This is a genomic window from Nocardiopsis flavescens, from assembly GCF_900141985.1.
Classification (GTDB): Bacteria; Actinomycetota; Actinomycetes; order Streptosporangiales; family Streptosporangiaceae; genus Nocardiopsis; species Nocardiopsis flavescens.
Genome location: NZ_FQZK01000016.1, coordinates 1 through 55,593, shown reverse-complemented (window position 1 = coordinate 55,593; position 55,593 = coordinate 1). Strand labels below are relative to the sequence as shown.

The window sequence follows — 55,593 nt, the reverse complement described above, 5'->3', positions numbered from 1 at the left end:
AGAAGTCCAGCGTCCCGGTGATCATGCTGACCGCCAAGGACTCCGAGATCGACAAGGTCGTCGGTCTGGAACTGGGCGCCGACGACTACGTGACCAAGCCCTTCTCCTCCCGCGAGCTGGTGGCCCGCATCCGCGCGGTGCTGCGCCGCCGGGGCGGGGAGACCGTCGACGAGCCGGGGCTGCCCACGGCGCTGGAGGCCGGACCGGTCCGGATGGACGTGGACCGGCACGTGGTGACCGTGCGCGGCGAGCACGTCCAGCTGCCCCTCAAGGAGTTCGAGCTCCTGGAGGTGCTGCTGCGCAACGCCGGACGGGTGCTGACCCGCATGCAGCTCATCGACCGCGTGTGGGGCGCCGACTACGTCGGGGACACCAAGACCCTGGACGTGCACGTCAAGCGGCTGCGCGCCAAGATCGAGGACGACCCGAGCAGCCCCAGGTACATCGTCACCGTGCGCGGGCTGGGCTACAAGTTCGAGCCGGTCACCGCCGACGTCTGACCCCGTGCCCTCCCCCCGGGAGGCCCCGCCCCCTCGTGTCCCGGTCCCCGGCCCCGCGCGGCCCGGGGCCGGGGCGCCGCCGTGCCCGCCGGCGGGCGGGGCCGGGCCCGCTCAGACCTCCAGCAGGACCGTGAAGGGGCCCTCGTTGGTGAGGCCCACGGACATCTTCGCGCCGAACACCCCGGTGGCGACCGTGGCGCCGAGCTCGCGCAGCTCCTCGACCACGGCGTCCACCAGGGGCTCCGCGACCGGGCCGGGCGCGGCGGCCTGCCAGGTGGGGCGGCGCCCCTTGCGGGCGTCCCCGTAAAGCGTGAACTGGCTGACGACCAGCAAGGGGGCTCCGGCGTCGGAGCACGACAGCTCGCCCTCCAGGATGCGCAGCGTCCACAGCTTGCGGGCGAGCCTGGCCGCCTCGGCTCCCGTGTCGGTGTGGGTCACCCCCACCAGGGCCATCAGGCCGGGCCGGGTGATCTCCCCGACCACCTCGCCGTCGACCGTGACCGACGCGTGCGACACCCGCTGCACGACCGAGCGCATGGGCGACTCCCCCTCTTCTTCTCCCCTGTGCGGTGCTTCCCCTAGCGGCGTTCGGAACGCTGGAGCTGGTTGAGCACCCGCAGCCTGCGGGTGTTGGTGATGATGCCGGTCAGGGACACCACGAACGCGCTGACGGAGTCCGAGAAGTCCTCGATCCGCCACTCGCGCGGCCCGGTGTACCAGTGCAGCCGGGTGCCCTCGGGCTCCCCGCCGACCGGGTCGGCGAGCGCGGCGGCGGCCAGCAGCTCCGCCCAGCGGTCGACGTCGTCGAAGATGACGGCGTAGGGCAGGTAGCGCGAGTACAGCTCGACCCGCTGCGCGGGCGGGACCGCCTCGGCGCGCGGGCTCAGCAGGTGGTCGCGAAAGCCCACGGTGTGGGCGTACACCGAGCTGCCGAGCCTGGTCTTGGCCGGCATGTACTGGGCCCCCGCGGTGATGGCCGCGCCGGCGATGACGACGGCCAGGCCGGTGAAGGCGGCGGTGGTGAACACGGCGAGCACCACGGTGAGGATGACGCCGAGGGCGGTGACCACCATGCCCGCGGTGCTCCACAGGGTGCGCACCCGGCTGGGCGAGCGGGCGAACCACTTGAGCCGCACCATGTCGCGGTACAGCTCCTCGCGGACGCGGTCGATGCGCGCCGGGAAGTCGGCGGAGGCGCGGCGGGAGCCCAGCCGGGACAGCCGCACCGTGGGCCGGTCCCCGAAGAGGGCGTCCAGCAGCAGCCACTCCGAGGCCAGCAGTGTCTCGCCGGGCGGGCCGTCCAGGCGGACCAGCCGCCAGTCCACGGAGGTGAAGTGCTCGTGCGGCAGCTCCTCCACCCTGATGTAGCCGCGCACCGCCAGGTCCAGGACGGTGGCGGTGAGGTCGGCGATGTCCACCCGCTCGTCGATGAGCGTGCCGATCTGGCCGGGGTGGACGTCGTCGGGCGGGGCGAACCGCACCCGGCCGCCCTCCTCCGTGACGGGCGCGTGGTCGCCCGCCGCGGCCTCCCTGCGCAGGGCGCGCTCGTCGCGGCCGCGGACGCGGACGAGGACGGCCAGCCCGCCGACGAGGACGACCAGCAGCACCCCGAACACGCTCGCGGTGGCGGGCGTCACCTTGAAGGCCGAGGCCAGCGACCAGCGCCGGCTCAGGAGGGGCTCGCCCTCGGCGGTGCCGGCCGGGAAGTTGACCACGATGTCCAGGCGGTCGGCGGGCTCCATGTCGGCCTGGAGGAAGTGCGCGACCGAGGAGTCGGGGCCCATGTCGGAGGCGGTGCAGTACATGGCGCTGCGCGGCTCGCCCGCCAGACAGGACAGGGCCTCGGGCGGCAGCGGGGCGGTGACGGTCACGTCGGTGGACTCGACGGTGTGGCTGTAGGCGCCGATGGCGCGCCACTCCATCTGCACGCCGCGGGACACCTCGCTGACGGTGCCGCCGACCCGGTAGGAGAGGACGACCTCCTCCAGGCCCTCGGTGGGGATCTCCACCACCAGGGCGCCGTCGCTGTGCTCCACCGGGGCGTCGAGCGCCCGCCCGTCGGGGCCGGTGACCTTCACCCCGCCGACCTCGAACCGGCGGTCGTACTCGGTGTCGTAGAGCATGGTCTCGGTGAGCCCGCGCACGAACACCTCGGGCGCCGGGCCCTGGAACGCGATGGTCTCCCGGGCGTGCAGGACGCCCAGGGCGTCCAGTTCGAGTTCCACGGTGTTGGTGATCAGCGGGTCCTCGGCGCCACGGTGCCCGATGACGCCCGAACCGGCGGCCGGTACTGTGGTGGCCGGTGCCGCCACGGTCGCCGCGCCCGCGGCGGGCGCCGCCGGCAGCGAAGAGAACACGAACAGGGCCGCCGCAGCCGCGACGGCCTGGCGCCAGGAGCCGACCCACCACATGATGCGAGAGCCTATCCGGTCCCCCCGGTCCGCGATGTCCCCGGGCGGTGCGCGCACGGCCCCGCCGTCACGGCCCGGCCCGGCGGCGCGGGGGATCCGCCGGTGAGGGGCGTGCGGCCGGCGCAGGACTGGTCGGAGCGGCCCGGGCTCTTCCAGCGGATGGGGCTCGGTGTGTCGCTGACCCTGGGCACCGGGCTGGCGGCGGTCGCCATGACGGGGTTCCTCGCCATCTCCGCGATGCTGCCGGGCACGGACCCCGCGTGGTCGCACCCGGTGTCCCCGGCCGACGCGGCGCCCGACGACGACGGGGACCCGGCGGGCGGGGGGTCGATGCTCACCGACAACCCGCTCTACCTCGCCGGGGAGCTGGGCGAGGTCACCTGCGAGGCCCCCGCGCTGGACGAGGACGACCCGGAGTCGGTGGAGCGGTTCGTCCACACCATCGCCGACTGCCTGGACCTGGCCTGGGCCTCCTACTTCGCGGACGCGGGGATGCGGTTCACCGCCCCCAACCGCGTGTACTGGCACACCGAGGGGCACAGTCCCTGCGGCGCGTTCCCCACGGGGGACACGGCGGCGTTCTACTGCCAGGCCAACCAGGGCCTCTACCTGGGCGTGGAGGACATCGTGGAGGCGTCGGCGGGCAGCGACCGGCCGGAGGCCTACACGTTCATCATCAGCCACGAGTACGGCCACCACGTGCAGGGGCAGTCGCGGATACTGGCGGAGTTCCACTCGGTCCGCGCCGGGGTGCCGCGGTCCACGGCCGACGAGCTGACCCGCCGCAACGAGCTCCAGGCCAACTGCCTGGGCGGGGTGTTCGTGGGCGCGGCCGAGGAGCGGCTGGGATTCGGGCCGCGGGGCCGGGAGAATATCCTCGATGACGTCGTCCGGCGCTCGGACCGGGGTCTGGGGCACACGCACGGCAGCGCGGAGAACGGACGGCTGTGGACCGCGCACGGTATGGACAGGGTGGACCCGGGCGCCTGCAACACGTGGGACGCCCCCGACGAGCTGGTGCAGTGACGGTGGCGGGACACGGGCCGGCCCGGCCCGGCGAGGACGGGACGGTCGGCAGTGCACGGTTCGGGTGAGGTGTCCGCGGCGGCGCGGGCGCGACGCACCGACCGCCGCGTGTTCGCGATGGTGACGGGCCTGCTGGTGATCCTGCTGGCGCTCACCCTGCTGTCGTGGACGACCGTGGAGGACTCCGGCACGGGCGGGGCGGCGGACGCGTCCGGCGTCCCGGCGACCGGCGCCGACCCGAGCCCGGGGTGGGGGCCCACCGGCGGGGGCTCCGGCGCCCTGCCGGGGGCGGTGCGGACCCCGGAGCGGCCCGCGGGGCACGAGGCCCTGGTGGCCAACCCGCTGTACGGGACGGGGCGGCTGTCCCCGCGCCCGTGCCCGGCTCCGGAGCTGGACGTGGACGACCCGGAGTCGATGGGGCGGTTCCTGGACGCCGTCGCGGACTGCCTGGACGACGCGTGGAGCACCCAGTTCGCGCGGGCGGAGATCCCGTTCACGCCGCCGCGCCGCGTTTTCTGGGACGAGCCCGGGGTCAGTCCCTGCCGCACCTACCCGTCGCAGGCGGGGGCGTTCTACTGCCGGGCGAGCACGAGCATCTACATCGGGGTCACCGACGTGGTGGACAAGTGGAACGGGGCCCGCAACGGCGTCGTGTACGCGTCGCTGCTGGCCCACGAGTACGCGCACCACGTGCAGGGCGAGTCGGGGCTGCTGGAGTACTACCACGAGCAGCGGGACCTGGAGGCGGGCCACTCCGCGCGCAACGGGTGGACGCGGCGCAGCGAGTTGCAGGCGAACTGCCTGGCGGGGGCGTTCCTGGGGTCGGTGCGGGTCGGGTACCCGCTGACCGACGACGACCTGGATACGCTGCTCACGGACGCGAAGGCGACCGCCGACCGGGAGGGCGGGCCGGAGGAGGAGCGCACGCACGGGGCGGCGCGCAACAGCGTGCACTGGACGCACACCGGGTGGCGGGAGCAGACTCCGGGCTCCTGCAACACCTGGGACGTGGACGACCTCTCGCTGGTCGACTAGGGGCGCCGGGGCCCTTCGGGGGCCGGGCCCGCCCCCCGGGGACGGCCGCCGGGAACAGGGTTTTCCACAGGTCGCGGATCGCGCCGCCACGCGGACACGGAGCGTGGCAGGATGCTGGCATGTCGGATCAAACAGAGTCCCTCCGATCCCACGAACCCCTCTCCCCCGCCGCCGGCCCCCTCCCCTCCGCGCCCCCGCACACCCCCGCGCCACCGGCTCCCGAGGACGGGCCGGGGGCGCACCCCGGCTCCGCCCACCCCGCCGCCCGCCCCGGGCGGGCGCGCGTGGAGCTGCGGGTCCACGGGGTCAGCGGCGGCCAGGCCGAGGAGCTGCTGGACGTCGAGCCCGCCATGCGGGTGGGCGGCGACGGGCTCGCCGGGTTCTTCCGGTGGCGGCGCGGCGCCGACACCGAGACGGTGCCCGGGGTGCGGCGGGAGATCTTCGCCTGGGGCAACCTCACCTCGGGCAGCGCCTCGCGTGCGTTCTGGCTCCTCCTGCTGCCGTTCATGCTGGTCAACGTGGCGTACTGGATGCGGCCGGGGCGCGCCGGCCGTAACCTGCGCGGGACGGCGCGGGTGGCCGACAACGTGTACGGGGCCGGGATCCGGCTGCTGGCGCTCACCCTCACCGTGCTCATCACGGTGGCGGCCGCCGGGATCGGGGTGGACCTGCTCGGGTGGCAGTGCGCCGCCGGGCTGGGCGAGGAGTGCGTGCGGGCGCGGCCGTGGCTGTCCTTCTGGGCCTCGCCCGACTCCGTGCTGTCGGCCCCCGGGCCGGCCCTGCTGGTGGGGTCGCTGGTGCCGCTGGCGCTGGTGGCGGTGCTGTGGCGGCTGTCGCGGCGCACGGCGGCCGACTACGAGGTGGTCACCACCTCGGCGCCGCCCGCGTACGACCCCGCCGCCCCGCTGAGCCACCCCGACCTGTGGCGCAACAGCGAGATCATGGCGAGGCTGCGCTCCGCGCACATCGCGGTGGCGCTGGGGGTGCTGGCGCTGCTGGTGGCGGTCCCCGCGCTGCTGTACGACCTGGCGGGCGGCGCGGCCCGCCCGTGGGGCGTCGCGCTGGTCGGGGTGCTGGGGGCGGTGGCGCTGGTGAGCACGGCCAGTGTGCTCGTGCCGGGGGTGGATCCGCGGTGGAACGCGCGGGCCGACCGCCTGTGCCGCCTGCTGCGCGACGCCGTTCTGGTCCTGGCCGCCGCCACCGCGCTGTACGTGCTGTGGCCGCGGCCGGGGTGGACGGCCCAGGGGCGGCTGCCCGGGCACGCGTCGGTGCTCAACGCCCTGTTCACCGCCCAGGTGGCGCTGGTGCTGATCACCCTGGCCGCGGCCGTGGTGCTGTACGCCTGCGCCCGGGCGCACCGGGGGGCGGCGCTGCGCGGGATGGCCGGGCCGGCCACGGCGGCGCTGGGTGCGCTGACCGGCGGGGCGTTCTCGGCGGTGCTGGTGTACCAGGGGTCGCTGTGGCTGAGCGGCTGCCGGGCGCTGTCCACCCCGGGCCGGGACTGCCTGGTGCTGGAGACCCCCACCGTCTACTCCTGGCTCCAGCTGGCGATCGCGCTGGAGGCGGTGCTGGCGGTGGCCGTGGCGGCGGTACTGGCGGTGCGGCTGCGGCGGAGCGCCCGGGCGCACCTGGGCGGGGTCACCGAGGACTACGAGCGCAGCGTCCGCGACCGGCGGACCCGGGACATCGCGCGGGCGCGGGCGCTGGGGCGGATGACCGAGGTGGTGCCCGGGGTGCTGGTGGCGCTGCTGCTCCCGGCGGCGGCGCTGGGCGCGCTGGTGCTGTACTCGATCCTGTCCGGGCACCTCACCCCCGACGGGCCCGAGCCCGCGGCGGTGGCCGTGGCCGGGCGGGTGCGGGTGGTCGCCCAGGGGGCGGTGTCGGCGCTCATCGGCGCGGGGTCGCTGCTGGGCGGGGCCGCGCTCGCCGCCCTGGTGTGGATCGGCCGCAGCGCCTACCGGGACCGGCCGACCCGGCAGGCGGTGGGGGCCCTGTGGGACGTGGGCACCTTCTGGCCGCGGGTGGCGCACCCGCTGGCCCCGCCCTCCTACGCCGAGCGGGCGGTGCCGCAGCTGGTGGCACGGGTCGCCAGGATGACCCGCGAGGGCACCGCCGTGGTCCTGTCGGGGCACTCGCAGGGCTCGGTGCTGGCCGCGGCGACGGTGTGGCAGCTGCCCGACGACTGCCTGGGCCGGGTCGCGCTGATCACCCACGGCTCGCCGCTGGACCGGCTGTATGCGCGCTACTTCCCCGCTTTCTTCGGCCCGGAGCCGTTCGCGGACCTGCGCGGCCGGGTGGCGGGGTGGCGCAACCTGTGGCGGACCACCGACGCCATCGCCGGACCGGTGCGGATGCGCTCGGGGACGGGCCCGGAGACCGCGGTGGTGGAGCCGCAGGCGCCACTGCCGGACCCGCGCTCCTACGACGCGCTCCCAGGGGAGGCGCGGCGCCCGGAGATCCTGGGTCACTCGTACTACACGGACGACCCGGCCTACTCGCAGGCGCTGCGCCGGATGCTCACGGAGCTGGAGGAGGCCTACCAGGGCCCGTAGGGGCCCTCGTTGCGGCCGCCGCCCACGCCCTTGACGGCGGGGCGCACGTCGAGCAGGAAGATGAGGGTGGCGACCAGGCAGAGCAGGATGAAGATGGCGATGTTGAGGAACACCGCGAGCGCGGAGAGGCCGGTGGCCACACCGGTGAGGGTGACCCAGAGCTTCTTGGTCTGCTTGTCCATGATCGCGAAGGCCTCGGCCGGGGTCCGGATCGCCTCGATCAGGGCGTACAGGCTGGCCACGAAGGTGACCAGGTAAACGACGAACCAGATCATTCCGATCACAACACTCTCCCGACGATGTTCCTGGGAACGGGGGTCCCGCCCGTCCTCCACGGTAAACGGATCGGGGGCGGGAATCGTGCCCGGAGGCGTGTCACACCGGAGGGGAGGTGGGATCACCGGGCGGGCCCCAGGGTACGCGGCCGTCGCGGTCGAAAGGGCCCCGGACCGGCGGGCCGGTGGCGCAATGGCGGCGGGGCCGCCGGGGACAGGGGCCCGGGCGGGACGGGCGTGTGCGACGGGGACGCGGCACGGTGCGCGGACGGCCGGACCCCGTGGGGGCACGGTGGCACGACGGTGGCGGGACGGGCGGGGGCGGCGACCGGGCGGGGCCCACCCGCGCGCAGGAGCCGCAGCACGGCGGCACACCGCGTACGGGCGACCGGGAGGGTGAAAAGCCTCGGGGCGGCAGCGTGCGGGAAAGGACGGACGCGCCCGGGGCCTGGTCGGGGGGCGGGAACGAAAGCAGGCCCCGGACGGGCGGCCGGGGACGCCGGGCGGTGTCGCAACGCGGCGGAACGCGGTGCACGGGCGGCCGGGGACGCCGGACAGAGGGGCGCCGGGCGGTGCCGCGCCCGGGGCGGGGACGCCGGGTCAGATGGTGATGTGCCAGAGGCAGGTGACCGAGGCCAGCAGGAAGGCCGAGGCACCCATGATCACGGCGCCCGCGTGGTACGGGAGTTCGGCGTCGGGCCGCAGCAGGCGGTTGACCCGGCGCATCACCTCGGGCTCGGCCTCCTGGACGGCGGCCATCGCCCCGGCGGGCACCGGGGCGGGCCCGGCGGCGCCGAACCGCAGCAGCGCCATGGCCAGCTCGCGCGGGGAGCTGGTGCGGCGGGCCTGGTCGTCGGCGCACATCTCGATGAGGAGGGCGACCGTCTCGTAGTAGGTGCGCACCAGCCGCACCCGCGGGAAGGCGCGCTTGAGGGAGGAGAACGGCAGCAGCACCAGGTCGTGGCGCTCGCGCAGGTGGGCGTGCTCGTGGGCCAGGACGGCCGCCAGCTCCCGGTTGTCGAGGACGGCGAGGGCGCCCTCGCTGATCACGACCTGGGAGCGGAGCACACCCGGGAGACAGTACGCGGCGGCGGCCGGGTGCTCGATGACCCGGGCGCCGGGGACGTCGGGGTGGTCGCGCGCGACGAGTTCGAGGAGGTCGTGGTGGCGTCGGCGGACGCGTACCACCTGCACGAAGGAGGAGACCAGGCCGTAGAAGAGCACCAGGGTGAGCACGACCGCGAGCAGCACGGCCACCAGGTGCAGGACGCCCTCGACGCCCTGGGCGAGTTCGGCGACCACGATGCGGCCGGTGACGATGTCGGTGGCCAGCGCCAGCAGTCCGCCCGCGGCGCCCTGCTGGTAGGAGGAGAGTCCGAAGGCCAGGAGCGCACCGATGGTGGAGACGCCCCAGGCGAGGCCGAGGGCCTGCCAGGTGATCACGGCCGTGTAGGGCCCGCGCGAGGGCCACTTCGCCCGGTGCAGGAGCCCCATGGCGACGAGGCAGCCGACCGCGACGAGAGAGAGGAGGGCGGCACTGACCATACGGACTAGTTCCTTGGCTGCTCGATTTCCGCGAGTGCGCGCCGGAGCGCTTCAGCCCCCGTGCCGTCCATGGACTGGACGAAGGCGGCCAGGGCCGCGTCACGATCACCGGTCTGCCCGAGAGCGTCGAACATCAACTCGGACACGTAGGACTCCCGGCTGGCTGCCGGGCGGTACCGCCATGCGCGGCCTTCGCGTGCCCGGGTGACGACCTTCTTCTTGGCCAGTCGGTCGAGCACGGTCATGACGGTGGTGTGCGCGAGATCCCGCTCGGCGAGCTCTCGACCGACCTCACGAACCGTCATTGGTTCATCTCGTGCCCACAGTACATCCATCACTGCGCGTTCAAGTTCGCCGAGCCGATTCATGCCTTCGAGTCTACTTGTGGTCGTACTACGCACTGTCGTACCCCCACGTTAATTCGTGGTGTCCCACGGGGCAAGGGTTCTGTAGCCCGGACGGCAGGGGTCCGACGTCCCGATCCGGACCGCCGGGTCCCACGCGGTGTGAGGGATCTGTGAGGTGATTCGCTTCCCGGCCTCCGGGGGGAGCCCCCGCCCGGGCCCCCGCGCGCCGCACCCGGATCATCGCACCCGCGCGGTAGGAAGGCGGCGGGGACCGCGCACCGAGGGGGAACGACCGTGGCACACGACTGGCAGCTCACCGTGGACTGCACCGATCCGCACCGGATGGCCGCCTTCTGGGCCGCGGCCCTGGGCTACGAGGTGGAGGACCACCAGGACCTCATCGACCGGCTCACCGCCGACGGCGTCATCGACCCGCGGGAGCACACCACCCTGGTGAACGGCCGCCGGGCCTGGATCACCGCGGCCGCCGTGCGCGACCCCGCCGACGGCCGCCGCCTGCTGTTCCAGCGCGTTCCCGAGCCCAAGACGGTCAAGAACCGCTGGCACGTCGACATCAACGCGGGCCCCGAGCGCCGCGACGCCGAGGCCGAGCGCCTGGTGGGCCTGGGCGCCACGGCGGTGCGCACGGTCCGGGAGCCGGGCACGCACCACGTGCTCATGCTGGACGTCGAGGGCAACGAGTTCTGCGTCCAGTAGCGGGTCAGGAGCCCGGGGAGGCGATGGGCGGCGGGTAGTCGCCGTCCGCGGCGGTCGAGTCCCACGGGGTGTGCGCCGCTTTGCCGGGCAGGTCGGCCAGCTCGGCCACGTAGCGGCGCACGTACACCCCCTCCGGGTCGAACCGGCGTGCCTGCCGCAGCGGGTTGAACGACCGGTTGGGGCGGGTGTCGTTGCCCGTCCCGGCCACCCACTGCCAGTTGCCGTAGTTGTCGGCCACGTCCCCGTCCAGCAGGTGCTCGGCGAAGTGGTCGGCCCCGGCCCGCCAGTGGATCCGGAGGGTGCGGGTGAGGAACGCGGCGGTGATCATGCGCGCGCGGTTGTGCATGAACCCCTCGCTCAGCAGCTGGCGCATGCCCGCGTCCACGACGGGCACCCCGGTGCGGCCCTCCTTCCACGCCTTCAGCGCGGCGGCGTCGTCACGCCACCGGGCGCCGCGCGGGCGGTAGTCGCGTACGGCCATGTCGGGGAAGGCGGCGGTGACCTGGTGGTGGAAGTCGCGCCAGGCGAGCTGGCGCACGAACTCGGCCCCGCCGGGCTCGTCCCGCGCCAGGGACGCCGCCTCCAGCGCCGAGAGGCAGCCCAGGCGCAGGTCCGCGGACAGGTGCGAGGTCGCGCCCGCGGGCAGGTCGTCGTGCCGGTCGGCGTAGTGGGCCAGCCCGCTCTCCAACCAGGCGTCCAGCCGGTGCCGGGCCGCCTCCTCCCCCAGGCGCAGGGGGCGCTCGGCGGTCTCACCGCGCCCCTCGTCCAGCTCGGCGGGGATCTCGCCGGGGTCGACGCCGCCGGGCAGGGACACGCGCTCCGGCGCGGGGAGGACGGCCCTCCAGGGGTGGGCCTCCCAGGCGCGCAGGTAGGGCGTGAACACCTTGTAGTGGTCGCCGCCGGCGGGGGTGACGTCGCCGGGCGGCACGACGGTGAGCCCGGGGTGGGAGACCACGTCCAGGCCGAGGCCGCGCAGCCGCTCCTCGCGCCGGGCCGCGGTGCGGGTGACCCCCTCGGTGAGGTGGACGGTGTCCGCCCCGGTCTCCTTCGCCAGGGCCGCGGCCTCGGCGGCGGCGTCGCCCCGGCGTACGACCAGGTCCCCGCCCCGGTCGCGCAGCCCCCCGCGCAGCTCGGTGAGGATGCCGGGCAGCGCGCGGACCCTGTTGCGGGCGGAGCGGCGCAGCAGCGCGGGGTCCAGGACGAACACCGGTAGCACGGTGTCACCGCTCCGGAGCGCGGCGCACAGGGCCGGGTGGTCGTGCAAGCGCAGGTCCTGCGTGAACAGGACAATGGTGTGTGCCATGACACACCATCCTCTCACTCTCGGTGAACGAATGGCACTGTGAGTGGCACGGACGGTCGAGGACGAGGCCCGGCCGCCGGAACGGGTAGGGGGAGAGCATGGACACCATCGCTCCGGGGTCGGAGAAGACAGAGGTCAGGCCGCGGGTGGGGGCCTCCAGCTGCCTGCTGGGGGTTCCCGTCCGCTACAACGGCGGCCACTCGCGGTACCGCTTCCTCACCGACGAACTCGACCGCCACGTGGAGTGGACCGAGGTGTGCCCCGAGGCCGAGATCGGCCTGGGGACCCCGCGGCCCACCCTGCACCTGCGGCGGCGGGGCGAGGAGAACCGGGTGATCTCCAGCGGGGACGGCTCCGACCGCACCGACGAGCTGGCGGGCATCGCCGACGCCCGGCTGGAGGAGCTGCGCGGCCTGGACGGGTACGTGCTCAAGAACAAGTCGCCCAGCTGCGGGCTGCTGGCCCTGCCGGTGTTCGACGAGGACAAACAGCGCGTGGACGGCAAGGGGCGCGGGGCGTTCGCGGCGCGCCTCACCGAACTGCTGCCCGGCCTGCCGGTCGAGGAGCAGGGCCGGCTGTCGGACGCGGCGCTGCGCGAGGCGTTCGTGGAGCGGATCTTCGCCCACGCCCGGCTGCGCACCCTGTGGGAGTCGCAGTGGCGGCCCCGGGACCTCGTGGCGTTCCAGACCCGGCACAAGCTCCAGTTGATGGCGCACTCGCCGGAGGGGTACCGGGAGACGGGGCGCATCACGGCCCGGGCCGGGGCGTCCGACCCGGAGCGGACGCAACAGGAGTACACCGAGGCGTTCCACCGCGCGCTGGCCGTGCGGACGAGCCGGGGCAGGCACGCCAACGCCCTCCAGCACGCCTTCGGGATGATCAGCGAGGGCCTGGACGACGCGCGCAGGCACGACCTGCTCGCCGCCGTCGAGGACTACCGCGAGGAGCGCGCCCCGCTCAGCCTGCCGATGGCCCTGCTGCGCCACCACGGGGAGGCGGACGGGCCGGAGTGGCTGCGCTGCCAGACCTATCTGCGCCCCTACCCGGAGGACCTGCGGCTGCGGCACGCGCTGGCGGTGTGAGCGCCCCGCGGGGCAAGGGGGACGCGCATTTCCCACACACATGGGACAGGGATGGTTACCATGAGTGACATCCCTGGCCCTTCCGTGCCGGGATGCCCCTGACCCCCGACCCCTCCCGAGGTCACCGGTGTTCTCCACGTCCTCCCAGCGCGCCTTCGTGCTCGTCTCCTCCGGCCTGGTGGCGGTGGCCGCCGCCGCGCTCGCCGCCCTGCCGCCCGAAGGGCTCGTGGAGCGGGTCGGCGCCCACCTGGGCCCCGACCCGGTGCTGGCGGGCAGCGCCCTCCTGCCGCCGCCCGGGGCGGGGCGCCCCGCCCCGCTCCCCCGGCCCGGGCAGGTCTCCGCCTGCGTGCAGTCCGCGCCGGCCGAGGTCTCCGCGATCCCCGACGAGACCGCGCCGGGCGGGGAGCGCGAGCTGTGGGTGCGCAGACCGGTCGGGCCCGACAGCGCCGACCTGCCCGTCCTGTACCTGCTGCACGGGGCGGGCACCGACCACCGCGGCGCCGTGGACGGGGACGCCCGGGCGGCGCTGGACCGCGAGATGTGCCGTACCGGCGTGGAGTTCGTGGTCGCGGTACCGGAGCGCACCGACGGGGCCCCCGCCGTCCTCACCCGTGCCGTGGTGCGTGCGGTGGAGGGCGCCCACGCGCGCCCGAGCGCGCTGCGGGCGGTCGGGGGCGCCGGCGACGCCGTGCCGGCCGCCGCCGCCTCGCCCGACGTCGCCCAGGCGGTGCTCTGGGATCCCGCCGACGGGGAGGTCGCCGAGTCCGCGGCCACCCGCCTCCTGCTGGTCGGCGGGGACACCGGCCCGCTGGCCGACGCCCTGTCCGCGCGCGGTATGACGGTCGCCACCCGGGACCCGGGCGCGGATCACGCCGCGGGCACCGCGGCGGCCCCGTGGGGGCGCGCACTGCCCGACACCGTCGACTTCCTGGTCTCGGGCTGGGCTCTTACACCCTAGGAGGGCCGCGGTCAATACCCGCACCCCTCGGATCATCGGCTCAGGAACACTGTGTACCTTCGTCGCTGTTGATGACAAAGGTGTGAACACGACCTGAGAGGACCGGCGGTGACTGGAATCGTTCCCGTGGGAGGATCCGCGGTGCTTCCGTCCCGGGTGGCGACGGTCAGCCTGCACACCTCGCCGCTGGACCAGCCGGGCACCGGCGACGCGGGCGGCCTCAACGTCTACGTGGTCGAGGTGGCCCGGCGGATGGCCGAGCGCGGGGTCGCCGTCGACGTCTTCACCCGGGCGACCTCCCCCGACCTGCCGCCGGTCGTCGAACTCGCCCCGGGCGTGTCCGTGCGCCACCTGGCCGCCGGGCCCTACGGCCACCTCGACAAGAACACCCTCGCCGAGTACCTGTGCCCGTTCATCTTCGGGATGCTGCGCGCCGAGGCCCGCGAGGAGCCCGGCCGCTACGACCTCGTGCACGGCCACTACTGGCTGTCCGGGAAGGCCGGGGTGGCGGCGGCCCGCCGCTGGAACGTGCCGATGGTGCAGACCATGCACACCATGGCGCGGGTCAAGAACGCGGCCCTCGCCGAGGGGGACCTGCCCGAACCGGACGCGCGGGTGCGCGGCGAGGACCAGCTCGTGCACCAGGCCGACCGGCTCATCGCCAACACCGACGACGAGGCCCGCCAGCTCAAGGAGCACTACGCGGCCCGCGACCACCAGATCAGCGTGATCCCGCCCGGCGTGGACCTGGACGTGTTCACACCCGGGCCGCGGCGCGCCGCCCTGGAGCGCATCGGGCTGGCCCCGGACACCGAGCTGCTGCTGTTCGTGGGCAGGGTGCAGCGCCTCAAGGCCCCGGACGTGCTGGTGCGCGCCGCCGCACGGCTGCTCGAACGCGACCCGTCGCTGCGCTCGCGCCTGGTCGTGGGCGTGGTCGGCGGCCTGTCCGGCGGCGGGATGAGCGAACCCCGGATGCTGGCCGACCTGGCGCGCTCCCTGGGGGTCGCCGACGTGATCCGCATGGAGCCGCCGCAGACCCGCGAGCGGCTGGCCGACTACTACCGGGCGGCCACGGCGACCGTCGTACCCTCGCACTCGGAGTCGTTCGGCCTGGTCGCCGTGGAGTCGCAGGCCTGCGGCACGCCGGTGGTGGCCGCCCGGGTGGGCGGACTGGCCACGGCCGTGGGCGAGCGCTCGGGGGTCCTGGTGGACGGGCACGACCCGGCCGACTACGCGGCGGTGCTGCACAGGTTGATCGCCGAGCCCGGCCGCCGTGACAGGCTGGCGGAGGCGGCTCCGGAGCACGCCGCCACCCTGGGCTGGGACCGGACGGTGGACGACCTGCTCGACGTGTACCGCGCGAGCATCACCCCGTACGCGGCGCCCGCCGGGCTACCGCTGGCCGCCGCGCGCTGACGCGCGGCGCGGGAACCGGGAGGAGCGGGACGACGTGGGAGAACGAACGGCGCGCACGGCGGCGATCGAGGCGATCGCCCGCGCGGTGGCCGAGGCCGGGCTGGAGTCGGAGCGCCCCCGGGAGGGGTCGTTCCTGGTGACCCTGCCGGGCACGGCCAAGCTCAAGACCCTGGTGTGGCTGGAGGCCGGGCCGCACAGCCTGACCCTGACCTCGTTCTTCTGCCGGCAGCCGGACGAGAACCACGCCGGGTTCTACCTGTGGCTGATGCGCAAGAACTCCGACATGTACGGGATGGCCTTCGCCGCGGACGAGACCGGCGACGTGTACATCCGGGGGCGGCTGCCGCTGGAGGGGGTCACCCCCGGCGAGGTGGACCGGCTGCTGGGCTGCGTGCTCACCTACTCCGACGAGAACTTCAACGGGGCGCTGGAGCGCGGGTTCGCCTCGGCGATCCGCCGGGAGTGGCGCTGGCGGGCCGAGCGGGGGCACGACATGCGCAACCTGAGCGCGTTCGCGCACCTGGTCCCGGGCGGCGACGCGGACTGACCGGTGCCCGGCCGGGAGGCGGGCGGGACGGGCGGCCAGGTCACGGGCCCGCGGCCGACGGCCCGGCCGGCGCCGCGCCCCCGGCACGCGCGAACCCCGGGGGATACGGCCGCCCCGGGCCGGTGGCGGCCCACCGCCAGGCACTAGGCTTTGCCCCATGGGAACTCTGGTACTGCTCCGACACGGTGAGAGTGTCTGGAACGCGAAGGGCCTGTTCACCGGTTGGGTGGACGTGGACCTGTCGGCCGCGGGCGAAGCCGAGGCGCGCCGCGGCGGCGAGCTGCTCAAGGAGGCCGGCGTCACGCCGGACGTCCTGCACACCTCGCTGCTCAAGCGGGCGATCCGCACCGCGAACCTCGCTCTGGAGACCGCCGACCTGCACTGGCTCCCGGTCCGGCGCAGCTGGCGGCTCAACGAGCGCCACTACGGCGCCCTCCAGGGCAAGGACAAGGCGCAGACGCGCGACGAGTACGGCGAAGAGCAGTTCATGATCTGGCGCCGCTCCTACGACACCCCGCCGCCGCCGATCGCCGACGACGACCCGTACTCGCAGTCCGGGGACGCGCGCTACGCGAACCTGCCGCCGGAGCTGCTGCCGCGCACCGAGTGCCTCAAGGACGTGCTCGACCGGGCGCTGCCGTACTGGTACGACGAGATCGTCCCGGACCTGGCCGCCGGGAGGACCGTGCTGGTGACCGCGCACGGCAACTCGCTGCGCGCGCTGGTCAAGCACCTGGACGGGATCGACGACGACGCCATCGCCGGGCTGAACATCCCGACAGGCATCCCGCTGGTCTACGAGCTGGACGACGCGTTCGAGCCGAAGGTCCCCGGCGGCACCTACCTCGACCCGAAGGCCGCCGAGGCCGCCATCGAGGCGGTCGCCAACCAGGGCAAGAAGTAGCCGTTACCGCCTCCCGTGCCCGCGCCCCCAGGGGCGCGGGCACCGTCGTGTCCGGGGTCCGCGCCCCGGCACGGCCCGCGGACCCCGGCGAGCGGTCCCTCAGTAGACCAGGGGCCTGGCCCCGTCGGTGGTGATCTCCTCGACGAAGGAGGCGGCCCCGGCGATGCGGACCCCGTCGAGGAGGTCGTCCTCGGTGAGGTCGCGCCGGGCCGCGCACTGGGTGCACACGGTGACGCCCCCGGCCGCCAGGACGACGGCCAGCAGGTCGGCCAGCGGGGCCGCGTGCGGGAGGGCGAACCCCTCCGCGCGACCGGGCACGGCGAACCAGGCGGCCTCGCCGGTCAGCCAGAGGGAGACGGGCACCCCGGAGGCCGCGGCGGTGGCGGCGACGGTGAAACCCTGGTTGCAGCGTTCGGGGTCGTCGGCACCTGCCGTGACCTTGATCACGAGGGAAGGGGGCATGGCCGCCAGCCTACCGGCCGCTCAGAGTCCCAGCAGGACCAGGAGCAGCCCGGACAGCGCCGTCACCGCGAAGGCGACCGTGACCAGCAGTGCCTCCCGGCGGCGGGGCGAGGCGTGGGGGGCGCGGTCGGCCACGCCGTGCTCGACGGCGAGGGCGCCGTCCTCGGGGGCGACCACGACGAGTCGGCCGTCGCGTTCGCGCAGCTCACCGGTGACGCGCACCGGCGCACCCGGCCGGATGACCCACTCGCGGTACTCGAACTCGATGGTCTCGCCGCGGAACACCCCGGAGATGCGCCCGCGCACGCGGGGCAGCAGGTCGTCGGCGGGTGAGGCGACACCGGGCTGGGGGCGGCCCACGACGCGCTGGAGGCACAGCTCGGCGTCCTTCGGGCGGGGGGCTCCGGCCGGGTCGACGAAGATGCGCTCGCCGTCCAGCGGGCGGCCCTGCGCGACCAGGCCGAACAGGTCCTCGGAGCCGTAGTCGGCGATGGAGTCGCAGGTGCGCTCCTGCACCGCGCCCTCCTGCTGGAGGGGCAGGTAGTGGCGCAGCACCTCGTGGCCCTGCCAGACGCACTCCACGCCGGCCAGCCCGGAGGAGACGGAGCCGGCGGGGCCCGGGGCCGCGACCCCGGTGAGGGTGACGCGCCGGCCCTCGCGCGCGGCCAGGGAGGCCGGTTCGAGCCTGGCCAGCCCCAGCTGGCGCCGCCAGCGGCGCAGGGCCAGGGCCGCGAGCGGGAGGAGGACCAGCGCGGCCACCAGCAGCACAGAACCGATCACCAGTAACACAGGCCGCCCCTTATGACGCGCTTCGGAGGTAGGGACGCGGGCGGGTCGGACTCGCCCCGTGGACACGCCGCGTCGTTCATCATCTTTACCAGTTCTCCGAGAAAGCGGGGCCAATTGGGCATGTCCGGTCGGCCACCCCGGAATGGCGGTGGCCGGGCCGCGCCCGCGGGCCGCTACGCTCTGGTGTCATGCACGCTGATGTCCACGCCGATCTGGCGAAACTGTCCTTCCTGCTCGGCCGCTGGGAAGGTGTCGGCGTCGCCGGTTACGCCGACGAGGAGGAGTTCCAGTTCGGCCAGGAGATCGTGTTCGAGCACCGGCCGGGACTGCCCTACCTGCACTACCGCAGCTCGGCCTGGCGGATGAACCCGGACGGGACCCTGGGCGACCTGGTCACCGAGGAGTCCGGGTACTGGCGGGCGCTGCCGGAGGAGGACCCGGCCGACCGCGAGGAGGGCGCGCCGATCGTCCACCTGGAGGTGCTCATCACGCACAACGAGGGCTTCCTGGAGTCGTACGCGGGCAACGTGTTCGCGAACCGGGTCGAGATGGCCACCGACGCGGTGCTGCACACCTCCACCGGCCTCGACGTGACGGCCTCGCACCGGCTCTACGGCCTGTTCGGCGACAACCGGGAGACCCTGGGGTACGCCTGGGACCTGGCGGCGCGCGGCCACTCGCTGCGCTCGTACATGTCGGCGCAGCTCAAGCAGGTCGGCAAGGGCGCCGAAGCGCAGTAGCGCACCGCGGGCGGCGCCGGTGGCGGGGACCTGGGGCAAAGACGGATCCCGGGCCGCTTCCCGCCGGTGTGGGCGGGGCCGGTCGGACCATTTCCGGCGGCCCGGGATCCGGGTGTCCGTTGGGATTCGCTGCGGACGAGCGCCGCGCGAACGCGAGCTCGTCCTAGCGGACGGCCACCTCGCCAGTCCTCAAAGACTTCATCTTCTGGACCACCTCCTTTCCTGCGTGACACCGAAGGTACGTCCTGCGGGACCCCCGGGGCAAATGTTTTTTCCGTGAGCGAAAGCGCAGGTCGGACCGGGGGTGGAACGGGGGCGCCCGGGGGTTTCCGGTTCGCCCCGCGGGGGGCCGCCGGGGTGGATTAGTCTCGGTGTATGACTTCGCCTCTGCTGAGCACACCCGGCGCCGTGGGCGCCGACTCCCCCGACTCCGGGGTCGCCGCGCACTACGGCGACCCGGCGCACGAGGGCCGCGCCATCGAGCGCGCGAGCGCGTGGGTGGACCGGAGCAACCGGGGCGTGGTGACGGTCACCGGACCCGACCGGCGCTCGTGGCTGAACGACCTCACCAGCCAGCTGCTCGACCACCTGGCCCCCGGCATCGGCACCCAGGCCCTGGTCCTGGACACCCGGGGGCACCTGCGCCACCACCTGTCGCTGGTCGACGACGGCACCACCACGTGGATCCACACCGAACCCGGCGGGGGCGCCGCCCTGGCGGGGTTCCTGGACTCGATGCGGTTCATGCTGCGGGTCGAGGTGGCGGACCTGAGCGCCGAGCGCTCCGTGCTGACCGTGCTGGGGCCGGAGCGGCTCCAGGTGCTGGGCCCCACAGCCGGGCAGGACGTCCCCATGCGCGTCGCGGGCGAGGAGGTCGACCTCTTCCTGCCCGCCGAGCGGCTGGCGGAGGTCGCGCAGGCGCTGACGGACACCGGTGTCCGCCCCGCCGGGATGTGGGCCTACGAGGCGCAGCGCATCGCCGGGCACCGGGTGCGGGCGGGCCTGGACACCGACGAGCGCACGATCCCGCACGAGGTCGACTGGGTGGGCACCGGCAGGCCGGTGCACCTGGACAAGGGGTGCTACCCGGGCCAGGAGACGGTGGCCCGCGTGCACAACCTGGGCCGCCCGCCGCGGCGGCTGGTCATGCTGCACCTGGACGGCACCGCCGAGCGCCTGCCCGCCGTGGGCTCCCCGATCGAGCTGGACGGCCGCACCGTCGGGCGGGTGGGCACCTCGGCCCGCCACCACGAGCTGGGGCCGATCGCGCTGGGCGTGGTCAAGCGGTCGGCGCCGACCGACGCCGACCTGCTGGTGGAGGGGATCGCCGCGGGCCAGGAGGTCGTGGTCGACCCCGACACCGGGGCCAACGCCAAGATCGACCTGCGCCGCCGCCCCCGCTAGCGGGCGGACGCGGGCGGCGGTCTCAGTCCGGGGTGATCGGGGCGGTCCCGCCGAGCATCACCTCGGAGAACTCGGTGCCGACGGGCGCCGTGAGGACGACGTAGCTCGTGACGGTGTCGCCGGGGTCGATCCCGTCCCAGAGGTAGTCCCAGGCCACCGTGTACTCCGCCTCCTCGTCGTGGGCGAGGACCTCGCCCCCGGTGGTCACGGCGGTGGTCCCCCGTGTGTCGAAGACCGCCGGGGAGTCCCCCTCGTTGGTGACGTGGAGCCGGTAGATGTGGTACTCCGTCCCGGACGGTGCGGTGGCGTGGGTGCCCATGCCGTCGGTGATGGTCGTGTCCGTGTAACAGGTGTCCACCAGCACGCGGAACGGGCCGAAGGCGGTGGAGGACCCGGTGTAGGCCGACGGGGGGACGTCCTGCGCGTGCGGCCCGGCGCTCTCCCGGTCGCCCTCGGGTGTCTGTGCCCCGGGGCTCTCGGGCTCCTCCGGCCCGGGGCCGGGCCCGGAGGGCTCCCCGGCACCGGGGGCGGGCGGATCGGCGCCCCGCGGGTCCTCCTCCCCGCCGACGGTCACCTGCACGGTCGGGAGCGGGACGGCGGTGAGTCCGGCCACGGTCGCGACGCACCCCGCCCCGGCGATGAACACCGCGACGGGGATCGCCGCGGCCCGGAGCAGGCCGCCCGACCCCCGTCCGCGGTCACGGGCATCCATACTCGTGTGACACAGGACACAGTCGGATCATTCCCGCCGGCTCCGGCCGGGGCGGATCAGACGGTCAGGACGATCTTCCCGCGGATCCGCCCCTCCTTGCTCAGCCGCCACGCGCGGGCGGCCTCGGAGAGCGGCAGCTCGTGCTCGACGTGCACGGACAGCACCCCGGCCTCGGCCATCCCGCCGAGTTCGACCAGGTCGTCGGTGGAGGGCCGCACCCACACGTAGTGGCCGCCGAACCGCTCCACCTCCGCGTCGGCGACGGAGGCCACCCGTTCCGCACCACCCGTCAGGGGCAGGCTCTGCTCGGCCGCGCCGCCGCCGACGAAGTCCAGCACCGCGTCCACCCCGGCTGGGGCCAGCGCACGGACGCCCCGCACCAGGCCCTCGCCGTAGACGACCGGCTCCGCGCCCAGCGAGCGCAGGAAGTCGTGGTTGCGCTCGCTGGCGGTGCCGATGACGCGGGCGCCCAGGGCCCGGGCGATCTGCACGGCGAAGGACCCCACGCCGCCCGCCGCAGCGTGGACCAGCACCGTGTCGCCCTCGCCCACGCCCACCCGGCGGATCGCCTGGAGGGCGGTCAGACCCGCCAGGGGGACCCCCGCGGCCCGCGCCCAGTCCAGGGACGCCGGCTTGGGCGCCAGGAGGCGTGCGGAGGCCGCCACCCGCTCGGCGTAGGAGCCGTTCTGCGCCCAGTCCTTGCGGATGTAGCCGTAGACCTCGTCGCCCACCCGGTACTCGGGGGTGTCGAAGCCGACGGCCTCGACCACCCCGGCCACGTCCCACCCGGGGACCAGGGGGAACCCGGCCTCCATGACCGGGTCCAGCCCGCCCGCGGCGAGCTTCCAGTCCACGGGGTTCACCCCCGCCGCCCGCACGCCGATCAGGACCTCGCCCGGGGCCACCTTGGGCTCGGGCAGGTCGACCTCCCGCAGGGAGTCCTCCGTGCCGTACCGCTGCAACGCCATCGCCTTCATGTGGGCGACCCTAGTCGCCCCGCGGCGCGTCCACGCCCGGGCGCGCCGCACCCCCGCCGGCCGGGCACGGCCCCGGCACGCACCGGTGCCGGACGCCGGGACCGGACCGCCCCGGTCGCGCGACACCCGCACGCACCTGCCGCCGTCCCTGCGCGGGCTTCCCCGGCCCCCGGTCCGGGGATCCGAGCACGGGAGCCGAGCGGCCCCCGGGAACGGCGACGGCCCGAAACCGGGAACCCGCACCCGGGGAGCCGGCCGGCCCCGCGACGACGGCCGACCGGTGGCAACGCACCGGCCCCGGGAACGGCGACGGCCCGGCGGGGTGCCCCGCCGGGCCGTCGGAGCCGTGGACGCGTCAGGACAGCGCCGCGGCCAGGCGCTCCTCGTGCAGGCGCTCGCCCCAGGCCGGGGGCAGCGGGGCCAGCTGGCCCACGCGCCAGCGCAGCAGCAGGTCGGCCAGCTGCGGGTTGCGCGGCAGCGCCGGACCGTGGAGGTAGGTGCCCAGCACCTGCCCCTGGTAGGCGCCCTCGGTGCGGTCGTCGTTGCCGATCCCGCGCACCGTGGTGGACAGCGGCCGGGCCGACGGGCCGATCTCGGTGCGGCCCTGGTGGTTCTCGAAACCGGTGATGCGGCCCACCCCCAGCGCCGGGTCCACGTCCGCGACGATCTCGCCGACGGCGCGGCTCTGCCCGCGACCGCTGCGGATGTCCAGGATGCCCAGGCCCGGCAGCGGGTTGGCCTCGTCGTCGCCGTAGTTCTCGCCGATGATCTGGTAGCCGGCGCACACCGCGAAGACGCAGGCGCCGCGGGCGGCGGCGCGGATCAGGCCGCCGTCGGCGCGCAGGCGCTCGGCCGCCAGGATCTGCGGGCGGTCCTCGCCGCCGCCGAGCAGGTAGATGTCGCCCTGCTCGGGCACCGCGTCGCTGGAGTGGACGTGCACGATCTCGGTGGCGATGCCGCGCAGCTCGGCCCTGCGCTGGAGGATGAGGACGTTGCCGCGGTCGCCGTAGGTGCTCAGCAGGTCGGGGTAGATCCACACGATCCGCAGGGCGCTGGTGTTCGTCATGGGGGTGTCTCCTACTGGACGCGGCCGTAGGCCGTGCGGATCTGCTGGAACGCCGTGTAGTTGGCGATGAGGTCGACCTTGGTGAGGCCGGGCTGCTCGGCCTTGAGCTTGGCCAGCACCTCGTCCACCCGGTCGGCGGTCTCGAACCGCACGCCGTCGGTCTCCAGGCGCAGGGCCAGGTCGGTGCGGCGCTCGCCCATGACGAACACGCGGCGGTCGCGCAGGACGCGGTAGTCGACGTCCCACAGCCAGGAGGTGTCCTTGCCGTCGGGGATCTGCGCGTTGACGGACAGGATGACCGGGGTGGCGGGCGGGTCCAGGACGGCGAAGGACTCCAGCCAGCCCGCCGGGTTCTTGGACAGCAGCAGGCGGACCTCGACGCCCATGGTGACCACGGAGGTGTAGCGGCCCGCGACGGAGGTGATCTCGCGCAGGCGCTCCACGGTGCGCTCGGGGTGCAGGCCGTACCCGGCCGCGGTGGCGGCGGCGATCGCCGCGTTGGAGCGGTTGGCGTCGCCGGGCAGGTTGAGGCGGAGCTTGATGCGCTGCCCCTCGGGGGTGACGAGCACGTCGGAGTCGTTGTCCACGCTCCAGGTGGTCTGCGGCCGGGAGAGCCCGCACTCGGGGCAGGCCCAGTACGGGTCCTGCTCGCGCCGCAGGTGGCCGCCGCACTCGGGGCAGCACCAGGAGTCCTCCTTCCAGCGCTGCCCGGCGGAGACCCAGGTGGCGTGCGGGGCGCCCAGGCCCGCCCACGCGACGAGCGGGTCGTCGGCGTTGGCGATGACGCGGGTGTTGCTCTTGCCCAGGGCGATGCGCCAGCGCTTGGCGAGGAGGTTGATCTCCGAGGCGCGGTCCATCTGGTCGCGGCTGAGGTTCATGAGGACGACGAACTCGGGCTGGGTGGCGACCAGGACCTGCGGCAGGTACTTCTCGTCCACCTCCAGCACGCCGTTGACGGCGGACCGGTTGTTCGACAGCGCGGTGATGTGCCCGGTGGGCATGTTGGCGCCGTGCTCGTTCGTGGCGACCTCGCCGAGGTCGCGCAGCGCCTGGGAGATGAGGCGGGTGGTGGTGGTCTTGCCGTTGGTGGCGCTGACCAGGGCGAGCCTGCGGCCCCTGGCGAGCTTGGCGAGCAGGTCGGGTTCGACCTTGAGCGCGATCTTGCCGCCGATCACGGAGCCGTCGCCGCGGCCCGTGGCCCGGGACAGGCCGGCCGCACTCCTCCCCAGTACCGATGCCAGCTGGGCGCGCAAGGGAAGCTCGCTCATGTACTCTCCACGATCGCTTGATCACCTGCGCCGATGCGTTGCGGCGGCGGGCGATGTGTCGGGCCAAGCCTATTGTCCACCGGCTATCGGACCCGCCAGTCCAGCCGCTCCGGGGGCGGCCCCAGATTGGGCGGCACACGGCCCGGAGCACCGTCGGTCCCCGCGGGCGCCGGGGCGGCCCGGTCGGGCGTGTCGGGGACCGCGACGGTCGGCAGGACGCGGGGCCGGACCGCGCGTGGTCGGCCCTGTCCCCCCGTTCCCGCGCCGGGTGCGCCGTCGCTTTCGTCACCACTGGTCCGAGAGTCGTCCACTGTGGCCAGTGTTGCCGTGGACAGGGTGAGAATACCCGGATTGGTGTCGGCCAGGACCGGACCGCCGGGGCCCAGGACCACGGCGGCGGTGGCGGGCAGGGACAGCAGCCCGGCCGCGTCGGGGGTGAACGGGCGGGTGCGGTGGGCGGGGTCGCCCCCGGTGTCCAGCGGGGCGGCGGCCCACCCGTGGGAGGAGGTCGCCTCCCCCCATACCGTGGCCGATCTCACATGGCGGACCAGGTCCAGCGGGGCCACGGCGGCGGCCGCACTGCGGATGACCGCGCCCGACTCGGTGTGCGGCGAGGCGAAGTAGCGGTCGTCGGCGACCACCTCGGCGTCCGGGTCCTCCTCCGGGGTGACGGCGGTGTCCCCGACCTCCTCGGCGACCCGCTCGGTGAGCCGGTGCAGGGCCAGGCCACCGTTCCCGGACGCGGCGACGGCGGTGGCCGCAGCGGCGGCGGCCCCGGGGTCCCGCTGGCGCATCACCACGGGCAGCAGCCCCGGGGCGGAGAACCGGTCCAGGGCGGCGGGCACGGCGTCGCGGAACATCAGGACGACCTCCACACCGCCCGTCCCGGCGGCGGACAGCACCTGCTCGATCTCGCCCTCGGGCAGGGTCTCGGCCCCGCACACCACCACGGTGCGCCCGCGCGGTCCGCGCGGGCGGCGGGCCGCCCCCGGCACCCCGGGCGCCTCCAGCAGCTCGCTGAGCGCCGCCACCGCGTAGGTGCCGTACACCCGGGCGGCCACCTCCCCCGAGGCCCGGTCGGTGGAGATGATCTTGACCTGCGAGTACTCGCCCTCCTCGGCCCTGGTGCCGACCGCCTCGAACGGGGAAAGGCGGCGCTCCAGCTCCCAGGCGCGGTCCCAGGGGCCGCCCGCGCAGCGCTCGCGGACCCGGGCGCGCTGGCCGGGGGTGAGCAGGGCGAGCGCCGCGTCGTCCTCGGCGGCGTCGTCCTCGGGGGTGATCAGGGCGCGCAGCCCGCCGATCAGCTCGGCGATGGCCGCGCGCGGGCCGAGCACCTCCATGAGCCGCAGCAGGAGGGTCTCGTCGGCGTCGGTGTCGTCCGCGCCGCCGGAGGCGGCGGCGACCGCCGAGAGGATGCGGGCGCGCTGCCCGGCGTCCAGGTCGGTGCCCAGGGTCATGCTCGGCAGGTCCGCGGGCAGCACCCAGCGGCGCGGGGCCACGGCGCAGCGCCGGGCGAGGCGGACGAGGTCGCGGGTGACGGAATGGCCGGTGAGGTCGACGACGGTGAGGTCGCCCCCCTCGCGCAGCCGGGACACCCCGATGGTGGTGAGCAGCGCCGACCACCCGGCGTCGGCTCCGCCCACGACCAGGATGGCGTCGGTGTCGGGCGGGGCGGTGACCCCGTGCCAGAGCGGCTGGGCCTCGAAGGCCCGGCAGGCGGCCTGCCAGGCGGTGTGCTCGCGGGCGTGCCCGTCCAGGCGCGCGTGCAGCGCGAGTTCGCGGGCCTCGCTCTCGGCGGCCAGCCGCTCCCGGACGGACTCCACCCGCTGGACGGCCACCTGGCGGCTCTGGACCAGGGCGATGACGAGCGGCACGGCGATGGCGGCGCAGGCGGCCACCCCGCCCACGGCCAGGGTGGCGGGCAGCACCCGCAGCGGCCACAGCACCAGGCACAGCAGGGCGAAGGCGCCGAGCCCGGACAGGGCGATGTAGAGGGGGCGGTCGGTGCGGTCCTCGGCCTCGTGCCGGGCCTCGCGCGCGGCCCGGGCCGGGTCGTCCGCCTCTCCCGGGTCGGGGCGGCGCGGCGGCGGGCCGGGCGGGGGCAGCAGGACCGCGTACCGCCAGCCGACATAGGTGCGCGCGGTCGCGCCTTCCGGCCGCGGGGTGGGGGGCACCGTCCTAACACCTCCTGGGCGGCCGTCCGCGGGAGACGGCCGGGGTCGGGATCCACTCGGCAATCGCGCGCGGGGGCCTCGCGCTTTGTGGATGATGGTGTCACCGCCGGGCCGCCTTGTCACCGCCCACCCGCCGCCTGTGGACAACCCGTCGCGTCCGTCCGCCCGCGCCGGGCCGGGACCCCGTCCCGGGCCGCACCGCGCCCCGCACGCGGGCCGCGCCCGCGCCGGGGCGGCGGTGGGGGGCGCGGGTCACAGGGCCGGGCAGCTGAGCCCGGCGTCGGGCACCCGCTCCTCCAGCAGGTAGGCGTCGATCGGGTCGTCGACGCAGGGCAGCCCGTAGCCGTAGACCGTGTGCCCGGCGCCCTCGTAGGTGACCAGGGTGGCGGTCTCCAGCTGTCCGGCCAGCTCCTCGGCCCAGGCGTAGGGGGTGGCCGGGTCGCCGACGGTGCCCACCACCACGAGCGGCGGCGCGTCGGCCGCGGTGAACCCGGTCGGGGCGGTGTCGGTGTCGGGCCAGTAGGCGCAGGGCAGCTGGCCCCACACCAGGTCGGGGCCGAAGAACGGGGTCTGCTCCGCGATCGCCTCGGCCGCGTCCCGGTACGCCCCGGGGTCGGTGGGGTCCACCCGGTCGGCGCAGTTGACGGCCGTGAGCGCGGCCTCGGCGTCCAGGTACGCGCCGCCCTCCTGCTCCCCGCCGGTGCCGTCGCCCTCCCCGGCGTCCTCCTCTTCCCCGCCGAGCCCGTAGGTGGTGTCGTAGAGCGCGTCCAGCAGCTCGCCGGACTCCTCGGAGCCCTCCGCCACGGCGTCCAGGGTGCGGGCCAGCTCGGTCCAGGAGGTCTCGTCGTACAGCGCCAGGCCCACCATGCCCAGCAGGGTGGCGCCGTCCACCGCCGTGCCGCGTGCGGTGGGCGGGTCGGCGTCCAGCCGGTCGAGGATCCGGGTCATCTCCTCGTCGGCCGCCTCCGGCCCGCTGAAGGGGCAGGTCCCGCCGGCGGAGCAGTCGGCGACGAACAGCTCCCAGGTCGCCTGGAAGGCCTCGGCCTGGTCCCGGGCGACCTCCAGGTTGGGCCGCTCGGTCTCCACGGCGCCGTCCAGGACCAGGGCGCGGGTGGTCCCGGGGAACATCTCCGCGTACAGGGCGCCGATGTAGGTGCCGTAGGAGTAGCCGACGTAGGTGAGGGCGTCGTCGCCCAGCGCGGCGCGGACCATGTCGAGGTCGCGGACCACGTTGACGGTGCCGATCTCGGCGAGGAAGTCGGCGCCGACGGTCTCGGTGCAGGCCTGCGCGTACGTGCGGGCGGAGTTCTCCAGCCGCTCCATCTCGGCGTCCGTGACGGCCGTGGGGTCCTCCACCATCATCTGCGCGGTGGCGAACCCGTCCCAGTCGCCGCAGGCGAACCCGCCGCTGCCACCGACCCCGCGCGGGTCGAAGGCCACCAGGTCGAAGGCCTCCCGGACGCCGTCGGAGAACTGGGGATAGGCCAGCATCTCGACCCCGGACTCGCCGGGGCCTCCCGGGTTGACGACCAGGGACCCGATCCGCCGGTCGGCGCCGCCGGAGGCGGGCACCCGGGCGAGGGCGATGTCGATCGTCTCCCCGTCGGGGTCGTCGTGGTCGAGGGGCACCGCGAGGGTGCCGCACTCCAGGGCCGCGGTCCACTCGGGGTCGCCGTCCTCGGGGAGCGCGCCCTCCTCGTCCTGCCCGTGGCAGGGCTCCCAGTCGATCGCGGCCGTACCGCCGGCCCCCTCCCCCGGTTCCTGCGCCGGGAAGGCCGTACATCCCGTGACCAGCAGGAGCGCCGCTCCCGCGAGTCCCCGCACCGCCGTGTACCGCACCTGTCGGCTCCCCTCTCAGCGCGGCACCGCCGCCGCGTTCCCCGTCCTGTTCCAGGGGTGGGACGAATCGCCCACCGAGGCGGTTTCGCGGTCGTGCACCGGCGTAACGTGCCGTATGCCACAAGGAGAACACGAAGGGGCGCCGGAGGGAACGAGCCGTTCCCTCCGGCGCCCCGTGTCGCCGTGCGTCGGACGGGTGCGGTCAGGCCTGGACCTGGAGGTCGATGACCTTGCCGACCTCCGCCGTCACCGGGTACTCGCCGGTGAAGCCCTGCGAGGCCAGGACCCGCACCTTCCAGTCGCCGTCGGCGGCGAAGAACCGGAAGGTCCCCTCGTCGCCGGTGGCGACCTCGCCGACGAAGTCGTCGGAGGTGTTGAGCAGGCGGGCGTACGCGCCGCGCAGCGGCTTGCCGTCCCGGATCACCGTGCCCTGGATGACCGCCTGGTCACCGGCGTCGACGTCGGCGAGGGCGACCCCGCCGATCGGCGCTCCGCAGCTGTCGCTCACTTGGCCTCGGCCTCCCCCAGCTCGATCGGCACGCCGATCAGCGAGCCGTACTCGGTCCAGGAGCCGTCGTAGTTCTTGACGTTGTCCAGGCCGATGATCTCGTGCAGCGCGAACCAGGTGTGCGAGGAGCGCTCGCCGATCCGGCAGTAGGCGATGATGTCCTTCTCCAGGTCGACACCGGCCTCCGTGTAGAGCTCGCGGAGCTCCTCGGCGGACTTGAAGGTGCCGTCCTCGTTGGCCGTCTTGGCCCACGGGATGTTGCGCGCGGTCGGGATGTGGCCCGGACGCTGCGAGGCCTCCTGCGGCAGGTGCGCGGGCGCGAGCAGCTTGCCGACGAACTCGTCGGGCGAGCGCACGTCCACGAGGTCCTTGGTGCCGATGGCCTCGACGACCTCGTCGCGGAACGCGCGGATGGCCAGGTCCTGCTCCTTGGCCTCGTACGCGGTGGCCGCCCTCTCGGGGACCTCCTCGACGAGCTCGCGGGACTCCAGCTCCCACTTCTTGCGGCCGCCGTCGAGCAGGCGGACGCCGTCGTGGCCGTAGAGCTTGAAGTACCAGTACGCGTAGGCCGCGAACCAGTTGTTGTTGCCGCCGTACAGGACGACGAGGTCGTCGTTGCCGATGCCCTTGGCGGACAGCAGCTTCTCGAAGCCGGTCCTGTCCACGAAGTCGCGGCGGACCGGGTCCTGGAGGTCCGTCTTCCAGTCGATCTTGACGGCGCCGCGGATGTGACCCTTGTCGTAGGCGGACGTGTCCTCGTCGACCTCCACGAGGACGACGTCGGCGTCGTCCAGGTGAGCCTCCACCCAGTCGGCGTCCACAAGGACGTCGGAGCGGCTCATGGGGAACCTCCTGATTGTTTCTGCTGCGTACGGTGTCGCGTGTGCTGTGCGGTGCCCGGCGGATGCGGGGTCCGGCGGGTGTGGGGGATCAGGCCGTCTTCCCCGCCGCCGTGAGGCGGCGGCCGAGCAGGTACATCTCGCATCCCGCGCAGAAGCCGAACGCGGCGTTGAGGAAGGCGGCGGTGAGGGCGAGGGCGGTCGCGGCCGCGCCGAGCCAGTCGGGGCCCACCAGGTATCCGATGAGTCCGACGGCGGCGAAGGCGAGTCCCACCCCTTGCGCGAACCGTGGCGGCCGGGCGTCCTCCGTTGCGGAGGGCGGCCCCGACCGGGGCCGTACGACGGCGGAGAACAACAGGGCGTAGGGCGAGTTGCGCACTCCCGCGAGGAGGCCGATCGCGAACACCGCGGCCTGGAACCCCAGGATCCAGGGTTGGGCGAAGGCGAGGGCGGCGGCCAAAACGAGAGTGGTCAGGGCAGCGGCGAAGCGCTGCCCGCGAGGATCGACCTGCATGACGAGTTGTCCCTGGCGTGCACGGAGAAGAGAATCGGTCGCACGAGGGGGCGCGGGCTCGGGCCCGAACGCCCTAGGAACACAGACAGAGCGCGGCGGCGACGCGGCAGAAGTCCACCGCCCGTCGCTTCGTGAGATACGCGCTCGTCAAGGAAGTCACGTCTTCGACGCTACAGGCCCCCCGACACGTTTGTCACGGGTGGCCTGGATCACAGAACGGCGTATTCGGGCCGGTCGGAACGGGTACGGACCCGGCCCGGGGGGCCACTTCACGCCCGCCGTCCCGCGTATTCCCTGGTCATCCGGTGGGGAATGGGCCCGACGCGCTCCGATCCGCGGGGTCAGGGAACGGCGGCGCCGATGGCGGCGATCACATCGGCCGTGCGGGGCTGCCCGCTCGCCCGGCGCACCACCGCTCCCCGGGAGTCCAGCACCAGCACCGTGGGGGTGCGCAGGATGTCCAGGCGGCGCACCAGGCCCAGGTGCGCCTCGGCGTCGATCTCGACGTGCGCGACGCCGTCGACCATCCCGGAGACCTCCTCCAGGACGCGGCGGGTGGCCCGGCAGGGCTGGCAGAAGGCGCTGGAGAACTGCACGAGGGTGGCCCGCTCCCCCAGCGCGGAGCCCAGGTCCCCTGCGTCCAGGACGACGGAGCCGTCGGCGGTGTCGGCCACGGTCGTGCTCCCCTCCTCCCTCGTGTCCCCTCCGGCCGCCGCCCCCGCCGCGGGGGCGGCGGACCGCCCCGGCGCGCGGAAGCGGCCCTGCGCCCGGCGCCACAGCAGCCCCAGCACGGTGGCCGCGGCCAGTGTGGCGGCGAGGACGGTCGGGCCGGCGGTGTCCATCAGGCGGCCTCGGCGCCCATCAGCGGCACGTCCTGGGCGGTCCCGTCGACCCGCAGGCCGCCGGAGACGGCCTCGGCCTCGGTGACGGTCATCCCGAAGGGCATCTGGGGCACCGGGAAGGACACCGTGACCATGCTGGAGACCAGGCCGCTGATGTCGGTGGGCGCGCCCTCGACCTGGATGTCGGTGGGCGTCACGGAGACGACGCCGTCCTGGACGGCGATGTCCAGGGCCGCGGAGACCGGGACGCTGATGCCCAGGTCGCTCAGGGCCAGCTCGCCGCTGGCGTAGGGCAGGCCGCCCTCGGTGGAGACCGTGATGCCCTCGGGGAGGAAGGGGTTGAGGATCGAGTAGGGCAGGACCGCGGAGCCGTCGATGCGGCCCGCCGTCACACTGGGGTCGGACAGCAGCTCGGCCAGCGGGGCGTCGACGTCCGAGGCGCGGACCTCGATCTGCTCCACCGGGTACTCGCCGAAGGTCGCGGAGGGGGCGGAGATGACGATCTCCTCGTAGGTGCCGCCGAGCGCCTGCGGGAGGAAGGCCCACCCGCCGATCTCCACCGAGGGCTCCTGCTCCATCTGGAACTGCTGCTGCACCTGGCCGGCGATCATGTTCTGCGCCAGTGCGCGCCCCCCGAGGTCGGCGCCAACGACGAGGGCCGCCAGGAGGATGAGGAGGACGACAAGAAACTTACGCATCTGGAATCCCAGCACACTTTCTTTCGCTCCGGCGCGGCTCTCGGCCCGTGGTCTCGGCCGGTCATCGTCACACGCCATCGGCGCCAGGGGGGCGCCTGTCATGGGGAACCTGCAGGGAAGGGTACTTCACCGACATTGGACGCCCCGGAGCGTACAACGGTTCGCGTCCGGGGCGGGTTCCTCCAGATCAGCGGGGCATCAGCAGGGAGGCCAGGCCGTCGCTGGCGGCGGCGCCGGCGAGGGAGAGTTCGATCACGTTGGTCGCGACCACGTGGGAGCCGGTGCGGCGGCCGAACTCCATCACGTGCGGCTGCTGATCGTGCTCCTCCTTGGCCAGGTCGTCGCGGTAGATCGCGTAGACGATGCGCTGGCTGGGCGCGCTGGGCACCGTGTGGCAGGCGAAGAGCAGGGTGTCGGGCTCGCGCGAGGCGACCTCGGCGACGACGGCGTCGGCGATGCGGTCGAAGCCGGGGCCCTGGCCGTCGCCGAGGGTGTAGATGGTGATGACGCCGCGCAGCTTGGCGGGCGGCGACTGGCGCACCGGCGGGCCGTCGTAGTAGTCGTCGTAGGGGTCGGCGTTGCGACGCTTACGGCGCACGGGCTCCTCCAGGAGTTCGTCTTCGGGATCCCGGTCGGCGTCGTCCTCGTAGTCGTCGTAGTAGTCGTCGTCCTCGTCGTAGCGGTCGCGCCGCGGGCGCACCATCAGGGCGGCGGCGCCCCAGAGGGCGGCGACCGCGCCGAGCATGAGCAGCGGTCCGACCGCGCCCAGCCCCAAGCGGCCCACCGTGATCGACAGCAGGGCGGCCAGGGCGACCAGGCCGACGACCGCGAGCCGGTGGTTGCGGTCGGCGCCGGGGCGGCGGGCGACCGCCACGACGGCGGTGACGAGGAAGACCGCGATGACGACCTGCGAGACGTTGACGATCGAGCGCGGGATGAGGTCGTAGTGGTCGCCCAGGGCCGGGAAGCCCGTCGAGAACCGGCCGCTGATGCGGTCCATGCTCAGGATCACCAGGGGGACGATGGTGAAGGCGCTCAGGAACAGGCGCGAGGCGAAGCGGCCCTGCGCGGAGCGGACGCCGTATTCCAGTGCGCCCCAGGCCATGTAGAGGGGGCCCAGCAGGCTGATGCCGATGTGGAGCAGGCGGAACGTCACGCCGTTGAAGTCGAACAGCGCGCCGATCACGGCCGCGCTCAGCCCCACGGTCAGCCCGAGGGACGCGACGAGCCATCCGATGACGGGCACGCCGGGACGCCGCTGGGCGTAGGCGGCGAGCGCGGCGGTGGCACTCCAGCCGACCAGCGCGCTCATGAATGCGAGTCCTACGATCACCATCCCGACAATGATGATGCACGTGAGCGGGTGGGTGTGCACTCCTTATCGGCACGGGAGGACCGTTTCAGGGAAGATCCCGCAGAATGAAGGGCAAAACAGCATTCCCTACTGTGACCTTCATCACGCGAATTACCGCCCTGTCCCAGAGGCTCCGTCCTGCTCACCAGGGGTCGTAGGCTCGCATTGACGGGGGGCACAGGCCGTCGCGGGCGGCACCACCGACTCCCCCACCCGAGCCAGGAGAGAACCGTGTCACACGACGTCGTGTCCCCGACTCAGGCGGGGGCCGCCTTCTTCGATGTGGACAACACCCTGATGCGCGGGGCGTCGATCTACCACTTCGCCCGGGGCCTGGCCGCGCGCGACCTGTTCACCACCCGCGACCTGCTGCGCTTCGCCTGGGGGCAGACCGTGTTCCGCGTGACGGGGAGCGAGCAGCCCGACCACATCAACGCGGCGCGCGAGGCCGCGCTGGCGTTCGTCGCCGGCCACGACGTGGACGACCTGGTGAGCCTGTGCGAGGAGATCTACGACGAGACCATGGCCGACCGCATCTGGGAGGGCACGCGCGCCCTGGTGCAGCGGCACCTCAACGCCGGGCAGCCGGTGTGGCTGGTCACGGCCACCCCGGTGGAGCTGGCCCAGATCATCCGCCGCCGGCTCGGGCTGACCGGCGCGCTGGGCACCGAGGCGGAGAACGTGGACGGGGTGTACACGGGGCGGCTCAACGGGGACCTCCTGCACGGCCCGGCCAAGGCGGTGGCGGTGCGGGAGCTGGCCGCCAAGCACGGCTGGGACCTGGAGGACTGCTCGGCCTACAGCGACTCCTCCAACGACCTGCCGCTGCTGTCGCTGGTGGGCGACCCCCACGCGGTCAACCCGGACGGGGACCTGCGCCGGTACGCGCGTACCCGCGGCTGGCGGGTGCACGACTTCCGCACGCACCGCCGGGCGCTCAAGGTGGCGGTCCCCGCGGCGGCGGTGGGCGCCGCGGTGGGTGCGGTGGCCATCCGCGCCGCCAGACAGCGCAGAACCGTCTGAGAGGTACGGAACGGCACCGGAAGGCGGCCAGGACGCCGTGGGACGCCCACGGGGCGCGTGAGAGCCGTGTGGCGCACGTCCGACCGGGCCGCGGAAGTTCCGGCGAAGAGTCGGGGACCGCCCGGGAACGAAGCGGGAAAAACCGCACACTCCCCCCAGACCGAAACACCCCCACATGACCGAAACCCCGGCAACCGGGGTCCCCCACCCACCTGGAGCCCCCGACCCCAACCGGAGGGTGTCGCTCCCCGCTCAGGTCGCGGGGCTGAAAGCTCGACCGGAGTTCTCCAAGAGCTCAGCCGCTTGGAAACGGCGGCCGGCGGAGCGCGGACCCGGCCCCGGCGCAACCGGCGCACGGCAGATCTCCGGGCCGGTGCGTTGGTCACACATCGTCAGTGAAGGGAGTGTCATCCGGGGCCGGGTCAAGCGAGGCGATCCCAGCCCAGACCCAGCGGCGGGAGGAATGCCCCCTGCAAAGAACCAGGCGCGCGACAAGCGGCCCGTACGTAAAGCCCACCCATGCCCTCCCAACGCCATAGGGGGTGAAACGTGCACTGTCTCTGGACCCCGGGCACAACCGGTGAGCATTGATCGCCACCCCGACCCCAGGCGGTTGACGAGGGCATACTCGGCTCCGCGAACCCACGGGGGTGAAGGCCGCACGCACCCTCCCCGCCCAGCCACCAGGGGTCGCCCACCCACCTGGAGCCCCCGACCCCAACCGGAGGGTGTCGCTCCCCGCTCAAGTGGCGGGGGTGAGAGCTCGACCGGAGTTCTCCAAAAGCTCAACCGCTTGGAAACGGCGGCCAGCGGAGCGTGGACCTGGCCCCGGCGCAATCGGCGCACGGCAGACCGCAAGGCCGGCGCGTTCGATGCACGTCGCCGGTGGTGGGGGTGTCATCCGGGGCTGGGTCAAGCGAGGCGATCCCACCCCAGACCCAGCGGCGGGAGGAATGCCCCCTGCAAAGGGCGGTGGGCGCGACAAGCGGCCCGAACGTAGAGCCCACCCATGCCCTCCCAACGCCATAGGGGGTGAAACGTGCACTGTCCTGGGACCCCGGACACAGCCGGTCAGCATTGATCCACACCCCGACCCCAGCGGGTTTCGGTAGGGCGTACTCGGCTCCGCGAACCCCTGGGGGTGAAGGCCGCGCGCACCCTCCCCGCCCAGCCACCAGGGGTCGCCCACCCACCTGGAGCCCCCGACCCCAACCGGAGGGTGTCGCTCCCACCCCGGGTTGTGCGGGGTGAGGGCCGCGGACACCTGCCCCGCCCAATCCACCAGGGGCCACCCATCCGGAGCCCCCGACCACGCCCGGAGCCCCCGACCCCACCCCCGGGACATCCACTCCCCCGGTCCGCACAGGCGGGCCGGCGGCCGGCGACCCAAGGCAGGGCCGGCGCCCCAAGACAGGGCCGGCGCCCCAAAGCGGGACTAGCGCCCCAAGGTGGTCTTGGCCAGGGCGAGCACGTGCACGGGGCGCAGGCCCGAGCGGCGCGTGCCGGGCCCTCTCCCGTCACGGCGCCCGGGGGCGCGGCGGGGTCCGCGGGCGTCGGCGTAGGACTCGAAGGCCTCCGCCGAGCTGTGCGCCGGGATCCACTCCAGGGCCCGCTCCAGGGTCCGGGTGTCCAGGGACGCGGCCAGGCCCGTCCCTACGGCGCGGGCGGCGCTGGCGGTGGCGTAGTCGATGCGGCCGCGCCGGGCCACACCGCGCAGGACGCGCAGGCCCGAGGCCGGGACCGGCAGCCGGTGGCCGCCGATGCGGCGCAGGCACTGGGACAGCGGGACGCTGTCCTTGCCCGCCACGTCGAAGAACCCGGTGCCGCCGGTGAGCGCCATGCGCACCAGGGCCTCGACGCCGTCGTCCTCGTGCAGGAAGCGCACCTGGGGGTCGCTGCCCAGCACGGTGGGGACGACCCGGGAGTCGAGGTAGCGGGTGAGCGGGGTGTCCACGCCCGGCCCGATGAGGTTGGCGAACCGCAGGACCGCCACCTCCAGGTCGGGGCGGCGGCGCTGGAGGCCGCGGGTGTGCCGCTCGACCTCGGCGGCGTCGTCGGCGTCCAGGGTGGCGCTGGAGCGCACCACCAGGCGGCGGACGGTGGTGGAGCGCTGCGCGGCGGTCAGCACGCGCATCGTCCCCAGGACGTTGTCCTCGCGGTTGGCGCTGTGCGCGGTGTCCAGCCCCAGGTGCAGGACCAGATCGGCGCCGGAGTCGGCGACGATCCGCCCCAGGCTCCCGTCGTGCAGGTCGACATGGGCGTAGTCGAACCCCGTCGAGGCGGCGGGCGGCGCCGAGTCGACGCCGATCACCCGGCCGACGCCGGGTTCCGCACCCAGGGTCTGCGCGACCCTGGCGGCCAGGGGGTTGGACACCCCGGTGACGAGTACGACACGAGCCATGGCGACACGTTCCTTGGAAGGAGACGGTGAGTGACGGTACGCGGACCGTTCCACCCCGAGGGTGAAGCGGTGACCGCGACCCGTGAGACACAACGATGTCTCGACCGGAAAATTCCGTCACATTGGTCGAGGCATCGCCGAAAAGGGGAATTTTCTCCGCGTCCGGGGAGTGCCGGAGCACACCCGCGCCCGCGGAGAGACGACGATCGCCGCGACGGTCCTACTTCTTGTTGCGACGCGCGATACGCGTGCGCTTGAGGAGCTTGCGGTGCTTCTTCTTCGCCATGCGCTTGCGACGCTTCTTGATGACGGAACCCATCAGGGATCACCCTCTCGCTGACGATGGATACAGAGCATGCCGCACCGCCGTGGCGGAACCGGCAAGGGGTCGGGTGCGCGGGCCCCGGGATCGCGCGTGTGCGCCGACCGCGGGGTCGGGGCCGGTCCTGGGACGGCCGTCGATGGGCGTGCACCCACCGCACCCGAAGCCCCAGCCTACCGCTCCGGGTGCGCGCTCCGGGTCAGGCCCCGGGAAGGGCGGGCTCGTCCAGGTACAGCGAGGCCGCCGGCTCCGCGTAACTGACGCTGGCCAGGCGCTCTTCCACGAAGGTCAGGGAGGTGACGCTGGCGAGGTTGCATTCGCGCAGGTCGGGCCGGTGCCACAGGCGCTTGCCCTCGGCTGCGCGGCGGGCCATCCAGATGGGCAGCTGGTGGCTGACGCACACCGCCTCCCGGCCCCAGGCGGCCCGGCGGGCGACCTTGACGACCGACACCATGCGCTGGACGATCTGCTTGTACGGCTCGCCCCAGGACGGCAGGAACGGGTTGTACATCCGGCTCACCACCCGCGGGTCGCGGATCGACCTGCGGGAGAGCGTCAGGCCTTCGAGCTTGTTGGCGGCCTCGATGAGGCGGTCGTCCAGGGTGACCGGCAGGTCCAGCGCCTTCTGGAGCGGGACCGCGGTCTCCTGGGTACGGTCCAGCGGCGACGAGTACAGGGCCGCGATGTCGTGGCCCTCGAACCAGTCGGCGGCCATCTCCGCCATCTGCTGTCCGCGTTCGCTGAGGTGGAAGTCCGGGAGCCGGCCGTACAGCACCTTGTCCGGGTTGTACACCTCGCCGTGCCTGAGCAGGTGCACGACGGTGGTCGTCGTCATGGTCGTACGTCTTTCCCTCGGGGATCTGGTGGGGCCCGGCGGGCCGGTGTGCGGGGCTTCGCCGGACGTCTCGGTAGGGCCCGGCCGTTCAGCCGCGGGCCCGGGACGCGGCCTCGGCGGCGGCGGGCAGCGCCTGGACGACCTGCTCGATCGCCGCCTCGTCGTGGGCGGACGAGAAGAACCACGCCTCGAAGGCCGCGGGCGGCAGGTAGACGCCCCGGTCGAGCATGGCGTGGAAGAAGGCCGCGTAAGCCTTGGTGTCCGTGGTGCGCGCGGTGTCGAAGTCCACGATGTCGGTGTCCGTGAAGAAGACCGTGAAGAGGCTGCCCCCGCCCTGGACGCGGTGCGGCACCCCGGCGGCGTCCAGCGCCGCGGAGACCTCGGCCCGGACCTGCGCGGACACCCGGTCGATGTGCGCGTACACCTCGGGCGTGGCCCCGCGGAGGGTGGCCAGCCCGGCGGCGGTGGCGAGCGGGTTCCCGGACAGGGTGCCCGCCTGGTAGACGGGGCCGTTGGGAGCGAGGCGGTCCATGATCTCGGCGCGTCCGCCGAACGCGGCGGCGGGCAGGCCGCCGCCCATGACCTTGCCGAAGGTCGTGAGGTCGGGGACGACGCCCTCCAGGCCGAACCAGCCGGAGGCGCTGACCCGGAAGCCGGTGAGGACCTCGTCCAGGACGAGGAGCGCGCCGTGGGCGTGCGCGATCTCCCTGAGCCGCTCGTTGAACCCGGCCCGGGGCGGGACGACGCCCATGTTGGCGGGGCAGGCCTCGGCGATGACGCAGGCGATGTCGTCGCCGTGCTCGGCGAAGGCCCGCTCGACGGCCCCGGGGTCGTTGTAGGGCAGGACCAGGGTGTCGGCGGCGCTGGCACCGGTGACGCCCGGGGAGTCGGGCAGCGCGAACGTGGCCAGGCCCGACCCGGCGGCGGCCAGCAGGGCGTCGACGTGGCCGTGGTAGTTGCCCGCGAACTTGACGATCTTGCTGCGGCCGGTGAAACCGCGGGCGAGGCGGATCGCGGACATGGTCGCCTCGGTGCCGGAGTTGACCAGGCGGACCTTCTCCACGGGAGTGCGCTCGACGATCAGCTCGGCGAGTTCGACCTCGCCGGGGGTGGGGGCGCCGTAGGAGGTGCCGGAGTCGACCGCGCCGTGCAGCGCGGCCACGACGTCGGGGTGCGCGTGGCCGAGGACGAGCGGTCCCCACGAGCAGACGAGGTCGACGTAGCGGCGGCCCTCGGCGTCGATGAGGTGGGGGCCCTCGCCCTTGACGAAGAAGGGAGGGGTGCCGCCGACCGCGCCGAAGGCGCGCACGGGCGAGTTGACCCCGCCGGGGACGACCGCGGTGGCCCGGTCGAAGAGCTCTGCTGAAGTCTGTTGAGTACCCACCTCACCAGTGTGTCAGCTGTGTCCCGTTCCGGAACCGTGACCCGCCCCGGTGCGCGCCGCCCGCCGGTGCGCTCCTGTGGCCTGCGCTTCCACTGCCCGGTCCGCCACCGGCCTCCCGGCCGGAACCGGACCGGACGCGGTCCCGCGGGACGGCGCATGAGCAGTCCTGCGGGCTCACCCCGCACGGAGCACGGCCCGGATCAGGAGGTGTACGGAGGTGCAGGGGTCGCAGCCCTCGGGGAGTTTCTCGGCCCGGGTGCGGGCGCGGTCGAGGCCCTCGGCGAAGTCCGCGAAATCGGTCGCGCCCTTGGTCCAGCGGGGAAGGAGGGCCTTGAGCCTCTTCTCAGCCTTGGCCCCGGAGAGCAGCGGGGCGCGGTGGTCGTCGAGGTGGAGGATGAGCCAGGTCTCGAAGGTCGGGGTTGAGGGGACGGGCTCGATCCCTTCCCGGCGGGCACGGACGACGAGGTCGCGCACGTCCGCTCCGTCGGTGTCGAAGACGGCCCAGACGCGGTTGTACGCCTGCCCCATCCCCCGGGCGGCGGTGGCGACCACGGCTTCCCGCTGGGGATGCTTGGCCTTGCGGGTACGGACCGTGTGGACCCGCACGCCCGGGTGCCGATGCAGGGAGTCGAAGTAGCCCTTCTCCGTCTCCCCCTCACAGACGACGAGGTGGACCTCCCTCTCCTCCCGGAACCGGGATCGACGGTCGAGGCGGCTCTCCCGCCTGCCGCGCCCGCTCACCAGAGGCTCCCCTCCTTCGGCTCCGCACCGGCGCCGGCCCCGGGCGTCTCCGTCCGGAGACGCAGGGCGTCGCGGAAGAGTTCGTCGTCCAGGTCGGGAACCGCTCCGTAGCGCCCCACGAGGTAGCGCCGGGTACGGTTCTCGTCGCTTCGGGGCTTGAAGTCGCTGAGCGGGTAGAGCGAGGTACGCGCCCGGTCGTCCTTCTCCACGAACCAGACGTGGTCGCGTCGGAGGACCTCCTCGCCCAGGACGTTCCCCAGCAGGGCGGCGTCATGGCTCGTGAACACCAGCTGGGCGCCCTTCGGGTTGTGCTTCTCGTCCCGGAAGAGCGAGATGAGCGTGGCGGAGAGGTATGGGTGCAGGCTCGCGTCGATCTCGTCCACGACGAGCACGCCCCCGCCCTCCACGGCGCGCTGGGCCTCGAACCCCAGTGTGGCCAGGGTCCTGGTCCCAGAGGATTCCTCCTCCCAGCGCAGCGGACGGTAGTCCCCGGCCTCGACATGGTGGAATACGAGGGTGTCCGAACCGCCCGCCTCCATGACCTCGGAGAGGAGCTGGGAGAGCACACGGCTCTTGCCCGATCCGAAAGTGCTGTGGACGAGGGCCTGCGCAGCCGGGGTTCCAGCGGAATCCCGTGTCTCTCTCCGCCTGTCCGCCATCGACCGGGGACGCACACCGGCGGCCGGTCCCCGACCCGCCTCGTCTTCGACCAGCTCCACACCGACGACTCCGGTCCCAGCGGCCCTCAGCAGCCGGGAGAGGGAGTCCAGTTCTCTCTCCCCGGCTTCGCCGCGCCCGAGCCAGGAGGGGCGGTCGCGGCGACTCTCCGATGCGAGGGCCAGCCCCTGGGAGAACCAGCGGTAGACCGGTTCGACCTCGTCGTTGGCGGTGCGGGCCGCGACCGTGAGGAAGAGCGTGTTCTCCGCGGTGATGGCCTCCACCTGCCGGAGTTTCGCGGGGGTGTGCTCACCGAACGAGAAGTCGTCCCCCTTCCTCTCGAAGACGACCCGCTTTCTCTTCTTCGGGTAGGTGTACAGCCACTCCTCTGTCACCCGTTCGTCATCCATGGCGAACCCGTAGGTGTGGCGGACCCCGTCCAGGGCCAGGTCCACGACGAAGGTCGAGGGCTCCTCCGCCGCCGGGGCCTCGAAGGCGAACGGCTGCCGCGGTATCCCCCCGCCCGGCTCGTTGTCGCGCATGGACCACCGGACGGTCTCCCGCATCAGCGCGAGGGCGTCGAGGAGGTTGGACTTGCCCGACGCGTTGGCACCGAAGATCCCGGCGACGGTGACCGCCTCCCAGCCGGCGTCCCGGGGCCGGGAGTCTTCGTAAACGGGGGTGAGCAGGAGTTGCTGCTCCTCTCGGAGGGACTTGTGGTTCTCGACACGGAAACTCAGCAGCATCGCGTACTTTTTCCTTTCCAGCGCACGTCTTCACCTTCTTCCATGCGGAAAACCCGCACACAGGAAGCATGCCACGGCCCCGCGGCCGTAAAACACGGGAACGCCGGACGCCCCGGCCGGGGGCCGGGGCGTCGGGTGCGGGAGGAGCGGACTCCGCGGGGGTGCGGGGCGCGGGGGCGGGCCCCCGGGTCAGGCGTTGGCGTAGGAGCGGGGGCCGGTGGAGGTGTTCTCGTCGTCCGGACCGCCGGGGGCGGCGGCGAGGGCGGCGTGGGCGGACGCGGAGCGGACCAGGGGCCGCAGGCGCTCCACCTCCGCGATCCTGTCGACCAGGGCGGCCATCGGGCGGGCCGCGGCCAGGGAGACGGCGGTGGCGACGGCCGCGCCCACCAGCAGGCCGACGGTGACGTCGTGCGGGTAGTGGGCACCGACGAAGACGCGGGAGAACGCCTCCAGGACGGCGAAGAGCACGGCGAACGGGGCGGCGCGCTTCCAGGCGACGATGATCGCCGCCGCGGCGGCGCCCGCGATCGCGGCGTGGTTGCTCGGGAAGGACCAGTCGCCGACGGGGTCGCAGGTGGCGATGGTGGTCAGGTCGGTCATGGCCTGGCAGGGCCGCAGCTGTTCGAAGAACGACTTGAAGGTGCGGCTGGCGCCGTAGGCGATGACGGTGGCGACCGGGGCGAACAGGGCCAGGCCCACCAGCCGCGAGTCGACGGAGCGGGCGCGCCACCAGGCGGCCAGGAACAGGACGGCGAACACGGCGAGGAACAGGTCGGTGCCGACGTAGGCGGCCTCCTGCACCCAGGGGTCGAGCCCGGCGGCGAACTCGACCACGGCCCGGGACCAGGCGGCACTGATGTCGAAGATCTCGGAGACCATATCTCTCCAGGGGTGTCGTCGGGGAGGGGCACGCGAGGGCGGGGGAGGATTCGCGACGTGGAGTCGACCGAACGGTGACGTGACTCCCACGGTTTGGTGACGTCTGAAATCCCTATCCTGGCACCGAATCGGGGGCCCGGGGGCCGCCGGAGGGCCCGGATCGACGAAAGAGAGGGGCCTTCGACACGAAAGGGTGAACCCCACCCGGGACGAAACGCCACCAACAGGTGAACGGACGGGGGCGTGAGCTGCCGGAACGGGCCGACCGACGGGCGCGAGGCCGCGGGGGCCGGCCGGGGGCCGCACGGCCGGGACCGGTGCCGGGCGGGCGGGGATCACAGCGGCCCGGGGCGGTCCGGGGGCGCCGGAGAGGGGCCAGGCGACTACCCCTGGGTAACTTGGGGGCGTCCATCCGCTTCACCTCAGACCGGAGCCGACATGACCGAGCACCGCGCCGCGGGCTTCACCACGGCGGACCTCATCGACGACCACGGCGACACCCTGCGCAGCTGCTCCACGCAGTTCCTGCGGTACGGCGGCAGGCCCGTGTTCTGCGGCCCGATCCGCACCGTCGCGTGCCACGAGGACAACGGCCTGGTCAAGCAGGTGCTCAACACCCCCGGCGAGGGCGCCGTGCTGGTGGTGGACGGCCGCGGCTCGCTGCGCACGGCGCTGATGGGCGACATGATCGCCGCGGCGGCGGTGGCCAACGGCTGGGCCGGGGTGGTGATCCACGGGGCCGTCCGCGACACGGTCGCGCTCGCGGGGCTGGACCTGGGCGTCAAGGCGCTGGGCTCCAACCCGCGCAAGTCCGCCAAGGACGCCGCCGGGCGCCTGGACGTGCCCGTGGCCTTCGGGGACGTCGCGTTCGTCCCCGGGGAGTGGCTGTACAGCGACGAGGACGGCATCGTCGTGAACGCGGAGAGGCTCTGACACGGGCCCTGCGGCCCGCGCGGGCCGGCATCCCGGTTCCGGAGGCCCGCGCGCCCGGCAGGGCGGCCCCGGAGCGGCCCCGCGCCCGCCGCGCGGCGCATGAAATGGCGGGCGGGGTCCCCGGGGACCCCGCCCGCCACCTCGCCCCCCTCGGAGGGGCGGACCCCGGCGTCAGCCGCGACGGCGCCGCTTGAGCAGCGGGAACGCCATCCCGAGCCCCATCGCCGGGAGCAGCAGCAGCGCCGTGGAGCCCACCAGGATCGCGTTCTCCACCATGAGCGCCACGGCGATCTGCACCGCCCCCACCGCGGCCATCCCGAACGCGACCGGCCGCCGCGCGTCCGCCCACCAGCGGTCGACCGCGGTGCCCAGGCCGCTCGCGGCGGAGGCCGGTCCGGGCACGACCAGCGCGACGCCGATGAGGAGCAGCCCCACCGCGACCCCCGCGACCCGGGCGGTCGGGAAGTCCCACCCGGCGCCGTTGAACACCACGACCGCGTGCGTCACCAGCAGGAAGAGGGAGAGCAGCACCATGAGCGCGTTCATCGCCCGGGTGGTGTCGCCCGGCGGCCGGCCGACCGGCAGCTTCAGGGAGTGCTGGAGGTGGTGGGTCAGGGTGGGGACCGCGCCCAGGATCGCCGCGACGAGCGCCGAGGTGAAGGGCATCGCCACCGCCAGGAGCCAGCGGGGCACCATGTTCGGGCTGCCGTCCAGGTTGTAGCGGCCCCCGTGCACCATCTGCGCGAGGTCGGGCCAGACGGCCCAGGAGACGGCCGCCATGCCCGCGACGGCGAGGGCCGCGACGGCCATGCCGACGAACGGCGGGCGGGGCCTCTCCTCGGCGGCGGGGCGGGTACCGGTCCCGGTGGTGTTCCTCATGGGTTTCTCCCTTTTCTCGTCGTCCTCTGGGAAAAACCCTAGAAAAATGACGGGCCCGGCACATCCGACCGCCGTCACGCCGTTGTCACGCGCTTTTCCGCGGCGGTCACATGACAGGAGTCACGGGGGAACGCGTGAGAGGACGTGACGGTCCCGAAGCCGATTTCCGGGGAACCGGCGGATAGTATCCGGGCGATGAGAACACCTGCCGCCCTCCCCGACCTGTCCCGCTGGGTCAGCCTGACCGGAAACCGGCCGCCGCGTGTGGTGGGCCTGCTGTTCTGGGGGACCCTGCTGACCACACTGGCCGTCTACGCGGTGCTCCTGACCGGGTTGCTGCCGGTGGCGGACGAGGCGCTCGCCGACCCGGTCACCCTGCCGCTGCTCGCCACGGGGCTCGGCTCCCTGGCGGTCTGCGCCGCGCTGTGGCCGTTCCTGGCCTGGTCCCCGTATTCTCCGTTGACGCGCAGAATGGCCAGCGGGATTTTCCTCGTCGTCACCCTGGCGTCCTTCGTCACCAGCAATCAGACCCTGTTCCTTTTGCTGTGCGTGGGAACGGTGAACGCGGTGATCGTCTTCGGCGTTCCCGGCGGAATCGTCTACGGCGCGCTCGTCGTCGGTTTCTCCCTCCTGCTGCCGCTGCTCGTCCCCGGCACGCCCTTCGTCGCGGGGGTGCTCATGGCGCTGAGCCTGCTGTTCATCGTGGTGGCGTCCGCGATGGTGTCGGTGGGGCTGCTGGTGTCGGCGCAACGGGCCGAGCGCACCCGGGAGCTGCTGGAGGAGCTGGAGCGCACCCACGGGGAGCTGGCGGCGGCGCACGAGGAGCTGCGGCGCAGTACGGACCGGGTCCGGGAGCTGACCGTGTCCGAGGAGCGCGCCCGCATGTCCCGGGAGATGCACGACAGCACCGGGCACCACCTGACCGCGCTGTCGCTGTGCCTGGCCAACGCGCTGCGGTTTCGCGGGGCGGGGCGGCCGGAGGAGGCGTGGGAGGAGGTCGCCCAGGCGCGGGGGCTGGCGGGGGACGCCCTGACCGACACCCGCCGCTGGGTGCGGGCGCTGCGCCCGCTGGCGCTGGAGGGGCGGGCCGGGGCGAGCGCCATGCGCTCGCTCGCGGAGTCGTTCCAGGGCGGGGGCGTGCGGATCCGGTTCGAGCAGCGGGGCGGCGCGTGGCCGGAGCTGCCGGAGGAGGCGGAGCTGGTGTGCTACCGGACGTTGCAGGAGGGGCTGACGAACGCGATGCGGCACTCCGGCGGCGACCTCGTCCGGGTGGAGGTCGGGGTGGGGGCGGACACGGTGGCGGTGTCGGTGACCGACAACGGGCGCGGCGCGTCGGAGGAGGGCGCGCGCGGCGGTTTCGGGCTGCGGGGGCTGGCGGAGCGGGTGGAGCGCGTGGGCGGGGAGCTGGCGGCGGAGAACACCGGGGACGGGTTCCGGCTGCGGGTGCGGGTGCCGGCGAGGGAAGCGGGACCCGCGGACGGCGGCGCGGGCGACAGGCGGCCGGCGGGAGCGGAACCCGGTACGGGCCCCGCGGACGCGACGGCGGGCGCGGGAAGCGGGGAGCGCGGCGCGGGCCGTGCGGCGGACGCCGACGGCACGGACGGGAAGGGCGGTGCCTGATGCGGGTGCTCATCGTCGACGACCAGGTGCTGCTGCGGCACGGGCTGCGCAAGCTCCTGGAGTTCGAGGACGGGGTCGAGGTCGCGGGGGACGTCGGGGACGGGCTGGAGGCGCTGGACTTCCTGGCCGGGGCCGCCGGGCGCGGCGCGCTGCCGGACGTGGCCCTGGTGGACGCGCGCATGCCGCGCATGGACGGACTGTCGCTCATCGGGCGGATGCGCCGGGAGTACCCGGACGTCCCCGCGATCGTGCTCACGACGTTCGACGACGACGACGTCATCTTCGGCTGCCTGCGGGCGGGCGCGCGCGGCCACCTGCTCAAGGACGTGCCGCCGGAGGAGCTGGTGTCCGCGCTCCGGCGGGTGGCGCGCGGGGAGACGGTGCTGGGGGCGGCCGCCGCGGAGCGGCTGGTGGCCTCCCTGGGCGCAAGCGGGGAGCCGGTGCCGGAGCCGGACGGCGGAGCGGCCGGCCCGCGGTCCGGGGGCGGCTCCGGCGCCGCCGCGGAGTCGCCGCTGTCGGACCGGGAGTGGGAGGTGGCGCGGATGATCGGCCGGGGGGCGACCAACCGGGAGATCGCCCGCGGGCTGTTCATCACGGACGGCACCACGCGCAACCACGTCACCAACATCCTGCGCAAGCTCGGTCTGCGGGACCGGACGCGGCTGGCCCTGTGGGTGCGCGAGAGGGACGCGGGAGAGGGCCGGCGGGACGCGTGAGGTGATCCCCGGTTCGAGGCTTTTCCGAGCCCTTCCCAGGAGAACGGACGCCAAGTCTCCACCGGGTTTTCAAAGATACGCTTGAGCCCCATGATCCAGGGATTGCAGGGTGTGCCGACGGCCGCCCTGGTCTGTCTCGGTCCGACCCGGGGATGGTGGGCGATGGGGGACGAACCCCGCGAAGTGGAACTGGACGACGACGAGCGCCGCATGCTCACACGCTGGGCGGTCGCCTGCGCGGAGCGGGCGCTGCCGGTGTTCGAGGCGGTGGCGCCCGCGGACGGCCGCCCCCGCGAGGCGGTCGGGCAGGCGCGGGCGTACGCGCTCGGGGAGCGGCGGACCCGGCGGCTGCGCACGGCGGCCTGGGCGGCCACCGCGGCCGGCCGGGAGGTGGGGGACCCCGCCGCCGAGGCGGCGGCCCGCGCTGCGGTGGCCGCTGCGGGCATGCCCTACATTCACGCGATCGCGACCCCGCACCAGGTCAGGCACGTCCACGGGCCCGCGCTGTCCCTGGCGCTGGCCCGGGAGGCCGCCGCCGGAGGCGATCCCGCGGTGGGCGAGGAGGAGGTCCGGTGGGCGGTCGACCGCGCGCCCGCCGGGCTGCGGGAGGTGGTGCGCCGCTTTCCCGCGGGCGACCTGGGCGGGCGCACCCGGCAGAGCCTGCTGAGGCGCCTGGTGGACGCGGGACTGCGCGACTGAGCGCGGGCCGCCCGGGAACGCGCCGGCGTCCGCGGGCGGAGCCCGGCGGCCCCGGCCTGGTCACCGGGCCGGGCCGTACCCCGGTCCGGGATTCCCGTGGCCGTATCCACCGTGCTGGTGGGGGTACGGGTGGGGCTGGGGGTGCTGACCGCCGTGCTGGGGCGGATGCGGTCCCGCCTGGGGAGGCCGGCCGGCCTGGGGGTGGCCGCCCTGGTGCTGACCGCCCTGCGGGTGCCGGCCGTCCTGGCCGGGACCGCCGGGACCGCCGGGACCGCCCTGGAGCCGGAGCATGTTGAAGAGGTGGTCGTGCAGGCTGGCCGCGACCTCGCGCCCCTCCCCCCAGTCGACGATGCCGAACTTCATGCTGGGCGAGACCCGCATGTGCGTGCCCTGGGGGTGGGGGAACAGGTCGATGTACACGTTGAACCCGTAGGTCAGCAGGCTCATGCCGGTGGAGAACGTGTAGCGGTATCCGCCGCCGGGCAGCGGGTTCCCCTGGTTCGAACTCCCCTTGGTGCGCTGCACGGCGTGGGGGAGCATGTTCCACACCTGGTTCATGTGGAACGGGAGCTGGTAGTCGAAGCTGTCGGCCACGCTTCTCCGTCCTCGGTCCGGCAAAGCCGCCCGCACCGTGAGTTCCTGGGGGGCGGGGTTCACGGCTCCCTCTCGATCTGCCGCATACTACCTGCCCGGACGCCTCCGCCACCCGCCCCGCTCCCCCGCGGCCCGGGACACGCACGCGCCCCCACCGCGTCTGCGGGACAGGCGGCCCCGGCCGCACGCGCCCCTCAGCCCCCGTCCCGGTCGGCGGCACCGGCGTGGGCGCGCCGGCTCCGCTCGATGGCGCCGTGGTGCTCGACCGCCCATCCGGCGAGCGCGGACAGGGGCTCCAGGAGGGTCCTGCCGAGGGGGGTCAGGCTGTACTCCACGCTCGGCGGCACCGTCGGGAACACCTCCCGGTGGACCAGGCCGTCCACTTCGAGGCCGCGCAGGGTGCGCGTCAGCATGCGCTGGCTGATGCCCTCGATGCCGCGGTGCAGCTCGTTGAACCGGTGGCGGCGCTGCCCGAGCAGCACGATCACCAGCACCGACCACTTGTCGCCGATGCGCCGGAGCACGTCGGACACCGGGCAGGCCTCGTGCTCCTCCACCGGCACCGGGGTCGGCATGCGCGTGTCCAGCGGGGCGGGGACGGGGGCGGGAACACCGGTGTGCGCTGCTGACATGAAACTGCCTTCTTCCGCGATCGCCGACGGGTTCCCGAGGATGGGCGTACTCACCAACCGTAACGAGGGGGCCCGATGCCGGACAGCCGCACCGAGAAGGCGAAGCGGACGATCGTGATCACCGGCGGCAGCGACGGGATGGGGCGCGCGCTCGCCCTGGAGCGGGCGTCCCGGGGCGACCGGGTGGTCGCCGTGGGCAGCACGCGGGCCCGCGGGGAGCGCCTGGCGGCGGACGCGGCCGGGGCCGGCCTGGGGCACCTGGTCGAGTTCGTGGCCGCCGACCTGGGCACCGCGGCGGGGAACCGGGCGGTGGTCGACCACGTCGGGGACCGGTGCCCGGAGGGGATCGACGCCCTGGTCATGGGCGCCAACCGGCCGTTCCCCCGGCGGACCGAGACCGCCGACGGGCTGGAGTCGACGTTCGCGCTGTACTACCTGAGCCGGTACCTGCTGGGGCACGGCCTGCTGCCCGCCCTGGAGCGGCGTCCCTCCCCGGTGATCGTCAACGTGGCGGGGGTCGGCGCCACCGCGGGGGAGATCCACTGGGACGACCTCCAGCTGCGCCGCCGGTACGGGACGGTCGCCGCGCAGCTCCAGGCGGGCCGCGCCAACGACCTGCTGGGGGTGGCCATGGCGGAGCGGTACGGGGACCGGGTCCCCTACGTGCTCTTCCACCCGGGGTTCACGCGCAGCGGCAGGGCGGCGGCGGAGCACCTGCGCCCGGCGGCGCGGTTCGTGATCCGGACGCTCACCGTGCTCGCGGCCCGGCCGGTGGAGCGCGCGGTCGCTCCGGTCCACGGGTTCATCGAGTCGCCCCCGCGGGTGCCGCTCTCGGCGGTGGACCGGGGGCGCGCGCTGCCGCCGGACCTGAAGACCCTGGACCCGGCCGCTGCCCGGAGGCTGGACGGGGTCACGGCCCGGCTGGTCGCCGGCCTGGCGGCGCAGGGACCGCCGGACGGGGGCTGAGCGCCCCCGCCCGGTGCGCCGGGTCCGCTCACGGCCCGGCCGCCGGGGCCCCGTCGCCCCCGCTCCGGGCCGGGGCCCCCGGGGCGTCCGCGCGGGGACCGGACCGCCGTCGCGTGCCGTTGAGCCACCGCCCCAGCGCGGTGCGGCGCACGAGCAGCTGGTAGCCGCCGAGCAGCAGGGCGGTCGTCACCGTCCAGGTGAGCAGGAGCTTGGCCATGATGGGCCACTCCAGGCCCGCCAGCGGGACCTCGATCGCGACCAGCAGCGGCAGGTGCATGAGGTACATCCAGTACGACGCGTCCGCGAGGTACCGGACCACCGCGTGCTCCCGGGAGAACACCTTGACCATGAACGCGGTGAGGCCGTAGGTCCACAGCAGGCCGGTCAGCGCGACGACGCCCGCCCCGGCGGCGGCCGGCAGGCCCGCCGCGACCGGGAGCACCATGAAGACCGTGCCGAGGACGGCCGGGGCCAGCAGCAGCGGCCAGCGGGGGGCCATGCGGCCGAGCGCGTCCGGCGCGGCGTGCAGGAACCAGCCGGCCAGGAAGGCCCCCAGGTATCCGACCAGCGGTGCGGCCTCCGGAAGGACCGTGGGCGGCGCCATGATCCCCTGGGCCGGGTCGCCGCCCTGGAGCAGCAGCGCCGCCGCGTACGGCACGGCCGCCAGCAGGACGCCGGCCGGGTGGGACAGCGCCCCGCCGATGCGGGCGGACCACCGCCCGGCCCGTTCCGGGCCCAGCACCCGCAGCAGGACGGCCCGCGCGACGAGGACCAGCACGATGATCTCGAACAGCACGAGCAGGAACCACAGCTGCCCGGGCGTGAAGACCAGCAGGACGAGGGGCGCGTCGATCGGCGGGGGCGCGGGCGTCCCGCCCGTGCCCGTGCCCGCGGCCACGGTGGCGATGACGCCGAGCGAGAAGACCGAGACCGGCCAGAAGGCGAAGAGCGGCAGCAGGATGCGCACCACGCGGTCCCGGAAGTAGGACCGGGGCCCCCGGCGCACCAGCACCATCCGGCCGAGGTAGCCGGCCAGCAGCATGAACAGCGTCATGCGGAAGAGGTGGATCACGTAGACCCCCGCGAACGCGAGGGGGGAGGACCGGTCGTCGACGACCAGCCAGGGCATCTCGGGGGCGAAGGGCATGAGGGAGTGCAACAGGATGCCGAGCAGCAGCGCCGAGCCGCGCAGCGCGTCGAGGCCGTGGATGCGGACGCGCGCCGGGCCCTCCCCGGCGGTCGCGGTACCGGTCGTTCGAGGGGTCATGGGAAGAACGCTAGAAGTCGGCGCCGCCCTCCGGTTCGACCGATCGGAGGCCGCCGCATCCACCGATCGGTGGACCCCGGGGAGCTACCGGGAGAAGCCGGGAACGGGGAGAATACCGTCATGAGCAGCGGGTCGGATGTGGTCGGCGCGGCGGACGGGGACCCGGGCGCCGGGGGCGGGCGCCGTTTCGGGCCGTGCGCCTCCCGGACGGTGGTCCCCCCGGTGCGGTTCGTGCCCCCGGCGCTGCCGGTGGTGTCCGCGCTCTTCGGCGCCGCCGTCAGCGGGGTGGTGATCGAGCCGGGGGCGTTCGCCTGGTCGCTGGTCCCCACCGGCGTGCTGTTCGCGGCCCGCCTCGCCGAACTCCGCTACGGCGACCGCGTCGCCGCGGGCGGCGGGGTCGCGGTCGCGGTGGTGGCGGCGAGCCTGGCCGTCACCCTGCTGGGGTGCGTGCTCAACCCGTTCCTCTGCATCGCCGCGTTCTCCGGGTACCTGGACGCGGACCGGTACCTGCGCGGGCGCCAGGTGGTCGTGGCCGCGGTGGCGACGGGGCTGGTCACCGCCGTGGGCCAGGGGGGCGGCATCCCGGGGTTGTCCGAGCTGCCGTGGCTGTACGCGGCACTGGCCGCGGTCAACGTGGGCATCGGCATGATGATGCTGCACTTCGCCCGGGAGCGGGAGCGGCAGGTGGCCGCGCGCGAGCGCGTGGCGCTGGAACTCGCCGCGGTGCACGAGGAGAACCTGGCGCTGCACCACCGGCTCCTCGAACAGGCGCGGGAGACGGGGGTCGGCGAGGAGCGGGCCCGGCTCTCCCGGGAGATCCACGACACCGTCGCGCAGGGGCTCATCGGGGTGATCAGCCAGCTGGAGGCCATCCGGGCCGTGGAGCCGCCGGCCCGGGAGCGGATCGACCGGGCGGAGGCCGCCGCGCGGGACTGCCTGGTGGAGGCGCGCCGGGCCGTGCGCGCGCTGGCGCCGCGGCAGCTCTCCGGCCACACGCTGGTCGAGGCGCTGGGCGACCTGACCAGGAACTGGGCGCGGTCCCACCAGATCGTCGCGGAGCTGGACGCGGACGAGGCGCCGCCCTTCGTCCGGCACGGCGACGTGCTGCTGCGGGTCGCGCAGGAGTCGCTGGCCAACGTCGCGCGGCACGGCGGGGCCTCGACGGTGCGGCTGGTGCTCGGCGGCACGGAGGGGTGGGTGGAGCTGACGGTGGCCGACGACGGCCGGGGGTTCGACCCGGCGGAGGCCGCCGCCCGGGGCGAGGGGCGGGGGATCGGCGGGATGGCGGACCGGGTCGGCGGGGTCGGCGGGAGGTTCGGGGTGCAGAGCCGTGCGGGCGGGGGCTGCCGGGTGGTCGCGGCGGTGCCGGCGTGAGCGGGGCGGGCGCCGTGCGGGTCGTGGTGGTCGACGACCACCCGGTCGTCCGCGACGGGCTCACCGGCATCCTCGGCACGGAGGAGGGCATCGAGGTCGTGGGCGAGGCCTCGAACGGGAGGGAGGCCGTGTCGGTCGTGCGGGCGGGCGACCCCGACGTGGTGCTCATGGACCTGCGGATGCCGGGCGGGGACGGGGTGGAGGCGATCGCGGAGCTGCGGCGGGCGCACGCGACGCGCCCCCGGATCCTGGTGCTGACCACCTATGACACGGACCGGGACGTGCGGCGGGCGATGACGGCGGGGGCGGACGGGTTCCTGCTCAAGGACGCCCGGCGCGCGGAGCTGGTCCGCGCCGTGCACGACGTCGCGGCGGGCAGGCCGGTGCTCACGGCGGTCGCGCTGGCGGCGCTGGCGGGGCGCAGGTACGAGGCGGAGCTGACGGACCGCGAGGTCCACGTGCTGCGCCTGGTGTCCGAAGGGCTGACCAACGGCGCGGTCGCCCGGCACCTGGGCATCGGCGAGGCGACGGTGAAGACGCACCTGCTGCACGTCTACAGGAAGCTGGGCGTGGGTGACCGGGCCGCGGCGGTGCGGGTGGGGTGGGAGCGGGGGCTGGTGTGAGGAGGGGGCGGGCAGGGGCCTGTGCCGTGGTGGTTTTCGTCCCGACCGGGGCGCCCGGCCACAGCCCAGGGCCGGACCGGCGGTCTGGCCACAGTGGTTTTTCTCCGAACCGGAGCGCCCCGGCCCCAGCCGGTCGGCGGACCGGGGCCCCGGCCATAGCCGGAGGGTGTCGCTCCCTGCTCAGGTCGTGGGGGTGAGAGCTCGACCGGAGTTCTCCAAGAGCTCAGCCGCTTGGGGCGGGCGGCCAGCGGAGCGTGGACCTGGCCCCGGCGCAGTCGGCGGGCGGCAGATTTTCAGTGCTGCACGTTGGCCGCACGTCCGAAGTGGTGGGGGTGTCATCCGGGGCTGGGTCGAGCGAGGCGATCCCAGCCCAGCCCTTGAGACGGGAGGAATGCCCCCTGCAAAGGGCGGTGGGCGCGGCAAGCGGCCCGAACGTAGAGCCCACCCATGCCCTCCCAATGCCGTAGGGGGTGAAACGTGCACGGTCCTGGGACCCCAGACACAGCCGGTGAGCGTTGATCGACACCCCGACCCCAGCGGGTTTCGGGAGGGCGTACCTCCCTCCGCGGACACACGGGGGTGAAGGCCGCGCGTACCTGCCGGGCACACCACCGGCAGTTGTCCACCCGCCCGGAGCCCCCAGCCACAACCGGAGGGTATCGCTCCCATCCGGTCCGCAGGGGGTGGAGGCCGCGGGCGCCTGCTCGCTCCACCGCGCGGGGGTGGGGGCGGCACACGCGCGCGGCCTCGACCCGTCGTGGTGCGGGAGGGCGCTTGGGCGCTGGTTACTGCGTCTGTGGTTGGTGTTCCAAGCGAGGTCGGGAGCAACCGCGGCTGTGCAGGCGGACCCTTCCTCCGTTTTCACGTGGTGGGGCGGGGCAGGCCTCGCCCGGACCCGCCCCCGGAAAGCACACCCCCACCACCCGGGACGTGCGCCCAACGCTCCTACCTGGTGGTCTGCCGCCCGTTGCATCGTGGGGGCGGATCCGGCTCCGCCGGTCTGTACCTTCCCAAGCGGCGGGCGTCTTGGAGACCAAAGGTCCTGGTCGGGCGCGACCACAGACCGCCCTTCCCCACGGGTGACCGTCCTGGAAGCCTCCACGTCCGTCCCACCCCCTCGGGCGGAGCACGCGGGAGCGTGCCCCGAAACCCCCTGCGGCGGGCCGAGAAGGTACCCGCGGCCCTACCCCGCGCGACCTGGCGTGGGAGCGACACCCTCCGGCTGTGGCTGGGCGCTCCAGGCGGGTGGACACCCCCCGCGGCTGAGCCGAGCGGGTACGTGCAGCCTCACCCCGCGGGACCTCGCGTGAGAGCGATGCCCTCCGGCTGCGGCTGAGGGCTCCGGGCGGGTGGACGACCCCCAGGGGCGCGGCGGAGAGAATGCGCGGCCTTCACCCCCAGGGGTCCGCGGAGCCGAGTACGCCCTCGTCAACCCCCTGGGGTCGGGGTGGCGATCAACGCTGACCGGCTGTGCCCGGGGCCCCAAACCGTGCACGCTTCACCCCCTATGGCGTTGGGAGGGCATGGGTGGGCTCTACGTACGGGCCGCTTGTCGCGCCCACCACCGTTTTCAGGGGGCATTCCTCCCGATCCGGGCGGCCGGGCTGGGATCGCCTCGCTCGACCCAGCCCCGGATGACACCCCCACCACCACGGACGCGCGCCCAACGCGCAGCACGGGAGGTCTGCCGCCCCCCGACCGCGCCGGGGCCAGGTCCACGCTCCGCTGGCCGCCCTTCCCAAGCGGCTGAGCTTTCGGAGAACTCCGGTCGAGCTCTCACCCCCGCGACCCGGGGTGGGAGCGACACCCTCCGGCTATGGCTGAGCACTCCGGGCGGGAGAAAAACCACCACGGCACAGGCCCCGCCTCCGATAGGTTCCCCCCATGCTTCCCCCACGCCTGCTCGCCGGGGCCGCCGTCGCGGGGGCCGTGCTCCTCTGGGGCGAGTGGACCCTCTGGCGCGCTTCCCGGCAGGACTACCCGGTCCCGCCCGCCACCGCCCCCGCGGGCTCCGACGAGGCGATCGTCGTGCTCGGCTACCCCAGCCGCCGCGGCGACCGCCCCGGTCTGGTCCAGCGGTACCGCGTCCGCATCGCCCTGCGCTCGCGCGACCCCCGCGCCGGGCGCAGCGTCCTGGTGTTCACCGGCACGAGCCCGCGCCGCCCCGGCGCCCGGCGCTCGGAGGCCGCGGTCATGGCCGACCACGCCAGGAGCCTGGGCGTGGCGCCCGAGGACATCGTCCTGGAGGAGAAGGCCGTCAACACCTGGGAGAACATCGGCTTCACGCTCCCCCTGATCGACCCCTTCCCCGTGGTCAAGATCGCCTCCACCACGTTCCACGCGCGCAAGGGCCGCCGCTACCTCCGCAAGCGGTCCCCCCGGGTGGCAGCCCGCCTGCACCCCTCACGGGACCACCGCCCCGGCGAACTCCTCTTGCTGAAACCGCTGTTCGCCCTTTACCGGCGCTGACGAGAAAACCAGCAAAGAGGGCCAATTACACCGAAATATGAAAAAGCCGCATTCCGGCTTTCACCATCCCCCTGAACCGGCGTGACGCACAGCCGGAGATCCCTTTCGGAAATCCGTCCGAAAAATGTGCGCCCGCCCGCCCCCGTGCCCTATTCTGGCCCCACAACCGAAAAAACCGTGACCCCGCGACGCTTAGAGAGCGCCCGGGGTCGTGGCCGGCAACTCATTCCCTTGAACCTAAGGATTGCCAGCGTGAGCCAGTTTAGTGCCGCGCTCTTCAGTGATGCCCTCGGGCTCCTGCGAGCGCTGTTCTCCTCTCCCCGCGGCCGCCACGCCCGTCGGCGTTCGACGCGCGTGCGCCGCTACGCCGCCCGACCCGGTCCCGCCGTCCGCCCGCTGCCCCCGGCGGCCCCTCGCCTGTCCGCACCGCGCGAGGCCGTCCCGGCCGACGACATCCCCCTGGTCAGGCCCTACTACACCGCCCACGAACGGGCCCGCGTGCAGGCCGCCGCCACCGCCCGGCTGCACCGGTGGACCGGATCCGGCATCCCGGCACCCCGGATCCCCGGGGGCGACCTCCTCGCCCCGCCGCCCGCCACCTTCGACGACCTGGTCCGGGCGTCCCGGGCGCGGCCCGCCCGGCGGCCGACGGCAGGAGTGGGAGCATGAATCCGAACCGTCTGTGGACCCACCGCCTCTACCCCGGCGAGCTGCCCCGCCTGTCCGCCGTGCGCCGCGACCTGCGCACCGACCTGGACGGGCTCGACGACGAGACGGTCGACACCCTCGTGCTGTGCGGCAGCGAACTGTTCGCCAACTGCGTCAAGTACACCGCCTCCGGACACGACGGCGGCGTGGTGCGCACCCTCTGGCAGGCCGACGACCACACGCTGACCCTGGGCTTCACCGACGACGGCCTGGGCGGCACCGTCCCCGCCCTCCCCCGCACCCGCAGCACCACCCAATGGCAACAGGCCGAGGACCAGCGCGGACTCCTCATGATCGAAGAGTTGTCCACAGCCTGGGGAT

55 protein-coding genes (1 of these 55 only partly in view) are annotated in these 55,593 nt (G+C 74.2%); 23 read left to right on the top strand and 32 right to left on the bottom strand.

Annotated elements, in window-relative coordinates:
* A protein-coding gene (locus tag BUE45_RS22560) for a response regulator transcription factor (RefSeq protein WP_073381423.1) crosses the window boundary here: on the top strand, positions 1–500 show its 3' portion. 205 nt of this gene lie to the left of the window's left edge; the window shows 500 of its 705 coding nt (coding positions 206–705); its start codon lies off the left edge, out of view; the stop codon is at positions 498–500.
* Between the two features lie 111 nt (positions 501–611).
* On the opposite strand, the gene dtd is transcribed toward BUE45_RS22560, so the two are convergent.
* Positions 612–1,037, bottom strand: coding sequence for a D-aminoacyl-tRNA deacylase (gene dtd, locus BUE45_RS22555; protein ID WP_073381421.1), 426 nt, complete (start codon positions 1,035–1,037; stop codon positions 612–614).
* Between the two features lie 41 nt (positions 1,038–1,078).
* Positions 1,079–2,911 (bottom strand): DUF2207 domain-containing protein, encoded by a 1,833-nt coding sequence (locus tag BUE45_RS22550; protein ID WP_073381420.1) that lies wholly within the window; start codon positions 2,909–2,911, stop codon positions 1,079–1,081.
* Between the two features lie 159 nt (positions 2,912–3,070).
* Here BUE45_RS22550 and BUE45_RS22545 point away from each other — a divergent pair, with 159 nt between their 5' ends.
* The 3 genes from BUE45_RS22545 to BUE45_RS22535 all read left to right on the top strand — a co-directional run bounded on the left by BUE45_RS22545 (position 3,071) and on the right by BUE45_RS22535 (position 7,524).
* Positions 3,071–3,937, top strand: coding sequence for a neutral zinc metallopeptidase (locus BUE45_RS22545; protein WP_073381537.1), 867 nt, complete (start codon positions 3,071–3,073; stop codon positions 3,935–3,937).
* A gap of 108 nt (positions 3,938–4,045) precedes the next feature.
* A complete protein-coding gene (locus BUE45_RS22540; protein WP_073381535.1) occupies positions 4,046–4,972 on the top strand; it encodes a neutral zinc metallopeptidase in 927 nt (308 codons plus the stop codon).
* Between the two features lie 119 nt (positions 4,973–5,091).
* Entirely contained in the window at positions 5,092–7,524 is a 2,433-nt protein-coding gene (locus BUE45_RS22535; protein ID WP_073381418.1) for a hypothetical protein, read from the top strand.
* Here BUE45_RS22535 and BUE45_RS22530 read toward each other — a convergent pair.
* From BUE45_RS22530 to BUE45_RS22520, 3 genes are all read right to left on the bottom strand, one after another.
* Entirely contained in the window at positions 7,509–7,799 is a 291-nt protein-coding gene (locus tag BUE45_RS22530; protein WP_073381417.1) for a DUF2516 family protein, read from the bottom strand. The two genes, BUE45_RS22535 and BUE45_RS22530, sit on opposite strands and share 16 nt — an antisense overlap.
* Before the next feature lie 600 nt (positions 7,800–8,399).
* Positions 8,400–9,344 carry a M56 family metallopeptidase gene (locus BUE45_RS22525; protein ID WP_073381415.1) on the bottom strand — a complete coding sequence of 315 codons (945 nt, stop codon included), beginning with the start codon at positions 9,342–9,344 and terminating at the stop codon, positions 8,400–8,402.
* Positions 9,345–9,349: 5 nt separating this feature from the next.
* On the bottom strand, positions 9,350–9,712 hold the full coding sequence (locus tag BUE45_RS22520) for a BlaI/MecI/CopY family transcriptional regulator (RefSeq protein WP_073381413.1): 363 nt from the start codon (positions 9,710–9,712) through the stop codon (positions 9,350–9,352).
* Positions 9,713–9,985: 273 nt separating this feature from the next.
* Here BUE45_RS22520 and BUE45_RS22515 point away from each other — a divergent pair, with 273 nt between their 5' ends.
* Positions 9,986–10,408, top strand: a complete 423-nt coding sequence (locus BUE45_RS22515; RefSeq protein ID WP_178378617.1) for a VOC family protein — start codon at positions 9,986–9,988, stop codon at positions 10,406–10,408.
* Positions 10,409–10,412: 4 nt separating this feature from the next.
* On the opposite strand, the gene BUE45_RS22510 is transcribed toward BUE45_RS22515, so the two are convergent.
* Complete coding sequence (locus BUE45_RS22510) at positions 10,413–11,711, bottom strand: cryptochrome/photolyase family protein (RefSeq protein ID WP_073381411.1); 1,299 nt, start codon at positions 11,709–11,711, stop codon at positions 10,413–10,415.
* Between the two features lie 98 nt (positions 11,712–11,809).
* Between BUE45_RS22510 and BUE45_RS22505 the strand changes: the two genes are divergently transcribed.
* From BUE45_RS22505 to BUE45_RS22485, 5 genes are all read left to right on the top strand, one after another.
* On the top strand, positions 11,810–12,793 hold the full coding sequence (locus BUE45_RS22505; RefSeq protein ID WP_073381410.1) for a YbgA family protein: 984 nt from the start codon (positions 11,810–11,812) through the stop codon (positions 12,791–12,793).
* 127 nt (positions 12,794–12,920) lie between these two features.
* On the top strand, positions 12,921–13,751 hold the full coding sequence (locus BUE45_RS22500) for a hypothetical protein (RefSeq protein WP_073381408.1): 831 nt from the start codon (positions 12,921–12,923) through the stop codon (positions 13,749–13,751).
* Between the two features lie 108 nt (positions 13,752–13,859).
* Positions 13,860–15,167, top strand: a complete 1,308-nt coding sequence (mshA, locus tag BUE45_RS22495; RefSeq protein ID WP_073381407.1) for a D-inositol-3-phosphate glycosyltransferase — start codon at positions 13,860–13,862, stop codon at positions 15,165–15,167.
* A gap of 34 nt (positions 15,168–15,201) precedes the next feature.
* Positions 15,202–15,714, top strand: coding sequence for a YbjN domain-containing protein (locus tag BUE45_RS22490; protein ID WP_073381405.1), 513 nt, complete (start codon positions 15,202–15,204; stop codon positions 15,712–15,714).
* A 157-nt stretch (positions 15,715–15,871) separates the two neighbouring features.
* Positions 15,872–16,618: a phosphoglyceromutase gene (locus BUE45_RS22485; RefSeq protein WP_073381404.1), complete on the top strand. Its 747-nt coding sequence runs from the start codon at positions 15,872–15,874 to the stop codon at positions 16,616–16,618.
* A 99-nt stretch (positions 16,619–16,717) separates the two neighbouring features.
* On the opposite strand, the gene BUE45_RS22480 is transcribed toward BUE45_RS22485, so the two are convergent.
* Positions 16,718–17,080 (bottom strand): DsrE family protein, encoded by a 363-nt coding sequence (locus tag BUE45_RS22480; protein ID WP_073381402.1) that lies wholly within the window; start codon positions 17,078–17,080, stop codon positions 16,718–16,720.
* A 21-nt stretch (positions 17,081–17,101) separates the two neighbouring features.
* Positions 17,102–17,869: a GIDE domain-containing protein gene (locus BUE45_RS22475; RefSeq protein WP_073381400.1), complete on the bottom strand. Its 768-nt coding sequence runs from the start codon at positions 17,867–17,869 to the stop codon at positions 17,102–17,104.
* A 188-nt stretch (positions 17,870–18,057) separates the two neighbouring features.
* Here BUE45_RS22475 and BUE45_RS22470 point away from each other — a divergent pair, with 188 nt between their 5' ends.
* Both BUE45_RS22470 and ygfZ read left to right on the top strand, forming a co-directional pair.
* The gene (locus BUE45_RS22470) at positions 18,058–18,609 is read left to right on the top strand and encodes a nitrobindin family protein (protein ID WP_073381399.1); all 552 of its coding nucleotides are present in this window, start codon (positions 18,058–18,060) and stop codon (positions 18,607–18,609) included.
* A gap of 375 nt (positions 18,610–18,984) precedes the next feature.
* Positions 18,985–20,013: a CAF17-like 4Fe-4S cluster assembly/insertion protein YgfZ gene (gene ygfZ / locus BUE45_RS22465; RefSeq protein ID WP_073381397.1), complete on the top strand. Its 1,029-nt coding sequence runs from the start codon at positions 18,985–18,987 to the stop codon at positions 20,011–20,013.
* 22 nt (positions 20,014–20,035) lie between these two features.
* Here the strand turns inward: ygfZ and BUE45_RS22460 are convergent, their stop codons facing one another.
* The 13 genes from BUE45_RS22460 to BUE45_RS22405 form a co-directional block, all read right to left on the bottom strand.
* Positions 20,036–20,725, bottom strand: a complete 690-nt coding sequence (locus BUE45_RS22460) for a DUF4352 domain-containing protein (protein WP_245833411.1) — start codon at positions 20,723–20,725, stop codon at positions 20,036–20,038.
* Between the two features lie 56 nt (positions 20,726–20,781).
* The gene (locus BUE45_RS22455) at positions 20,782–21,702 is read right to left on the bottom strand and encodes an NADP-dependent oxidoreductase (protein ID WP_073381396.1); all 921 of its coding nucleotides are present in this window, start codon (positions 21,700–21,702) and stop codon (positions 20,782–20,784) included.
* A gap of 355 nt (positions 21,703–22,057) precedes the next feature.
* Complete coding sequence (locus tag BUE45_RS22450) at positions 22,058–22,768, bottom strand: type 1 glutamine amidotransferase (protein WP_073381394.1); 711 nt, start codon at positions 22,766–22,768, stop codon at positions 22,058–22,060.
* 11 nt (positions 22,769–22,779) lie between these two features.
* On the bottom strand, positions 22,780–24,036 hold the full coding sequence (locus BUE45_RS22445) for a Mur ligase family protein (protein WP_073381392.1): 1,257 nt from the start codon (positions 24,034–24,036) through the stop codon (positions 22,780–22,782).
* 83 nt (positions 24,037–24,119) lie between these two features.
* Positions 24,120–26,210, bottom strand: coding sequence for a hypothetical protein (locus BUE45_RS22440; RefSeq protein WP_073381390.1), 2,091 nt, complete (start codon positions 26,208–26,210; stop codon positions 24,120–24,122).
* A gap of 252 nt (positions 26,211–26,462) precedes the next feature.
* On the bottom strand, positions 26,463–28,049 hold the full coding sequence (locus BUE45_RS22435) for an alpha/beta hydrolase (protein WP_073381388.1): 1,587 nt from the start codon (positions 28,047–28,049) through the stop codon (positions 26,463–26,465).
* A gap of 202 nt (positions 28,050–28,251) precedes the next feature.
* Positions 28,252–28,557, bottom strand: coding sequence for a DUF1416 domain-containing protein (locus tag BUE45_RS22430; protein ID WP_073381387.1), 306 nt, complete (start codon positions 28,555–28,557; stop codon positions 28,252–28,254).
* A complete protein-coding gene (locus BUE45_RS22425; protein WP_073381386.1) occupies positions 28,554–29,399 on the bottom strand; it encodes a sulfurtransferase in 846 nt (281 codons plus the stop codon). Before BUE45_RS22425 ends, BUE45_RS22430 begins: the two co-directional genes overlap by 4 nt.
* A gap of 88 nt (positions 29,400–29,487) precedes the next feature.
* Entirely contained in the window at positions 29,488–29,910 is a 423-nt protein-coding gene (locus BUE45_RS22420; RefSeq protein WP_073381384.1) for a DUF4395 domain-containing protein, read from the bottom strand.
* 73 nt (positions 29,911–29,983) lie between these two features.
* Complete coding sequence (locus BUE45_RS34105; RefSeq protein ID WP_366930680.1) at positions 29,984–30,070, bottom strand: putative leader peptide; 87 nt, start codon at positions 30,068–30,070, stop codon at positions 29,984–29,986.
* A gap of 181 nt (positions 30,071–30,251) precedes the next feature.
* Positions 30,252–30,752, bottom strand: coding sequence for a thioredoxin family protein (locus tag BUE45_RS22415; protein WP_073381383.1), 501 nt, complete (start codon positions 30,750–30,752; stop codon positions 30,252–30,254).
* Positions 30,752–31,450: an LmeA family phospholipid-binding protein gene (locus BUE45_RS22410; protein ID WP_073381523.1), complete on the bottom strand. Its 699-nt coding sequence runs from the start codon at positions 31,448–31,450 to the stop codon at positions 30,752–30,754. The genes BUE45_RS22415 and BUE45_RS22410 overlap by 1 nt, the downstream gene beginning before the upstream one ends.
* 187 nt (positions 31,451–31,637) lie before the next feature.
* The gene (locus tag BUE45_RS22405; RefSeq protein ID WP_073381522.1) at positions 31,638–32,786 is read right to left on the bottom strand and encodes a putative quinol monooxygenase; all 1,149 of its coding nucleotides are present in this window, start codon (positions 32,784–32,786) and stop codon (positions 31,638–31,640) included.
* A gap of 249 nt (positions 32,787–33,035) precedes the next feature.
* Here BUE45_RS22405 and BUE45_RS22400 point away from each other — a divergent pair, with 249 nt between their 5' ends.
* Positions 33,036–33,827, top strand: coding sequence for an HAD family hydrolase (locus BUE45_RS22400; protein WP_073381381.1), 792 nt, complete (start codon positions 33,036–33,038; stop codon positions 33,825–33,827).
* A gap of 1,435 nt (positions 33,828–35,262) precedes the next feature.
* Here the strand turns inward: BUE45_RS22400 and BUE45_RS22395 are convergent.
* The 7 genes from BUE45_RS22395 to BUE45_RS22365 form a co-directional block, all read right to left on the bottom strand.
* On the bottom strand, positions 35,263–36,228 hold the full coding sequence (locus BUE45_RS22395) for an NAD-dependent epimerase/dehydratase family protein (RefSeq protein WP_073381380.1): 966 nt from the start codon (positions 36,226–36,228) through the stop codon (positions 35,263–35,265).
* Between the two features lie 220 nt (positions 36,229–36,448).
* The gene (locus BUE45_RS22390; RefSeq protein ID WP_017621272.1) at positions 36,449–36,547 is read right to left on the bottom strand and encodes a 30S ribosomal protein bS22; all 99 of its coding nucleotides are present in this window, start codon (positions 36,545–36,547) and stop codon (positions 36,449–36,451) included.
* A 202-nt stretch (positions 36,548–36,749) separates the two neighbouring features.
* The gene (locus tag BUE45_RS22385; protein ID WP_073381378.1) at positions 36,750–37,385 is read right to left on the bottom strand and encodes a histidine phosphatase family protein; all 636 of its coding nucleotides are present in this window, start codon (positions 37,383–37,385) and stop codon (positions 36,750–36,752) included.
* Positions 37,386–37,473: 88 nt separating this feature from the next.
* Positions 37,474–38,769 (bottom strand): glutamate-1-semialdehyde 2,1-aminomutase, encoded by a 1,296-nt coding sequence (hemL, locus tag BUE45_RS22380; RefSeq protein WP_073381376.1) that lies wholly within the window; start codon positions 38,767–38,769, stop codon positions 37,474–37,476.
* Between the two features lie 174 nt (positions 38,770–38,943).
* On the bottom strand, positions 38,944–39,510 hold the full coding sequence (locus BUE45_RS22375; protein WP_073381375.1) for an RloB family protein: 567 nt from the start codon (positions 39,508–39,510) through the stop codon (positions 38,944–38,946).
* Positions 39,507–40,913 (bottom strand): AAA family ATPase, encoded by a 1,407-nt coding sequence (locus tag BUE45_RS22370; protein ID WP_073381373.1) that lies wholly within the window; start codon positions 40,911–40,913, stop codon positions 39,507–39,509. The genes BUE45_RS22375 and BUE45_RS22370 overlap by 4 nt, the downstream gene beginning before the upstream one ends.
* A 189-nt stretch (positions 40,914–41,102) precedes the next feature.
* The gene (locus tag BUE45_RS22365) at positions 41,103–41,792 is read right to left on the bottom strand and encodes a phosphatase PAP2 family protein (RefSeq protein WP_073381371.1); all 690 of its coding nucleotides are present in this window, start codon (positions 41,790–41,792) and stop codon (positions 41,103–41,105) included.
* Between the two features lie 438 nt (positions 41,793–42,230).
* Between BUE45_RS22365 and rraA the strand changes: the two genes are divergently transcribed.
* Positions 42,231–42,725: a ribonuclease E activity regulator RraA gene (gene rraA, locus BUE45_RS22360; protein ID WP_073381370.1), complete on the top strand. Its 495-nt coding sequence runs from the start codon at positions 42,231–42,233 to the stop codon at positions 42,723–42,725.
* A 171-nt stretch (positions 42,726–42,896) separates the two neighbouring features.
* Here the strand turns inward: rraA and BUE45_RS22355 are convergent, their stop codons facing one another.
* Positions 42,897–43,604 (bottom strand): hypothetical protein, encoded by a 708-nt coding sequence (locus BUE45_RS22355; protein ID WP_073381368.1) that lies wholly within the window; start codon positions 43,602–43,604, stop codon positions 42,897–42,899.
* Between the two features lie 195 nt (positions 43,605–43,799).
* Here BUE45_RS22355 and BUE45_RS22350 point away from each other — a divergent pair, with 195 nt between their 5' ends.
* From BUE45_RS22350 to BUE45_RS22340, 3 genes are all read left to right on the top strand, one after another.
* A complete protein-coding gene (locus tag BUE45_RS22350; protein WP_084737656.1) occupies positions 43,800–45,224 on the top strand; it encodes a sensor histidine kinase in 1,425 nt (474 codons plus the stop codon).
* Positions 45,224–45,940 (top strand): response regulator, encoded by a 717-nt coding sequence (locus tag BUE45_RS22345; RefSeq protein WP_073381365.1) that lies wholly within the window; start codon positions 45,224–45,226, stop codon positions 45,938–45,940. The genes BUE45_RS22350 and BUE45_RS22345 overlap by 1 nt, the downstream gene beginning before the upstream one ends.
* A gap of 162 nt (positions 45,941–46,102) precedes the next feature.
* Positions 46,103–46,639 carry a putative immunity protein gene (locus tag BUE45_RS22340; RefSeq protein WP_073381363.1) on the top strand — a complete coding sequence of 179 codons (537 nt, stop codon included), beginning with the start codon at positions 46,103–46,105 and terminating at the stop codon, positions 46,637–46,639.
* Between the two features lie 60 nt (positions 46,640–46,699).
* Here the strand turns inward: BUE45_RS22340 and BUE45_RS33545 are convergent, their stop codons facing one another.
* Positions 46,700–47,233 (bottom strand): hypothetical protein, encoded by a 534-nt coding sequence (locus BUE45_RS33545; RefSeq protein ID WP_245833410.1) that lies wholly within the window; start codon positions 47,231–47,233, stop codon positions 46,700–46,702.
* Between the two features lie 194 nt (positions 47,234–47,427).
* Positions 47,428–47,865, bottom strand: coding sequence for a winged helix-turn-helix transcriptional regulator (locus tag BUE45_RS22330; RefSeq protein WP_073381362.1), 438 nt, complete (start codon positions 47,863–47,865; stop codon positions 47,428–47,430).
* A gap of 75 nt (positions 47,866–47,940) precedes the next feature.
* On the opposite strand from BUE45_RS22330, the gene BUE45_RS33905 reads away from it, so the two are divergent.
* Entirely contained in the window at positions 47,941–48,831 is an 891-nt protein-coding gene (locus BUE45_RS33905; RefSeq protein WP_073381360.1) for an SDR family NAD(P)-dependent oxidoreductase, read from the top strand.
* Between the two features lie 28 nt (positions 48,832–48,859).
* Here the strand turns inward: BUE45_RS33905 and BUE45_RS22320 are convergent, their stop codons facing one another.
* On the bottom strand, positions 48,860–50,098 hold the full coding sequence (locus BUE45_RS22320; protein WP_084737653.1) for an acyltransferase family protein: 1,239 nt from the start codon (positions 50,096–50,098) through the stop codon (positions 48,860–48,862).
* A gap of 120 nt (positions 50,099–50,218) precedes the next feature.
* On the opposite strand from BUE45_RS22320, the gene BUE45_RS22315 reads away from it, so the two are divergent.
* From BUE45_RS22315 to BUE45_RS22295, 5 genes are all read left to right on the top strand, one after another.
* On the top strand, positions 50,219–51,472 hold the full coding sequence (locus BUE45_RS22315; protein ID WP_084737650.1) for a sensor histidine kinase: 1,254 nt from the start codon (positions 50,219–50,221) through the stop codon (positions 51,470–51,472).
* A complete protein-coding gene (locus tag BUE45_RS22310) occupies positions 51,469–52,095 on the top strand; it encodes a response regulator (protein ID WP_073381357.1) in 627 nt (208 codons plus the stop codon). Before BUE45_RS22315 ends, BUE45_RS22310 begins: the two co-directional genes overlap by 4 nt.
* Before the next feature lie 1,884 nt (positions 52,096–53,979).
* Positions 53,980–54,564, top strand: a complete 585-nt coding sequence (locus BUE45_RS22305; protein WP_073381355.1) for a YdcF family protein — start codon at positions 53,980–53,982, stop codon at positions 54,562–54,564.
* Positions 54,565–54,816: 252 nt separating this feature from the next.
* Positions 54,817–55,233: a hypothetical protein gene (locus BUE45_RS22300; protein WP_073381353.1), complete on the top strand. Its 417-nt coding sequence runs from the start codon at positions 54,817–54,819 to the stop codon at positions 55,231–55,233.
* Positions 55,230–55,593: ATP-binding protein (locus BUE45_RS22295; protein WP_073381352.1), on the top strand; the 364-nt coding region annotated here is incomplete at its 3' end. The genes BUE45_RS22300 and BUE45_RS22295, both read left to right, overlap by 4 nt.

What these genes read in the sequence shown, in the direction of transcription:
- dtd (WP_073381421.1), bottom strand. Translation starts at nt 1,037, where the DNA reads ATGCGCTCGGTCGTGCAGCGGGTGTCGCACGCGTCGGTCACGGTCGAC.
- BUE45_RS22550 (WP_073381420.1), bottom strand. Translation starts at nt 2,911, where the DNA reads ATGTGGTGGGTCGGCTCCTGGCGCCAGGCCGTCGCGGCTGCGGCGGCC.
- BUE45_RS22545 (WP_073381537.1), top strand. Translation starts at nt 3,071, where the DNA reads ATGGGGCTCGGTGTGTCGCTGACCCTGGGCACCGGGCTGGCGGCGGTC.
- BUE45_RS22535 (WP_073381418.1), top strand. Translation starts at nt 5,092, where the DNA reads ATGTCGGATCAAACAGAGTCCCTCCGATCCCACGAACCCCTCTCCCCC.
- BUE45_RS22530 (WP_073381417.1), bottom strand. Translation starts at nt 7,799, where the DNA reads ATGATCTGGTTCGTCGTTTACCTGGTCACCTTCGTGGCCAGCCTGTAC.
- BUE45_RS22525 (WP_073381415.1), bottom strand. Translation starts at nt 9,344, where the DNA reads ATGGTCAGTGCCGCCCTCCTCTCTCTCGTCGCGGTCGGCTGCCTCGTC.
- BUE45_RS22520 (WP_073381413.1), bottom strand. Translation starts at nt 9,712, where the DNA reads ATGAATCGGCTCGGCGAACTTGAACGCGCAGTGATGGATGTACTGTGG.
- BUE45_RS22510 (WP_073381411.1), bottom strand. Translation starts at nt 11,711, where the DNA reads ATGGCACACACCATTGTCCTGTTCACGCAGGACCTGCGCTTGCACGAC.
- BUE45_RS22505 (WP_073381410.1), top strand. Translation starts at nt 11,810, where the DNA reads ATGGACACCATCGCTCCGGGGTCGGAGAAGACAGAGGTCAGGCCGCGG.
- BUE45_RS22485 (WP_073381404.1), top strand. Translation starts at nt 15,872, where the DNA reads ATGGGAACTCTGGTACTGCTCCGACACGGTGAGAGTGTCTGGAACGCG.
- BUE45_RS22480 (WP_073381402.1), bottom strand. Translation starts at nt 17,080, where the DNA reads ATGCCCCCTTCCCTCGTGATCAAGGTCACGGCAGGTGCCGACGACCCC.
- BUE45_RS22470 (WP_073381399.1), top strand. Translation starts at nt 18,058, where the DNA reads ATGCACGCTGATGTCCACGCCGATCTGGCGAAACTGTCCTTCCTGCTC.
- ygfZ (WP_073381397.1), top strand. Translation starts at nt 18,985, where the DNA reads ATGACTTCGCCTCTGCTGAGCACACCCGGCGCCGTGGGCGCCGACTCC.
- BUE45_RS22460 (WP_245833411.1), bottom strand. Translation starts at nt 20,725, where the DNA reads ATGGATGCCCGTGACCGCGGACGGGGGTCGGGCGGCCTGCTCCGGGCC.
- BUE45_RS22455 (WP_073381396.1), bottom strand. Translation starts at nt 21,702, where the DNA reads ATGAAGGCGATGGCGTTGCAGCGGTACGGCACGGAGGACTCCCTGCGG.
- BUE45_RS22450 (WP_073381394.1), bottom strand. Translation starts at nt 22,768, where the DNA reads ATGACGAACACCAGCGCCCTGCGGATCGTGTGGATCTACCCCGACCTG.
- BUE45_RS22445 (WP_073381392.1), bottom strand. Translation starts at nt 24,036, where the DNA reads ATGAGCGAGCTTCCCTTGCGCGCCCAGCTGGCATCGGTACTGGGGAGG.
- BUE45_RS22425 (WP_073381386.1), bottom strand. Translation starts at nt 29,399, where the DNA reads ATGAGCCGCTCCGACGTCCTTGTGGACGCCGACTGGGTGGAGGCTCAC.
- BUE45_RS22420 (WP_073381384.1), bottom strand. Translation starts at nt 29,910, where the DNA reads ATGCAGGTCGATCCTCGCGGGCAGCGCTTCGCCGCTGCCCTGACCACT.
- BUE45_RS22415 (WP_073381383.1), bottom strand. Translation starts at nt 30,752, where the DNA reads ATGGACACCGCCGGCCCGACCGTCCTCGCCGCCACACTGGCCGCGGCC.
- BUE45_RS22410 (WP_073381523.1), bottom strand. Translation starts at nt 31,450, where the DNA reads ATGCGTAAGTTTCTTGTCGTCCTCCTCATCCTCCTGGCGGCCCTCGTC.
- BUE45_RS22405 (WP_073381522.1), bottom strand. Translation starts at nt 32,786, where the DNA reads ATGGTGATCGTAGGACTCGCATTCATGAGCGCGCTGGTCGGCTGGAGT.
- BUE45_RS22395 (WP_073381380.1), bottom strand. Translation starts at nt 36,228, where the DNA reads ATGGCTCGTGTCGTACTCGTCACCGGGGTGTCCAACCCCCTGGCCGCC.
- BUE45_RS22390 (WP_017621272.1), bottom strand. Translation starts at nt 36,547, where the DNA reads ATGGGTTCCGTCATCAAGAAGCGTCGCAAGCGCATGGCGAAGAAGAAG.
- BUE45_RS22385 (WP_073381378.1), bottom strand. Translation starts at nt 37,385, where the DNA reads ATGACGACGACCACCGTCGTGCACCTGCTCAGGCACGGCGAGGTGTAC.
- BUE45_RS22370 (WP_073381373.1), bottom strand. Translation starts at nt 40,913, where the DNA reads ATGCTGCTGAGTTTCCGTGTCGAGAACCACAAGTCCCTCCGAGAGGAG.
- BUE45_RS22365 (WP_073381371.1), bottom strand. Translation starts at nt 41,792, where the DNA reads ATGGTCTCCGAGATCTTCGACATCAGTGCCGCCTGGTCCCGGGCCGTG.
- rraA (WP_073381370.1), top strand. Translation starts at nt 42,231, where the DNA reads ATGACCGAGCACCGCGCCGCGGGCTTCACCACGGCGGACCTCATCGAC.
- BUE45_RS22355 (WP_073381368.1), bottom strand. Translation starts at nt 43,604, where the DNA reads ATGAGGAACACCACCGGGACCGGTACCCGCCCCGCCGCCGAGGAGAGG.
- BUE45_RS22350 (WP_084737656.1), top strand. Translation starts at nt 43,800, where the DNA reads ATGAGAACACCTGCCGCCCTCCCCGACCTGTCCCGCTGGGTCAGCCTG.
- BUE45_RS22345 (WP_073381365.1), top strand. Translation starts at nt 45,224, where the DNA reads ATGCGGGTGCTCATCGTCGACGACCAGGTGCTGCTGCGGCACGGGCTG.
- BUE45_RS22340 (WP_073381363.1), top strand. Translation starts at nt 46,103, where the DNA reads ATGGGGGACGAACCCCGCGAAGTGGAACTGGACGACGACGAGCGCCGC.
- BUE45_RS22330 (WP_073381362.1), bottom strand. Translation starts at nt 47,865, where the DNA reads ATGTCAGCAGCGCACACCGGTGTTCCCGCCCCCGTCCCCGCCCCGCTG.
- BUE45_RS33905 (WP_073381360.1), top strand. Translation starts at nt 47,941, where the DNA reads ATGCCGGACAGCCGCACCGAGAAGGCGAAGCGGACGATCGTGATCACC.
- BUE45_RS22320 (WP_084737653.1), bottom strand. Translation starts at nt 50,098, where the DNA reads ATGACCCCTCGAACGACCGGTACCGCGACCGCCGGGGAGGGCCCGGCG.
- BUE45_RS22315 (WP_084737650.1), top strand. Translation starts at nt 50,219, where the DNA reads ATGAGCAGCGGGTCGGATGTGGTCGGCGCGGCGGACGGGGACCCGGGC.
- BUE45_RS22305 (WP_073381355.1), top strand. Translation starts at nt 53,980, where the DNA reads ATGCTTCCCCCACGCCTGCTCGCCGGGGCCGCCGTCGCGGGGGCCGTG.